Raw genomic sequence first — 55471 nt, forward strand, 5'->3', positions numbered from 1 at the left:
GGACGGTACCGGGACAGATGGCGGACGAGGGTGACCAGGACGTCGCGGCTGGACTCGCGGCGGCGGGCGTCGCACTCCAGCAGGGGGACGTCGTTGGACAGGTCCAGGGCGTTGCGCACGTCGTGCAGGTTCGGTCCGGGCGCGAACCGGTTGACCGCGACGACGAACGGGGTGTGGTGGTGTTCGAGCCGGTCGATGGCGTACCAGGAGTCCTCGACCCGGGCCGTGTCGACGAGGACCACCGCGCCGAGGCTGCCCGTGAAGATCTGCTCCCAGAGGAACCAGAACCGCTTCTGGCCGGGGGCACCGAAGAGGTAGAGCACCCGGGTGGCGTCGATGGTGATCCGGCCGAAGTCGAAGGCGGCCGTGGTGGTGCGCTTGTCGCGCACCGCTCTGAGGTCGTCGACCCCGTCGCTGGCCTGGGTCATGACCTCCTCGGTGCTCAGCGGGCGCATCTCGCTGACCGAACCGACCAGGGTCGTCTTGCCCACACCGAACCCGCCGACGACGACGATCTTCAGCGCCTGGCTCGCGGTACTGGCCAACGGCGGGCGTGCCGGGGCGGGGGGCGCGTGCTCCGGCGGTGCGGTGGTCGTCCGTCCGTGGACGTCAGAGTCGTTGGAGGGCAAGGAGCACCTGCTTCAGGGTCTCGGGGTCGTGCCTGGGCCCTCCCCGCGAGGGGAGCGACCGTACGGGTACGGGGTGCCGCGCGGCCACGGCTCCGGTGTCCAACAGGTCGGTGAGGAGCACCTTCACGACGCTGACCGGCACCCTGAGTTCGGCCGACAGCTCCACCACCGCGGTGGGACGGGTGCACAGCCGCAGGATGCTGGCGTGTTCGGACTGCATGTCGGGCGCGGGACCGGACTCGGCGACGACGAGGGTGACCGCGTCCATCGCGGGGTCGTCGGCGTCCGCGCGCCCCGAGGTGACCGTGTAGAACCGGTCCGGTGCCTCGGCGCCGACCGGCGCGCTCTGGGCGGCGTTGCCGCGAGGGGATGCCGTGTTCATCGCGACGGGTCCACCTCGTGGGGCCTGCGCCGGGGACCGGCGGTGACGGTGCCGCTGATCTGGTCGACCACCTGGTTCATGTGGCGGGCGACCACCGCCACCTTGGCCTCGAATCCGGCGATGACGGCCAGGTGGGCACCCTCGCCGGCACCGATGATGAGCAGGAGTCCGCCGCCGTACTCCAGCATGGCCTGACCCGACCCGCTCCCGTCGCCGAACTCGGCGGAGGCGCTCAGGGACAGGCTCTGGACCCCGGCGGAGATGGCGGCGAGCTGGTCGGCGCGGTCCACGTCCAGCTCGCGCGTGTGGCACAGCTTGAGCCCGTCCCTGGACAGCACCAGGACGTGCCGGATGCCCGGTGTCCGGTGGCGTAGGTCCTCAAGCAGCCAGTCGAGACTGGCGTCCGTGGTCGTCATGGGATCGCGGGGCGGTCGTCCGGCCGTGGTGCCACCGGGCGCCCCTCCCTCCGTTCCTGTGCGTTCGGTGTGTGGTTCCGCGAGGTGGGGGCGGCGCTCACCGGTCATCGCCCCAGAGGGTGGCGGGGCCGTCCTGCGGGTCGTCGCCGTCGTCGTCGCGGAAGGCGGCCAGACGGTCGGGAAGCTCCCTGCGCGCCTGGACGTCGACGTCGCGGCGGGCGGAGGGGAAGAGCTGTTCGGGGTTCTCCCGGACCGCCTGGGCCAGGGTGAGGCCCCGGTAGCGCCGCGGCATGTCGAGCGCGGGTTCGGGGGCGCCGTCCCCGTCGGGGCCGGTGTCGGTCGAGGTGGCGCCCGGCACGGGGACGGACGCCGGTGAGGGCCCCTCGGCGGGCTCGGCCGTGACCGGGAGGTGCTCGGGGGTGGTCGCGGGGTGGGCCGCCAGCTCGCTGACGATGTCGCCGACGGGGTCGAACGCGCCGGTGCGGCGTCCGCCGTCGCGGCGCGCGAGCGGCGGTCGGTCAGGGGTCGGCTCCGACACGGCACGGTAGGCCGCGGGGCGGGGCTCCGGGGCGGCCGCGGGGACGGCATCGCGCGCGGGGGCGCCGACCGCTGGCCCGGACACGCCGTTCCTCGCGGCCGTCCCCGCCGACTCGATCCCGCGCACGATGCCGGTGTCCCGCGCGAGTTCGGCCTCCCTCGCCAGCTCCTCCTCCCGCTCCTTCTGGAGCCGGGGCGGCAGCGGCATCTCGTAGGCGGTGACCAGGTGCGGCGGGATCAGGACGACCACCCCGGTGCCGCCCCGGGCCGAGGGGCGAAAGCTCACCTGGAGGTCGTACTTGTCGGCGAGCGCGCCCACCACCGCCAGCCCCATGCGCAGGCCGGGAAGCGTGGCCAGGGTGCGGGGCTCCTCGATGTAGTTCTCCGCCGCCCGGCGCTCCCGCTGGCGCAGCCCCCTGCCGCTGTCCTCGACGGTGACGGTGACCCCGCTGTCCTCTTCCTGCGCGTAGACGTTCACGTCCGTACCGTTGGCGGAGAAGTTGGCGGCGTTGTCCATGAGTTCGGCGAGCACCTGGATGACGCCCTCCGCGGCGTGCCCGACCACCGCCGAACGGTGGGTGTAGTGCAGGCGCACCCGCCGGTAGGCGGTGATGCGGCCCTGGGCGCCGCGCAGGATGCTCTCCATGCCGATGGGCCGGTTCCAACGGCGCCCGGATCGCCCCCGGGCGAGGGTGACGAACGCGTCCGCGAGGCGTCCGGTGCGGGAGACGTTGTGGTCCACCGCCAGGAGGTCGTTGAAGACGTCGGTGCGGTCGCCGTAGCGGAACTCCAGATCGCGGAGCTGGGCGAGCAGGGTGGTGAGGTGGGCCTGGACGCGCCCGCCGATGTTGGCCGCCGAGATCAGGGCGGTGGCGCTGCGGCGTTCGGCGACCACCAGCTCCTCGATCACGCGTGTGCGCAGCCGGGCCACGGCCGGGTGGACCTCACGGAGTTCCCGGGCGAGCCGTTCCTCGGCGATGGTGCGGTCCTCGCGGACCCGGCCCACGATGAACGCCAGGGTGGCGTCGGACAGGTCGCGGACCTCGTCCTCGATCTCGGTGCGGGCCGTGCGGGCCTCGGTGGCGCGCAGCTCGGCGTCGGCCAGCTGGGTGGTGAGGGCGTGGGCGAGCCGGTCGACCGTGGGGTGGGTGGGGCGAGGGTGGTCGCGGAGCACGCGCTGTAGGGGTCTGCCCTCGCGGGCGGCGTGTGTCAGGGCGGGCAGGAGGGCGTCGACGACCCGCCCCGTCTCCTCCTCCAGAGTGCGTGCCCCCGCGCTCAGCCTGGCGCCGTGGGCCAGGGCGGCGCGCGCCACGGCCGCGTGGTGGACGGCGGTGGCCACCGCCGCGCACAGCAGCAGGGCTGCGGCGCCGACAACCAGCGCGACGGCCGACCGTGCCTGTTCGGGGCTCTCGATCACTGTCCAGGACCACGCCGGGGCGGCCAGGGCCGACGTGGCCAGGAACACGACGAGGGCCTGCTGGCCGGGGCGCGGGAGGGGGCGTTTCCGGTCGGACAGGTGTACGGCCATGAATGGGTTCCTCGCGGCTTCCCGTGCGGATGGCGGGTCAGTCGCCGTTTCACCCGCCCGTGTCACGTGTGCTGGATGGCACTCCGGGCGTCCCGAGGGGGGAACACTCCGGGGTGGATGGATTTCACGTTAGACCAACCCCGGGAAGCGCGGGGAGTTTTCCACAAGCAGGCCCACCTGCCAGCACAAAGACCCTCGAAAGGGTCACCCCATCACGCGTCTTCTGCGGATATTACTTATGTGCACAATATTGCCGCGTTAGAGAAATTCAGGACCTTGGCCCCTCCGTTCCGCTCGGAGAATCCGGCGGTGACTCCGGAACCGGACCGTGCCTCCACCGCAGGTGGTGCCACCGGGACGCCCCGGCCCCCAGCGCGACCGCGACCAGGCCAGTGTTGACCCACCACAGGGCGACGGGCAGGTGCAGCCACGCCACCGCCCACAGGGCGTAGGCGGCGACCAGGACCACGCCGCCGCACCGGCGGAGCACCGCCCAACGGCCGCGGAAGGCGCGCGGACCCTCGTCCGCGCGCGCGGACCGCACCGCCTCCCAGGCCTGGGAGGCGGAGATCAGCGTCAGCACCGTCCACACGGCGAGCGCCACCAGGGCGTCGTTCACGGCGTCTCCAACAGGAGTTCGAGCGCGGCGTCCTCGACGCCGACGGGACTGTCGGCCAGGACGACCACGGCCCGGCCGCCCTCGCGGTCCAGGGCGACCATCGCCGCGAAGCCGCCGGTCATGCCGTTGTGCCAGGTGACGTCGGTGCCGTCGTGGTCGGTGACGAACCACCCGAGGCCCACACCGTCTCCCTCGCCGTCGTCCCAGCGGGGGTCCAGGGCCAGCACGCCGGGCGCCTGCCCCGCCACCAGCGCGCGGGCGAGCAGCCCCATGTCACCGCCGGTGGAGTGCACTCCGCCTATGGGTGCCCAGGTGGCGTCGGCCGAGGGAGCGTACGGACGCCCGTTCCTGCCGTGGCCGACCGCCGCCGTGGAGGGGACGTCCTCGGGGTGGGCGGGGACGACCGTCCGGTCCATCGCGAGGGGTTCGAGGACGCGCTCGCGCAGCAGGGTCTCGTAGTCGGTCCCGGCGGCCTCGGCCAGGGACTGCCCGAGCAGGGCGGGGCCGAGGTTGGAGTAGGCGAACGCGCCCCGGTCCGTGAGGTCGGCCCTGGCGGCGCCCGCCACCAGGGAGTCGAGGTCCCCGGTGTAGGGGTCGCGGTTGCGCAGGGAGTCCAGGAACATGGTGAGCGCGGTCGACACCCCCGGCGGGTTCCTGGGCAGACCGGACCGGTGGGAGGCGAGCTCGGCGAGGGTGACCCGGGCGGCGGGAGCCTCACCCAGGTCCAGCAGCGTTCCCAGCCGGGTGTCCGCCTCCACTTCACCGCGTGCGATCGCCTCGGCCAGCAGCAGCCCGGTCAGCGCCTTGGTGACGGAGCCGACCTCGTACAGGGTCGTCCCGTCGGCACCGAAGTAGGCCTCCCTGACTCGGTCGCCGTCGACCTCGACGACGGCCGCGGTCCGCCGGGGCCCCGCCTGCAGCAGGGGGCGGGCGCGCTCGGCCAGTTCGGCGTCCCCCGACGCCCGGGCGGACAGCTCCATGGGCGCGGGCGCCACGGCGAGTCCGGCCGCCACGACGACGGCGGCCACGAGCGCCGCCGTGAACCGGCCCCGTACGCCGACGGGCGTGCGCCTCGGCCTCTCCTCAGCCACGGGCTGCGGTGAGGACGACCAGCAGGGGCACCAGCCGCTCCGGCGGGATGACGTAGCGGCCCCGTCTGAGCGTGACCAGCCATCCGGCCGCGACCAACAGGTTCACGTGGTGGTAGATCTGGCCGCTGGTGCCGAACTCGGCGCGCTCCTTCAGTTCGGCGACGGTGGACACGCCCGAGTGGACCGCGTGCAGGATGCTGAGCCGCACGGGGTGCCCGAGGGCGTCGAGGTTTCCGGCCAGGGTGGACCAGTCGAGGTGTTCGACGGCCTCGACGGCGCTTCCGTACTGCCACTGGACCGGTTCGGCCGCGCCCTCGACCGGGACGACGCCCGCGAAGACGACCTCCCCGCCGTCGAGGGCGCGCTCCTTGAGGGCCTCCAGCGCGAAGAAGCGTTCCGTGTAGGTGGTCTCGGCGGGATCGGCGTCGGCCCGGGAGGGTTGCGCCCGGGCCGACCGCTCCAGATCGCGGACGCGGGCCTCGATGGCGTCGAGGCGCTCCTCGACGCTGGAACGGGGGGTGGGTTCGGTGGGTTCTGGCACCCGGCCACGGTACACGATTATACGTTGTTACGTAGAACCAGATTTACCGTGCGGCCGTGTCGCACTTGCCCGTTTTTGCCTGATCCGAAGGAGGAGGTGCCGTCCCGCTGACGCCCCGTACCCGATGATGAGGGGGCGGAGACGGTATCCGCCCTGCTCGTAGTACCCGACAGGTCGCCCCCGTCAGTCTCCTGGGCGACCGGGAGAGGAGCACCCATGCGGACGCAGGCCAACGGTTGGCAGTACTTCGTCGCCACACTGCTCATCGTCACCGGAGCCATCAACGTCATCCAGGGGCTCGCGGCGATGTTCACCCCGGGATTCTTCGTCGCCACCGAGACCCAGATGCTCCTCCTGGAGTACGGGGCGTGGGGCGTCCTCCTCGGCCTCTGGGGCGTGGTGCTGGTCGTCGCCGGTCTGGCGGTCCTGTCCGGCAGCACCTGGGCCCGGGCCTTCTCCATCGTCCTGGCCGCCCTGAACGCCATCGCCCAGCTGGCCTTCCTGATCGCGATGCCCCTGTGGTCGGTGGTGGTCATCGCCATCGACATCCTGGTGATCTACGGTCTCACCGCGGGCTGGCCCGTCGCGGTCGGAGACGACACGAACGAACGATCCGAGGACGCCGGCTACCGCGCCGGGTACCGGGCCGCCCACGAACGCCCGCACGCGGCGCCTCGGCCGACCTCGTCTCCGGAACAGGGCCAACAGCGCTCCAACAGCTGAGCGCCGTCGCCGCCCCCGATCCGCGCTGCCGGGTCGGGGGCGGTTCCCCGCCAGCCACCCGGCCCACGGCAAACCTACGATGAGAGGTATGCGCACCCCCCACCCGAACACGTCGCCGGTCCGTGTGTCCGCCGCCGTGATGACCCACCCCCGCCGATCCCGCGACGCCGAGAGAGTGGCCTCGCACACCGGCCTGTCCCCCACCGAACTGGCGCCCGACCCCGAGCCCGACGGTCCGCCCACCGCGCTGCGCGCCGCCCGGGTCGCCTTCGCGGCGGCCGAGCGCCACGACACCACCCACCACCTGGTCCTCCAGGACGACGTCCGTCTGGCCGGGGACTTCGCAGCTACCGTGCGGCACTACCTGGACGCGCACCCGGACGCCGCCGTGTCGTTCTTCGTCGAGTGGGGGTCGCGCACGGCCACCCTGGCACGGTGGGCGGTGTTCACCGGGGCCGGAGCGGTTCCGGTGGTCAACCCCTACGTACCCACGGTCGCCCTGGCGCTTCCCCGAACCGTGTCCGCCGGGCTCGCCCGGTTCCTGGCGGAGGAGGGCCGACCGGACCAGCCCGACGACCGCGAGGTACTGCGCCACGTCCACCGCACCGGCACCCGCGCCCTGGTGGCGGTACCCAACCCCGTGGAACACGACGAGCTGCCCAGCCTGGTCGGAAACGCCGGTCACGGTGCCCGCCGCTCCGTGTGCTTCTCCGACACGGCGGCGCCGTCTCCCGCGACGTCCCTCCTGGAGCCGCCGCGCGCGCTCCCCCACCTGAACTGGACCACCGGCGAGACCGGCCTCATCGACCTGGAACACGACGTTCCCGAGGCCCACGTCCCCCTGGAACAGGCCCTGGCGCGCTGGGGCGCCGACGCCGATCGGACGGCGCACGCGCTGTCGGCCAGTGCCGGCAGCGCGCTGGCCCGGCTCGTGCCGCGACCGCGCCTGGACGCCGTCTGGCGGACCGCGGCGGCCAACGGCGCGGTGCTGGAGGGCCGCTGGCCCGGAGTGGTCGGCGGGCTCCGGCGCAGGCTGGACGAGGCCCCCGTGGAGCGCGCGCTCGCCACCCTGGTGCCGGGTGCGCTGCGCGCCCTGGTCGACGTCTGCGCGCTGGAGGAGCACCGGTCGGAGGTGGTCCGGCTGACCCTGGACGCCCTGGAGTTCGGAGCCGAACACTGCCCCGCCCCGAAGGAGGCCCTGTGACCACCGCCGTACGGATCTCCTGCGCCGTGATGACCCACCCGCGCCGGGCCGGAGCCGCCCGCGCGCTGGCCGCGTCCCTGCCGGAACTCTCACCGACCGTCGTCACGGACCCCGCCCCCGAGGGGGCGCCCTCCACCCTGCGGACCTCCCTCGCGGCGTGGGCGGCCGTACCGGACCGGGCCACCCACCACCTGGTCCTCCAGGACGACGCCGAACCCCGGCCCGGGATGATCGGGGCGCTGACCGCCCTAGTCACCGCCCACCCGCGGGAACCGCTGAGCCTGTTCTGCGAGTGGGGGTCGGCGACCGCGACCACCGCCCGCTGGGCGGCCCTGGGCGGCCACGGTCTGGCCGAGTGCGTCGACCAGTACGTGCCCACGGTCGGTCTCCTGCTACCCGCCCCCGTGGCCCGGGAACTGGTGGCGACCGTCGCACCTCAGGGGCGCGAGGAGGAACCCGACGACGAGGCCCTGGCCCGGTTCCTGGAGCGCACCGGCCGAACGGCCCTGGTCACCGTGCCCAACCTGGTCGAGCATGACGGCGACCTGAGCCTGGTCGGCAACGGCCACCGGATGGGCGTGCGCCGGTCGGTCCTGCTCCGGGAGGCCGGGGACCCCGCGCCCGACCCCCGCGTGCTGCGTGCCCCCTCGATGGTGCCCTTCGTGAGCTGGCGCCGCGCCCGGGCGGCCGCCGCCCTGTGGGACACCACCGGCCCGGGCCGCCACGCCGGGCACCGCGCACACCTGCGCGCGGCCCTGGCCGAGGACGGGCTCCCCCACGCCGAACTGGTACGGGAGCTGGACACCTGGCTGGCCACGGAGCCGGGACGGCGACTGGAGGGCATGCTCGGATTCGGTCTGCCGCACGAGTTGTGGCTGGCGGCCACCGCCGTGGCCGCGTGGGCACCGCTGCCCGCGCGGGACCTCGCCGCCCCGGGCGCGGTGGCGCGACGTGCGCTGGCCACCGTGGCGCCCGGGGGCCTGCGCACGGTGGTGCCCCAGGTGCTCGACGACGAGGTCGCCCTGGCGGACCTGTCCGCGCTGGTACTGGCCGCCTTCGCCGTCGGCGCACGGGCCCGCGCCACCGGCGCCGTTCCCCGCCGGGAACCCGCTCCGGCGGGGAACGGCCGGGAGGCCTAACGCTTCCTGGGGTGCAGCTGGCTCGTCACCGCGAGCCGGTTGTAGAGGTTGATCATGGCGATGGCGGACATCAGGGCCGCGAGCTCGGTCTCGTCGAAGTGCTCGGCGGCCGACTCGTAGGCCTCGTCCGACACCCCGGTGCCACCGAGCTCGGTCATCTCGTCGGTGAGTGCCAGGGCGGCCCGCTCGCGCTCGGTGAAGCGCTCCCCGGCTTCGTACCAGGTCGAGACCAGGAAGAGCCGCTGCTGGGACTCACCCTCCTCGAGTGCCTTGTGGGTGTGCAGGTCCACGCAGAAGGCGCAGCCGTTGAGCACCGAGGCCCGGAGCTTGATCAGTTCGAGCAGTCCGACGTCCAGGTGGCCGGCGACGACCTGGTCGATCTCGTCGAGCTTCTTGTAGACCTCCGGAAGCTTCTTCGCCCACACCACGCGCTTTTCGGCCATGAGGACCGTCCCCTCGTCATCGAACAGCTGTCGCGCCAGATGCTACGGCCCCGAGCCCCCGCGCCACCACCAGACCCCGATATGTCCCCCCGGGTCGCCTCCTCGCCGTCGGCTCCGTCGTACGGCCCCGGGTCCCACGGCCCCGGGGTCGAGCGGGGGTGGGTGACGGGACGGCGGGTTCAGCCCTGCGGGTCGCGGGCGTCGTGCGTGAGCAGTGCCAGTTGGATGCGACCCGACAGGTCCAGCTTGGTCAGGGCACTCGACACGTGCGCCTTCACGGTGCCCATCGACATGTGCAGCCGCTCCCCGATCTCCGCGTTGGACAGGCCCTCGGTCACCGCCTCGGCCACGTCCCGCTCCCGGTCGGTGAGCAGCGCCATGCGCGCGCGGGCGCGATCGCGGCGGGTGGGCGCCGCGGAGCGCTCGGCCGGGTCGGTCCCGGCCACCCGGTCCATCAGCGCACGGGCCACGCTCGGCGACAGCACCGGTTCGCCCAGGGCGGCACGGCGCACCGCCTCGGCGATCCGCGCCGGGTCGGTGTGCTTGAGCAGGTATCCGGCGGCACCGGCCCGCAGGGCCTCCACCACGGTGGCATCGGCGTCGAAGGTGGTGAGGACCAGCACCTGCGGTCCCGGCGCTCGGCCCGCCCCGGCCTCCGGCCCCGACCTCAGCCGGGCGGTCGCGGTGATGCCGTCGACGCCCGGCATGCGTACGTCCATGAGCACCACGTCCGGGCGGTGTTCGGCCACGGCGGCGGCCACCTGGTGGCCGTCGTCGGCCTCACCCACCACCTCGATGTCCCCGCCGCCGGAGAGCATCAGCCGCAGACCCGCGCGTACCAGGGCGTCGTCGTCCACGAGCAGGACCCGGACCGGGGCCTTCACGGTCTCCACTACGGAACCCTTCCTCTGTCGGCCCCGTGGGGCTCCGCGTACGGCCGCGCCCGCCAGGGCAGTACGGCGGTCAGGCTGAACCGGCCCTGGGAGGGGCCGTGCCTCAACCGGCCCCCGTCGAGCCGTACCCGTTCGGCCAGGCCCGCCAGCCCGGCACCCGCTCCGGGGATCTCGCTGTCGGCCCTGCCGATCGGCAGTACGTTGCTGACCACGACCACCAGGTCGCGGCCGGGGGCGCCGGTGAGTGTGACCGTGACCTTCGCTCCGGGCGCGTGTTTGCGGGAGTTGGTCAGGCCCTCCTGCACCACCCGGTAGGCGGTGTGGCGCACCTGGTCACCGGGCTCGGCCCCCTCGGGCAGGTCGGCGGTGTACGAGACCTTCTCCCCCGCCTCCGCGGCCTCGGCCACCAGACGGGCGACCTCGGCGAGCCGGGGCGGCCGGGTGTCCTCGTCGTCCCCGGTCAGGTCGCCCGAGCGCAGAACGGTGAGGATGGCGCTCAGTTCGTCCAGCACGCGGTGCGCGTTGTCCCGGATCACCCGGACCGCGGCACCCACCTCGGTGGCCTTCAGCGGGGCGGCCTCCCCCGACTCGGCCCGGTCGGTCCGGTAGGCCAGCGCCCCGGCGTGCACGGAGAGCAGGGACATGCGGTGGGCGACCACGTCGTGCATCTCGCGGGCGATCCTGCGGCGTTCGTCCACCCGCGCCGCGGTCAGGCGCTCCTCGCGTAGTTCGCGCTCGCGCCGTACGTCCTCCCTCAGCCGCTCGACCAGGCTCCGGCGGGAGCGGACCGCCGCGCCCCAGGCCACGTAGGCGCTGATGAGGATGACGATGACCAGACCGGTCACGATCGAGTCGCTGGTGGAGTCGGGCACGAGCGCCACCCAGGGCAGCCCGAGGACCACCGTCAGCGCGGCGGTGAGGACCGCCTGGGTCAGGGGGCGGTAGACGGCCAGCCCGACCAGGGCCACCGTGAGCGCGCCGAACACCGCCGTGGAGAGCGACGACATCAGGACGATGACCAGGGCGACCACCAGCGGGCTGTCGCGGCGCCACCACAGGGCCAGGCAGGCCGGCGGGAGGCAGGCGAGGTCCAACCACAGGAGCCAGAGCGGGACCCGGTCGGTGGGATGCAGGTCCGCCGCGTACCCGACGAAGGACAACAGGCCGAGGGCGACCACGAAGACCAGGAGGAGGACGTCCACCACGAGGTCGCGTCGGCTGCGGCCCCTCGGCTCCATACGCCCCTCCACTCCGTCGTGCTCGTGCCCGGGTTCCAGCCTAGAACGGCGCGGCCGCCCGGCGCCTCGGCCACCAGGCCAGCGGAGGGCGTCCCGCCCTGGCCACCCGGCCAGGGCCTCTGTCCGGTCGGCCGATGCGGGCGGGGCCGTGATCCCGGAAGATGGATGGCATGACAAGCGCCGACGTTCCGGCTCTGGAGCTGGACGGACTCACCAAGACCTTCAACGAGACGCGCGCCGCCGACGGCGTGAGCCTGGCCGTGCCCCGTGGTGCCACGATGGGCCTGGTCGGCCCCAACGGCGCGGGCAAGACCACCTCGTTGTCGATGGCGGTGGGCCTACTGCGCCCGGACGCGGGAACCGCCCGGGTCCTGGGCGTGGACGTGTGGCGGGAGCCGGTCGAGGCCAAGCGTCGGCTGGGGGTGCTTCCGGACGGCCTGTCGCTGCCCGAGCGCCTCACCGGGGGCGAGCTGCTCGACTACTGGGGGCGGCTGCGCGGCCTGGGCCGCGACGTCACCCTGACCCGGGCCCGGGAGCTGCTCCAGGTCCTCGAACTGGACGGCGCCGAGCGCGACGGAGTGCTGGTGGCGGAGTACTCCACCGGTATGCGCAAGAAGATCGGTCTGGCCACGGCCCTGCTGCACGCTCCCGAGGTGCTGGTCCTGGACGAGCCGTACGAGGCGGTGGACCCGGTGTCGGCGCGGGTGCTCACCGCGATCCTGCGCCGGTTCACGGACGGCGGCGGCACCGTGGTGATCTCCAGTCACGTCATGGCCCTGGTGGAGCAGCTCACCGACCGGGTCGCGATCATCGCGCGCGGTCGGGTGCTGGCGGACGGCACGCTCGGGCAGGTTCGGGGGGCGGACGCCACGCTGGAGGACACCTTCGTCCGGCTGGTCGGAGCCCGTGAGGTCGGGGAGGGGGATCTGGCGTGGTTGAACTCCTGATCCGGCTCAAGTTCACCCTGGGGCGCCACAGCGGCCTGCGGATCGTCTCCCTGCTGGCGATCGTCCTGGGGACCGGACTCACCTGGTACTGGGCGGTGGTGGCCACGAGCGACCAGGTGAGGTCGGGCCTGCTGATGCTGGCGCTGGCGGTCTGGTGCGGGGGCTGGGTGCTCGGCCCGACCATCACCAACGGCGTGGGGGTACTGCGCTCCCAGTACTTCAGCCTGCTTCCGCTGGACCGCGGCCGCGTGGGCGCCGGACTGCTGGTGTCCGCGTTCGTCGGCGCCGGCCCGCTGCTCACCCTGGTGGCCACGGCCGCGGTGGCCTGGCACGCGTGGCTCTCCGACCCGGCCACGCTGTTCCTGGGCCTACTGGGCATGCTGGCGCTGTTGGTGTTCATGGTCTCCCTGTCACGTCTGGTGTTCCGGGCCCTCGGTGTGGCCATGCACAGCCGGATCGGGATGGAGATCGCCTCCCTCCAGTGGGGGCTGATCGTGGCCGGTCTCTTCTTCGGGTGGCTGGCGATCCAGCCCGCGCTGTCGGCGATGTCGGCGCTGACGCGGGAGGGACTCCAGGGGACGGCCCTGGGCGTGCTGTCGGTGCTGCCGACCTCCTGGCCGGTGCTGGCGGTGGACGCGGCGGCCACAGGCGCCTGGGGGACCGCCTTCGGTTGGCTCGGCGCACTCGGCCTGCTCACGCTGGCGACGGTGCTGGTCACCGTCCGGCTGCTGGCGCCGAGCGTGGCCGCCCGTGGTGTGCGCAGACGGGCGCGCCCCCTGGGTTCGCGGGTGCTGGACGGTGGGCGCTCCCTCCTGCCGGACACCCCGCTGGGCGCGGTGGTCGGCAAGGAGCTGCGCCAGTGGTGGCGTGACCCGTGGCGTGGGCTGGAACTGCGCGCGGCACTGTGGACGGGTCTCATCATGGCGGTGTTCGGGCTGGTCGCCCAGCTACCACAGATCCCGCCCTTCGCGGGTGTGATCGCCCTGTTGGTGATGGGGATGGGCGGTTCCAACATGTACGGGCACGACGGCACCGCGCTGTGGCTGACCGTGGTGGGGCAGGGCGCGGACACGGTCCGCGCCGAGGTGCGGGGCAGACAGATCGCGCTGGCCCTGCTCATCGGCCCGGCGTCGGCCCTGCTGAGCGTGGTCGCCGTGGTGGTCTCCGGCGCGTACTGGGCGACGCCGTACGTGGTGTCGAGCCTGGTGGTCTTCCTGGGGGTGAGCACCGGACTGTCGATCCTGTTGTCGGTGGTGGCCGTGACCCCGGGGGTCGATCCGCATCTGCGGGTGGACGCCAACGACGCCGGTGACAACCAGCTCCAGGTGTGGGTCACCCTGGCGGCCCTTCCGTTGCTGTCGGCCCCCACGTTCGGCGTCCTGGTGTGGGCGGGTCTCGTGGGAGTCCCCTGGCTGGCCGTGCCCGTGGCGCTCGCCAACGGGGCGCTGGCCGCCTGGCTGCTGGGCGGAGCCGCCCACCGACGCCTGGAGGGACGTCTGCCGGAGACCTTCACCCGTATCCGTTACGGCAGGGAGATCGCGGCCCGGGGACTGCCCCGTGACGGCGGAGGACCGCTGGACCGGTTGGAGCGGGGCGCTCTGACGACCAACGCGGACACCCGGCCCACGGGTTCGTGACCCCGGGGCCACGCCACCGGCTCGCGCCGCGTCACGGGGGTCACACTCCCCGTGCGACGCCCGCCCCCGGACCGGCCCGGCGGTTCGGCCGTCTCCGGAGTCGCGCGGTGTGCCCCTGACGGGCACCGTGTGAACCGATCAGACCACTCATGGAAGAGCGGCGCCGGTGGTGGCCCCGGGCCACCACCGGCGTACTTCCCGCACGCGCCGACTCGCGATCCGGAACCCGTGCCCAGCCCGGCCGGGGACGCCTTCCCCGGACCCACTGCCAGAGCCGTTCCCACGCCCATCGCGTCACCTGGACCCACCACCCTCCGCACGACCGTTCTCCTTCGATACTGCGGGAGCGCGCGAGCCCCCACAAGCCCACGCGTCCGGCCTGTGGACAACGCCCGTCCCGCCGATGCCCTCCCCCGTTGTTGAGGTCTTACGGCCGGGACGGTCACCCCGGCTCCTGTGCCAGAGTGGGGCCCGGGTGGACCAGCAGGAGGTTGCAGATGGCTCGGAAGGCCGACCCCGCGAGGCGACGCGAGGTCCTGGACGCCGTGATCGAACAACTCGCGGAGACCGGGATCAGCGGGTTCACGCTGCGCGGCCTCGCCCAGGGGCTGGGGCAGAGCACCCGCGTGCTCACCCACCACTTCGCCGACCGCGAGGACCTGCTCTCGGCGGTACTGTCGCGGCTCGACGAACGACAGCACGCGGCACTGGTGGCCACGAAGGGCTGGGCGGACCCGTCGGTCCCGGTCGGCGACATCGTCCGCGACTCCTGGGAGCGCAACCTCGGGCCGGAACTGCCCATGACACGGCTCGTCCGGGAGATCGAGGGGCTGGCCTCGGCGGGACGCCTGCCCGCCTCCAGCGCGGGGTTCCTGCGCGGGCGCGCGGAGTTCGTCGCCTCCTGCCTGGTGCTGCGCGGCGCCCCCGCCGACCGCGCGCTGAGTCTGGCCACCCTGCTCAACGCGGGCTTCGCCGGGCTGGAGTCCGACTACCTGTCGACCGGTGACCTCGGGCGCGCCGAGGCGGGGCTGGACCTGCTGTGCGCGTGGATCGACACGGCGGCGCCGACCGGCTGACCCCCGCGCCCCCGACCGACGATCCCTCCCGGCTGCCCCCGTGTTCGCCTCCCGTGGCCGGACGGTTTCGCCGGCCTCCGGGCCGGCTGACGCACGCGCCGGAGCTCAGCCCTCGGTCCGCACCCGCTCGTAGACCGGGGTCAGGCCGTCGAGGAAGGCCAGGAGCGCCAGCTCGAAGCTGTCCTGGTCGATCTCGGCGGCGACCTCGGCCAGCCGGTGGGCCTGCGACAGGTTCGGATACCGGTCCTGGTACACCCACACGTCGTCGTCGAAGCCGCCCGCGAAGGAGTGGGTGGCCGCCCCCACGACCAGGTACTTGGTGGAGGCACCGATCATCGTGGCGTACCGGGGCGGCCAGCCCGCGCCCACGAGCCCGCCGTGCACGGCGTCGGCGCGGCGCAGGGCCTCCTCGCGGCGGCCCGGCCCGGCGGCGATCACGGGCAGCAGGTTGGGGTGCCGGGCGAGGGCGGCACGGTAGGAGCGGGCCCACACGGCCAGGCCCTCCCGCCAGTCTCCGCCACCGAAGGCGGAGACGTCGATGTGCGTGGTGGCCTCCTCCGCGACCTCGCTGAGCAGCTCCTCCTTGGTGCGGTAGTGGCTGTACAGCGAGGCGGCCCGCACGTCGAGCTCCTGGGCGAGCCTGCGCATGGACAGCTTCTCCAGCCCGTCCCGGTCGATGAGCGCGAGCGCGGCCTCGCGGATGGCCGGTCTGCTCAGGAGCGGTGTCTTGGGTCGGGCCACGGCGGGGCTCCCCTTCCGCGCTGATCGTCACGTGCCGGACCGTCCGGCGTCAGCGCTGATCATCGCACGAGGGCGCGCGGTCTCGCCGCCGACGCGGGCCGGGCCGTGTCCCGAGCGCGGGTTCCTGCCCTTGCGCGGGCCGCGCGAGGCCACGTACCCTCAACTAACCGAACAGCGTTAGGTTAGTGGGGTTAGCCGTGATCGATTTCTCACTGAGCGAAGAGCAAAAGGCCATTCGGAGCTGGGTACGGACCTTCGTCCAGCGGGAACTGATGCCGCTGGAGAACGACGTGCTGCGCCGCGAGCGCGAGGGCCACCCTCCCGGCCTGACGCACGAGGAGAGGAACCGGCTGCGCGCGCTCGCCCGCGAGTCCGGCTTCTGGGGCGTGGCCACTCCGGAGGAGTTCGGCGGCATGGGCCTGGACGCCGTCACCGAAGCCCTCATCGAGACCGAACTCGGGCGCACCTTCCTCACCTTCAAGTTCGGCGGCGAGGCGGACAACATCCTCTACCACGCCAACGAGTGGCAGCGGCGCTCCTACCTGGTCCCCACCATCGAGGGCGAGCGCTCATCGTGCTTCGCCATCACCGAGCCCGGCGCGGGTTCGGACGCCAAGGCCATCCGCACCCGGGCCGTGCGCGACGGCGACACCTGGGTGCTCAACGGCGAGAAGACCTTCATCACCGGCGGCATGGAGGCCGACTTCGCGCTGGTCTTCGCGGTCACCGATCCCGAGAGGGGGGCTAACGGGGGCGTGACCTGCTTCCTCGTCGACCGCGACATGGGGTGGACCTCCGAGCCCATCGACACCATGGGCGAGCGCCGCCCGGCGTCCCTGGTCTTCCAGGACGTGCGCGTCCCGCACGAGAACGTCCTCGGCGAGGAGGGGAGGGGCTTCGAGCTCGCCATGCAGTGGATCGGCCGGGGCCGCTACCTGCTGCCGGCACGGGCGCTGGGAGGGTGCGAGCGGCTGCTCGACATGGGTCTCGAGCACGCGAGGACCCGTGAGACCTTCGGCGCCCCGCTCGCGGACCGGCAGGCCATCCAGTGGATGATCGCCGACTCCCAGACCGAGATCGAGGCGCTGCGGCTCCTGGTGCTCCACGCGGCGTGGCGGGTCGCGGGCGGGCGGGACTCACGGCACGCCCAGGCGATCGCCAAGCTGTTCGGCGGGGTGAAGGCCAACGAGATCGTCGACCGCGTCATGCAGATTCACGGCGGCATGGGGTACACGCGGGAGCTGCCCGTGGAGCGGTTCTACCGCGACCTCCGGCTGCTGCGCATCTTCGAGGGCACCGACGAGATCCAGCGCCGCACCATCGCCCGCGACCTGATCAGGGGGCACGTGAAGGTCGGCGCCACCCTCGTGTAGCCGTCCGCGCTCCCGCCGCCCGGTGCGGGCGGTCCCGGACCGGGCGGCGGGAGCGGGAGGGGTCGGGCGCGCCGACCTAGGCGACGTCGACCAGGTCGACGACGAACACCAGGGTCTCCCCCGGCTTGATGAGGGCACCGGCGCCACGGTCGCCGTAGGCCAGGTTCGGCGGGATGACCAGCTGACGGCGGCCGCCGACGCGCATGCCCAGGACGCCCTGGTCCCAGCCGGGGATGACCTGACGGGCGCCGAGCTTGAAGCGCAGCGGCTCGCCGCGGTTCCAGCTGGCGTCGAACTCCTCGCCGGTGGAGTGCGAGACACCGACGTACTGGACGCTGACGGTGCTGCCGTGCCCGGCCTGGGCGCCCTCACCGACGGTGAGGTCGGTGATCTGGAGGTCCGCGGGCGGCGGGCCCTCGATGAAGTCGATCTCGGGACGCTCAAGCGCCATGGTGGATCTCCTCGGTTGAAGACGTGAACAGAGGGACCCAGGCTATCGGTGGTGACCGAGGGGGCTGGACGGAGCGCCAGGGGCGGCACACGGCGGTCAGGCGCCCGAGGCCGCCCGGTCGGAATCGCCGCGCAGGACGCAGAACTCGTTGCCCTCGGGGTCGGCGAGGACCACCCAGCCGGAGCCGTCCGGCCTGCGGTGGTCGCCGACGAACGTGGCGCCCACCCCCAGCAGCCGCTCCACCTCCCGTTCCCGCGAGGTCTCGGGGCGCAGGCACAGGTGCAACCGGTTCTTGTCCTGCTTGACCTCGGGTACCTGGTTGAAGTGCAGCACCGGGCCCTGCGCCAACAGGACCTGGGTCTCCGGCTCGCCCGGCTCGTCGTCCGGGTGCAGCGGACGCCCGGTCACCTCGGTCCAGAACCGGGCCAGGGCGTAGGCGTCCGTGCAGTCGATCGCGATGTTGAGCACCGTGGAAGTCATGGCCGCCAGTATGGGCGGCCCCGTCTCCCGCGCGCCAGGGGTTATCGGCCCCGGGCGGACCCGGCCCTCACCCCCGGGCGGGCTCGTGGTCGCCAACGGTGGCGGCGATGACGTGTCCGCGGCCCTCCAGTTTGATCGGGCCGCTGTCGGCCTGGACGAACACCGACTCCCCCCGCCCCAGGGTGACGCCCTCGCCGACCTCCGCGACCAGGTCCACCGTCCCGCGCAGCGCCAGGACCACGGTGGGCCCGTCGCCCGGCAGGTGGGCGGCGATCCGGCCCGGGCCGATCTCGTGGAGCGCGAACTCCGGCGCCGCCGGGCGGAACTCCCGTCGGCCGTCGAGGAACCCGGGTTGGGCGTACGGGATGGGCAGGACCGAGAAGTCCACCACGTCCAGGAGTTCGGGGGCGTCGACGTGTTTTGCGGTCAGGCCCGCACGCAGCACGTTGTCGGAGCTGGCCATCACCTCCACGGCGGTGCCCTGGAGGTAGGCGTGCAGGTTGCCCGCGGGCAGGAAGAGCGCCTGCCCAGGCCAGAGCGTGACCTTGTTGAGCAGCAGCGACGCCACGGCCCCCGGGTCTCCCGGGTAGCGTTCGGCCAGGTCAGTGACGGTCTGCGCGTGGGCTCCGCGCCCGCCGCTGCCCGACCACTCCCGGACGAAGTCGCCGATCATCCGGTGGCGGTCGGCGAGCGGCAGTGTCAGTAGGCGGGTGAGCGCCGCGCGCAGAGCCGTCCGGGTGTCGGCGTGGGACAGGTCCTCGCGGAGCGCGTCGGCCAGGTCGTTGTCCAGCCCGGAGAGGTCGGCGGCGGTGGCGGCCGGTTCGCGGAATCCGCACAGGGCCTCGAACGGCTCCAGGGCGAGGAGGAGCTCGGGCTTGTGGTGCGGGTCGCGGTAGTTCCGGTGGGGGGCGTCCAACGGGATGCCTGCGCGCTCCTCGGCCTCGAAGCCGGAGCGGGCCCGGGCGGCGTCGGGGTGGACCTGGAGGGAGAGCGGCGCCTCGGCGGCGAGGTACTTCAGGAGGTAGGGCAGGCGGCCGCCGAAGCGTTCGGCGGTACCGCTGCCCAGGACGCGGTGCGGGTCCTCGCAGATGAGCTCGGGCAGGGGTCTGTCGCCGTCGTCGCAGTGCGCGGTGCTGGGGGCGCCGTGGTGGGCGCCCAGCCACAGCTCGGCCTGGGGGGTGCCGTCGGGTTCGGTGCCCAGCAGGCGGGGGATGGCGGCGCGCGCTCCCCAGGCGTACGGACGTACCCTGTTGGTGAGCCTGTGCATCCGCTCCCCGCTTTCCCGTCGGCGTGTTCTCACCCCGTGGACGCTCCGGTGAGGTGTGAACAGTCTTGCCAAGAGACGCCTCCCGGTCGACACGGCACGCCCCACATCTCGCGGTAGTGCACACTTCACCTCGCCAGTTGGGCAGGCACCCGGTTCGCCCGGCGCCCGGTGACGGCAACGAAGTTACTGGGAAGTAAACCACGTTCGCGGACACGTGAACAGCACCACACTGTCACCTTCCAGAGACAACTGACGGTGCCCTCCAGGGTGATTCATGATGCCATCCGCGTGACGGGAAGGCCGGTTCCGAACGCGCCGTTCCCGGGATCGGACTCCGCGAATCGGGATGCCGTCCGCGCCCCCGCTCCTCTAGGGTTCTCCGAGGTCCGGAATCACCACTGCGCCAGGGAGCCAGCACATGCGACTACGACGGGGCGACGCCGAAGACGCCGACCGGGTCCTCCGGCTCCTGGACGAGGCGGTCGTCTGGCTCACCGAACGCGGCTCCGCCGACCAGTGGGGCACCCGGCCCTGGTCGGAGATCCCCGAGAGGGTCGCGATGGTCCGCTCGCTCGTCTCGGACGGCCTCTGGATCGCCGAGGTCGACGGCGCCGCTGCGGGCGCCCTGGTCATCGGGGCGTCGGGGCTCGACTACTCCCCGCCGGTCGACGAGCCCGAGGTCTACGTGCGCCTGCTCGTCGTCGACCGGAAACACTCCGGGCGCGACGTGGGCGGCCGTCTTCTCGACCACGCCCGCGCCCAGGCCCGCGAACGCGGGATCTCGCTGGTGCGCGTCGACTGCTGGTCGGGCGGGGACGGCTCCCTCGTCCGCTACTACGAGCGCCAGGGGTTCACTCCGACCGGGCGCGTGCCGGTACGCGACAAGGAGGTCCAGGTGTTCGAGGCCCGGGTGTGAACCCGCCCCGCCACCGGGGCCGACCGGCTCAGTGTTCCCGGCGCACCCGGTCCGAGGCCTCGACCAGGCGGTCGACGACCCGCTGGGTCAGTTCGGGGTCGGGGCTGCCCAGCCCGGCGATCGACGACATGTACATGCCGTCCCCGGCGAGCCGGATCGTCTCGGCGAGCACGGGGTCCGTGAGCTCGGCGTGCAAAAGCTCACCCCAGCGGGTGAACAGCTCCTTCACGAGCGCGCCCGCCTCCGGGGGGATGTCCTCCTTACTCCGCAGCGCCGCGATGACCGCCCAGTAGAGCTCGCCCTCGACGGCGGTCTGCGGCAGCGACGTCCGCAGGAAGTAGCGGACCACGCCCTCGTCGCTCTCCACCGCCTCGCGGAACTCCTCCTCCGCCAGCGCGCGGACGCGCTCCATGAGCCCGACCATCATGGCCGCCTTGGAGGGGAAGTGGTAGAGCAGTCCGCCCTTGGACACCTCGGCGTCGCGTGCGACGGCCTCCAGGGTCACCGAGGAATAACCTTCGGCGATCAGGATGTCCTGTAAGGCGTCGAGGATTCTGTCTCGCGTCGATGTACTCACGATTGACACTGTACCGGCCGGACGGTACTGTACCGGCTGGACGGTCGAAGAGTCCCGGAGCGTGCCCGCACCACCTGCCGCACCCCGGTCGACCAGACTTCCCGTCCCGACCCAGCCCGGTCGGCACCGACTCCCGCCGGGCCCGCGCCCTCGATCCGAGGGCGCGCAACCACAAGCGATGACGAGGGAAAGATGAGTTCCGCCAAGGCCGGAAACGGCGCCACCCACCCGCACGGGGACAACGGGTCCCCGCCCGCGCTCGCGGGCCCGCGCGAGTGGGCCGCACTCGCCGTCCTGGTCCTGCCCGTGGTACTGATCTCGGTCGACATGACCGTGCTCGGTTTCGCGGTGCCGGCCCTGAGTGAAGCGCTGAGCCCCTCCTCGGGCCAGCTGCTGTGGATCATCGACATCTACGGCTTCATCCTGGCCGGACTGCTGATCACCATGGGTCCGCTCGGCGACCGGATCGGCCGACGCCGCCTGCTCATGATCGGTTCGGCCGCCTTCGGCGCGGCCTCCCTGCTGGCCGCCTTCGCGCCCAACGCCGAGACATTGATCGTGGCCCGCGCCCTGCTGGGCGTCGCCGGGGCGTCGCTGATGCCCTCGACCCTGTCCCTGCTGCGCAACCTGTTCCTGGACCCGCGCCAGCGCCTGCTCGCCATCGCCATCTGGGCGTCCGGGTTCTCCGGCGGCGCGGCCCTCGGCCCGATCCTCGGCGGGTGGCTGCTGGAGCACTTCTTCTGGGGCTCGGTGTTCCTGATCAACCTGCCCGTGATGGCGCTGATCCTGGTCCTGGTGCCACTGCTGGTGCGGGAGTCGCGCAACCCGGACTCGGGCCGGATCGACCTGCTGAGCGTCCTGCTGTCGCTCGGCGCCATGCTGCCCGCCGTCTTCGGCATCAAGAAGCTGGCCACCGGCGGCCTCGACGTCCTGCCGATCGTGTCGCTGGTCTTCGGCCTGACCCTGGGCTACCTGTTCGTGCGCCGCCAGAGCAGGCTCAGGGACCCGCTGATCGACGTGCACCTGTTCCGTTCACGCGTGTTCAGCGTCGCCGTCGTCACCAACCTGATGATCGTGTTCTCCCTGGTGGGGTCGTTGTTCTTCCTCACCCAGTACCTTCAGCTGGTGCTCGGCATCTCCCCGATGCGCGCCGGGATGGTGCTGCTGCCGGGCCTGCTGCTGTCGATCGTCGCCGGTCTGGTCGCCGCACGGGTGGCCCGCCACCTGAGCCTGTCGACCGTGATCGGGGTGTCCCTGATCGTGACGGCGGCCGGGTTCGGCGCCCTGGTGTTCACCCCGGCCGACGACGCCACCCGGGGCGTGGCGCTCGTGATCACCGCCTTCGTGCTGATCTCGCTGGGCACCGGCTTCGCCGAGACGCTCACCAACGGCGCGATCATGTCGGCGGCCCCGCCCAAGCGCGCGGGCGCCGCGTCGGCGATCTCCGAGACCGCCTACGAGATGGGCGGCGCGCTGGGCGTCGCCGTGCTGGGCAGTGTGCTGACCGCGTTCTACCGGGGCCACCTGACCGAGGTGGACGGGGTGTCCGAGGGCGCGACCGAGGCCGCCCGGGAAACCCTGGGCGGCGCGGCCAACACCGCCGCCGACATCGGCGGCGCGCCCGGTGAGGCGCTGATGGACGCGGCCCGGCTGGCGTTCACCGACGGAATGCACCTGACCTCCGCCATCGCCGTGGTGATCGTGCTCGCCGCGGCCGCCCAGGCCTGGTTCCTGCTGCGCGGGCACGGCAACCCCGCCGTGGACGTCCCGCAGACCGCGACCGTCACCCAGGAGGCCGCCGAGGCGCCCGGGGAGGCCGTCGACGCCGAGGCCGCTGACGGGGCCGCCGCCTCCTTCCTGGAGGCCAACGGACCCGTCCGCTAGCCGGCTCCGGTCACCGTGTCGCGGCCCCCGGGGAGTGATCCCCCCGGGGGCCGCACGTGTTCAGGGCAGGCGCAGCACCTCCACCTCGCCGCCGTCCCACCCGGGGGGCACCACCGCGTAGGCGTCGGCCAGGGCGGCGCCGCGCAGGCTGCCCGGACGGTCGTGGCCCACGGGATCGGCCCGGCCCCGGCTCACGCGTACCGCGACCAGGCGGGTGTCGTCCGGTCGGGAGCGCACCTCGCCCGCCAGTGGCACCCGCGCGAGTCCGCCGGTGGGGTCGGGCCGCCCGGACATCGCGCTCAACAGGGGCACCAGCAGGGTGAGCGAGGCCACGAGCGCGGCGTTCGGGTTGCCGGGCAGCCCGACGACCACCCCGCCCTCCGTGCGCGCGAGCAGCTGGGGGTGCCCGGGGCGGCAGGCCACCCCGTCCACGACCACCTCGGCGCGCATCCCACGCAGCACCTCCCGCAGGTGGTCGGCGGGGCCCTTGGAGGACGACCCGCACACCACCACCACGTCGGTCCCGGACGTAGCCAACGCCTCACCCAGGTCCGTGAAGCCGTCGCCCAGCGCCCTCACCCGCTCCAGGCGCGCCCCCGCCCAGGCGAGCAGCCCGGGCAGCATCGGGCCGATCGCGTCACGCACCATGCCCTCGCCCGGCAACCCGCTCCCGGCGATCTCGTCCCCGGTGACCAGTACCGACACCGTCGGAAGGCGTACCCCCAGGGTGTCGTGGCCCAGGCTCGCCGCCAGCCCGAGCACCGCCGGACCGACCTCGGCCCCCGCCGGGAGCACCCGCTCGCCGGGCGCGGTCTCCTCCCCCGACCAGCGCACGTGCCGCCCCGGAAGCGCGTCGCCGCGTACCCAGCCGTCCACCACCTCCGCCCGTTCGTAGGGCAGGACGGCCTCGGTGCCCTTCGGCACCCGGGCACCCGTGGCGACCTCCGCCGCCTCCCCCGCGCCCAGCGCGAGCCCGGCCACCGGCGCCCCGGCCAGCTGGGAGCCCACCAGCAGCCAGGGCCCCTCCCCCGCGACGGCGAACCCGTCCATGGCCGAGGCGTCGAAGGCGGGCAGTCCCACCAGCGCTCTCAGCTCGGAGGCGAGCACTCCGCCCAGGGCCCCGCCCAACGGGACGTCGCGCACGGGAACGCGCGACCGCGCGCCGAGCCCTCGCGCCCGCTCACGCGCCCGCTCCCAGGGAACGGCACCTCCGTGCCCCTCACACGCCGCACCGTCCGCCACCGGGATGTCCATGCCACTTTCCGTCCACTCCGTCGCCGGGTGTGCCCCGGAGCCGCGCCCGACGCACCTGACGCGGACGCTACCGCCCCCGGCGGTCCCTCCAGGGGACCGGCTCACCACCCCGCCGAGCTCCGATTTGCCGTCTGTCGAATCTCCGCTAAAGTCTGTACCAGCAGCAAGGCGGGGCCAACGGAAAACGGGGGCCGGGCCGGGCAGCAAGCGGACGTGGCTCAGCTGGTAGAGCATCACCTTGCCAAGGTGAGGGTCGCGGGTTCGAATCCCGTCGTCCGCTCGGAGGAGACGCGGGGCGGGAGACCGCCTCACGTGTACTCGGTGGAGTGGCCGAGAGGCGAGGCAGCGGCCTGCAAAGCCGTCTACACGGGTTCAAATCCCGTCTCCACCTCCCAGTCTCACTGGGGCGATTAGCTCAGTTGGCTAGAGCACTACCTCGACACGGTAGGGGTCACAGGTTCGAGTCCTGTATCGCCCACAAGCAGGATCGCAGGTCAGAGAGTTATCTGGCTGTAGCGGCGAAGATGATCATCCCACCTTGGGAGATATCTGGGAGATCATCTTCGAAGCGGGTTCCTCCGGGAGCCCGCTTTCGCTGTTTCCACGGTAGTGCTCTTCGAGGATCGACGCCATAGAGAACAGCCGATCGCGCTCCCAGTAGGTGAGGGCGTCCACGCTCTTCCTCCACCGCTTCTCGGTCACCTTGAGTACACGCTTCTTCATCTTCGGGGTGACCAGTTCATAGACGCGCTTCATCCCCGGGATGGTGTGCCCCAGCCTGGCGGGTTACGCAGCGTTTCGCGGTTGACGCCCAACTGGTCGGCCACTCGGGCGATGGCCCCATCGCGGGTAGTCGCGACACAAGTCCGAAGGAAAAGCGATGACCCGCCCTCCACTCACCACTTCGTTCGAGGAGTACGAGGTCTGGTTCGTCACGGGTAGTCAGAGCCTCTACGGAGAGGAGACGCTGCGGAGCGTGGCCGCCCAGTCCCAGACCATCACTGCCGAGCTGGCCGCCGGCGTACCGGTCAGGGTGGTGTGGAAGCCCGTGCTCACGGCCTCTGAGGCCGTCCGGAGGACCGTGCTCGAAGCCAACGCCGACGACCGGGTCATCGGTCTGGTCGCGTGGATGCACACCTTCAGCCCGGCGAAGATGTGGATCTCCGGCCTCGACGCACTCCGCAAGCCCTTGTTGCACCTGCACACGCAAGCGAACGTCGGACTGCCGTGGAGCGAGATCGACTTCGACTTCATGAACCTCAACCAGGCCGCACACGGCGACCGCGAGTTCGGATACGTCCAGACTCGCCTCGGGGTGCCGCGCACAACGGTGGTCGGCCACGTGAGCGACCCGCACGTGGTCGCCGCAGTCAGTATGTGGCAGCGCGCGGCCGCGGGTCTGGCGGCGGCTCGGGGCACCAGGCTCGTCCGCTTCGGGGACGACATGCGCAATGTCGCGGTCACTGAGGGAGACAAGACCGAGGCCGAACGTGTTTTCGGCGTACAGGTGAACACGTGGGGTGTCACCGAGCTCGCGGACGCCGTGCACTCGGTGTCCGACGCCGCGGTCGACGCCCTCGCCGACGAGTACGAGGGCCGCTACGAGATCGCCCCGAACTGCGCAGAACGGGAGAGCGGCACGGGTCGCTGCGCTACGGGGCGGCGATCGAGGCCGGGCTGCGGTCATTCCTGGAGGAGGGCGGCCTCTCGGCGTTCACGACCAACTTCGAGGACCTGGGTGCGCTGCGTCAGCTACCTGGGCTCGCTGTCCAGCGCCTGATGGCCGACGGGTACGGGTTCGGCGCAGAGGGGGACTGGAAGACCGCTCTGCTGGTGCGCGTCGCCGCGGTCATGGGCGCCGCCCTGCCGGGAGGTGCGAGCCTCATGGAGGACTACACCTACGACCTCACACCCGGTGATGAGTGTGTTCTGGGCGCGCACATGCTCGAGGTCTCCCCCTCGCTCACGACGGCCAGGCCCAGCCTCGAGATCCACCCACTCGGCATCGGCGGCAAGGAGGACCCGGTCCGGCTGGTCTTCACCGCCGATGCCGGTCCGGCCGTCGTGGTCGCGATGAGCGATCTGCGCGACCGGTTCCGACTCGTCGCGAACGCGGTGGAGAACCTGCCACTGCCGTCGCCGTTGCCGAAGTTGCCAGTAGGTCGCGCCCTCTGGAGGCCCACACCCGATTTCCGTACCTCGACGACGGCCTGGCTCATGGCGGGAGGAGCCCACCACACCGTCATGACGACACAGGTCGGACTGGACGTATGGCGTGACTTCGCCCGGATGGCCGATGTCGAACTGCTCGCCATCGGCCAGGCCACCGACGTGGCGGGGTTCGAGCGCGAACTACGCTCGAACGCCGCCTACTACCGGCTCGCCCAGGGCCTGTAGCCCTCTGGGGGAGTGCCCACGACGGAGGGCGTCGTAGCAGCACGGGCCCCGACCCCCCGACCCCCCGACCCCCCGACCCGTCCAATCACTCCCCCAGAGTCCGCGTCAACGGCCGTACTCGGACTGCGGCATGCTGCGTTCGGATCGTAACCACGCTGCCGCTTCGGGGGTGCGCTTCTGAACCGGATGTCGTGGGGCCGGGCGCACCCCGTCTGGCCGGGGTGAGGACGATGCGGGGCGAGAGACTGGCAGGCTCGCGTGTCCGGGTAGCGCCTATTCGAGTCTGAGTTCCTGCTGAATGATCACGGAGAGTCGTGGTCAGGGGCGTAGCGGCTCCAGGGGCCGTCCGCGTCAGCGGCGATGCGGGTTGAGGTCTTGTCGTGAAAGCCCAGTGAGCGGGCGATGACCGGTGCGGAGGCCTGAAGGACCAGATACCGCAGGGACGAGGTGCGGACCTGGTGGGTTGGAATGCCCATGAGGCGTAGGTGATCGGCCAGGGCCCCCCGGTTGCAGCCGTTGTCCGGCCCGGCGGCCGGGGAACTGCCACGGTCAATGGGGGGTTCGTGGCGGTGTGACGAAGCGGCAAGGGCCTGCGGGCTCCCGACCGGGCCGGTCGGGAGCCCGCAGGCCCCGGGCAGAGGGGTCACTGCTCGGCACGGACCCTTGCCACGATGCGGTCGATGGAGACCCCGTACCGGTCGTTGAGCGTGGGCAGGGCCCCGGCGTCGAGAAAGGCGTCGGGCAGGGCGATCGGCGTCACTTTGCGGGACACCCCGCGGCGCAGCAGCTCGGAGGCGACCGACTCGAACAGGCCGCCGACGACCGAGTGGTTCTCCAGCACGTAGACGCGCCGGTCCGGGCCGACGGCCTCCAGCACGGCGTCCACGTCGAGTGGCTTCACGGTCGCGTTGTGCAGGACCGCGGCCCCGATCCGGTCGTTCTCCAGGAGCTCCGCGGCTCGCAGGGCCCGCTCCGTCATCAGGCCGGAGGAGATGAAGAGGACGTCCTCCCCGTCACGGAGCAGGGAGGCCCTGCCGAGCTGGAAGGTGTAGTCGTACTCGTCGAGCACAGTCGGGACGGCGCCCCGGAGGATGCGCGTGTAGGTCGGCCCCTCGTGCGCGATCAGCTGCGGCACGGCCTGCTCGATGTCCACCGAGTCGCACGGGTCGACGACGGTCAGGCCCGGGATCGCCCGGAGCATCGCAATGTCGTCGGTCGCCTGGTGGCTGGGCCCGTAGCCGGTGGTGAGCCCGGGGAGCGCGGCGACCACGTTGACGTTGAGGCCGGGCTCGGCGATGTCGAGGCAGAGGAAGTCGTAGGCGCGCCGGGTGGCGAAGACCGAGTAGGTGGAGGCGAAGGGGACGAAGCCCTCCAGCGCGAGGCCGGCGGCGGCCCCCATCATCACCTGCTCGGCCATGCCCATCTGGTAGAACCGGTCCGGGAGGGCGTCGCGCAGGATGTGCATGTCGGTGTACTTGGCCAGGTCCGCCGAGAGCCCGACGATGCGCGGGTCGGCTTCGGCCGCCCTGAGCAGGGCGTGTCCCAGGGGCGCCTGAACAGTCCGGGCCCCGGGGTCGGCGGTGGACGCGATCATGGCGTCCGAGGTCAGTCGGCGTTCGGTGGTCGGACTCAACTCCGGATCCCCTCCTCCAGCTGCTGGTGGGCCTTCTCCCACTCCTGCGGCTCCACCCTCATGAAATGCAGTTTCTCTCGCTGTTCGAGCATGGCCACTCCCTTGCCCATCCTGGTGTCGCAGATCAGGGCCTTCGGTGCGCCGGCCATCGGGCGCAGCTCGTCCAGGGCCGCAACCACGGCGGCGGGGTCGTTGCCGTCGACCCGTCGCGCGATCCAGCCGTTCGCCCTGAACTTCTCGTCAGCGGGGTCGGTGCGCATGACCTCCTGGGCGGGCCCGTCGGCGACCTGCCCGTTCATGTCCACGACGGCGATCACGTTGTCCAAGCCGAAGTGCGCCGCGGCCTGGACCGCCTCCCAGGTGGAGCCCTCGCTCAGCTCCCCGTCCGAGAGGATGTTGTAGACCAGCGCGCCGCTGCCCTTGCGGCGCATGCCCAGGCCCGTGCCGACGGCGACGCCGAGCCCGTGGCCCAGCGACCCTCCGGAGATCTCCATCCCCGGGGTGTACGTGGACATGCCGGACATGGGCAGCCGCGAGTCGTCGGTCGCGTAGGTGGACAGCTCCTCTTCGGGGATCACGCCCGCCTCGGCGAGCGCCGCGTACAGGGCGATCGCGTAGTGCCCGATGCTCAGGAAGCAGCGGTCACGCCCCTCCCACGCGGGGTCGTCCGGGCGCATGCGCAGCGCGTCGGTGTACAGGGCGGCCAGGACGTCGGCGATGCCCAGGGCCTGGCCGATGTAGCCCTGCCCCTGGACCCGTGCCTGAATCAGGGCGTTGCGGCGGATGCGGTAGGCCGCCTCGCGCACACCCGCGATCCGGGCGTCCCAGTCCGCCGGAGCGGGCGCCTCGGCGCTGTGCTCGTTACCGTTGCTCACGGGTTCTTCCCCTCAGTCCGCTTCTCGTATCCGCTGATCGCGGCGACCTTGGCCGCCGAACGCGACTCCGGATCGAATCGGTGCCCGAGCCACTGGGAGACCAGCGCCCGCGCGTGCTCCAGGCCGATGACCCTCTCGCCCAGCGTGAGGACCTGGGCGTCGTTCGACTTGATGGCGCGCTCGACCGAGTAGGTGTCGTGGGCCGTGACGGCGCGAACACCGGGCACCTTGTTGGCCGCGATCGCGACCCCGAGCCCGGTACCGCAGACCAGCAGGGCACGGTCCACGGTCCCGTCCGCGACCAGTCTCGCCGCGCGGACGGCCACGTGCGGGTAGTCGGTCTTCTCGTCGGGGGCCACGCCCACGTCGACGACTGCGGCCACGCGCGCGTCCGCCTCCAGGTCGGCCCTGAGGACCTCCCTGTAGCTGAGTCCGGCCCCATCGCTGCCGATCGCTATGCGCATTTCGGTCATTTCTCTCCCTCTTTCACCAGAATTGATCGCGCCGCGGTGACGGTCCACGCGAAGGAGACCGCTCCCGGGTCGGGCGTGCCCAGGCTCCTCTCCGCGAGGGGGCGCGCCCTTCCCCTCCGGGGCCTCAGGCCGGCGGTCTCGGCCGCGGCCCTCTCCGCGGCCGCGGCCGCCTCCGGCCAGGCCTGCGCCAGCGGCCGGTTCTGCTCGCGCGCCTCTCGCAAGGTGGCGACGAAGGGGATCACGGCGTCCACGAACGTCTTGTCGCCGGCCTCGGCGCCGCCCAGTTGTGTGACGGCGTCGAGGAAGCGGCCCGCGGCGGCGACCAGGTCGTCCTCGCTCGGGACCCCGGTGTCGCCGAGGTGCGCGCCGAAGGCCCGCAGCCCCGCGCCCCAGAGGACCCCGGACGTGCCGCCCGCCTGGTCCGCCCACGCGTCCGCGGCCAGGCCGAGGGTCGTAGCGGCGCCCGCGTGGTTCTCGACAGCACGCTCGGCGGCGGCCAGCGCGGCGGAGACCCCGCGCACCATGCCGCGGCCGTGGTCCCCGTCCCCCGCGACGGAGTCGAGCCGGCCAAGCTCGGACTCGCCCTCCGCGATGCGCGCGTGCACCGCGCGCAGGGCGGCGGTGGCGAGCGCGGCCCACTCGCGCGACGGGGTGTCCCCCTGGGGGATCGGATCAGCGGCGGGGCCCGCCGGCTCCGATCGGTGGGGGCCGTTCGGACCCGGGGCCGGGCCGGTGGAGGCCTCCCTGCCGCGGGCCGCCCCCTTCGTGTAGGCGGGGGTGCGCGCGGGAGCGGTCCAGTAGCTCTCCAGCTCGGGGTCCAACCAGGTGACCGAGAGGGAGGTACCGGCCATGTCCAGGCTGGTCACCAGCTCGCCCACCTCCGGTTCGACCAGGGTGAGGCCGGAGCGGCGGAGCAGCGGGGCGACATGGCCCCAGAGCAGGAAGAGCTCCTCGTACTTGGTCGCCCCCAGACCGTTGAGCACGACGGCCACGCGGTCGGAGGCTCCTTCGGGGGCCTCTGCCAGCACGCGGGCCACCAGGTCGGCGGCCAGGTCGCGGGCCGGGGGCAGCGGCCCTTCGGACAGCCCCGGTTCCCCGTGGATGCCCAGGCCCAGCCCCATACCGCGGCCCGGCAGGTCGAAGAGCGGACGCTCCGCCCCCGGAATTGTGCAGCCGGCGAAGGCCACCCCGATGGTCCGGGTCGCCGTGTTGGCGGCGCGGCCGGCCCTCTCGGTCTCGGCCAGCGGGAGCCCGGCCTCCGCGGCGCCCGCGAGGACGCGGAAGACCGTGAACCCGCCGGCGATGCCGCGCCGCTGGTCCCGCGTGTTGGGCGGCGCGCTGGCGATGTCGTCCGTCACCACCAGGTGGCGCGTCTGCACGCCCTCCTCCTGGAGGCGGCGGGCGGCGAGGTCGAAGTTGATCACGTCGCCCTGGTAGTTGCCGTAGGCGAAGACCACCCCTCCCCCGTTGTCGGCCGCCCGGGCTACGGAATAGGCCTGCGCGGCGGAGGGCGAGGTGAAGACGTTGCCCACCACCGCCCCGTCCGCCAGCCCGGGGCCCACCAGGCCGGCGAAGGCCGGGTAGTGTCCCGCGCCGCCGCCGAGGACGACGGCCACCTTTCCGGGCGGGCCCGCGACGGTGCGCACCACACCGCCGGGGACCGCGGAGACCGTGTCGGCGTGGAGGTCGGCGAAGCCCCGGAGCGCGTCCTCGCTGAACGACACGGGATCGTCGTGGATTCTGGTCATGGCGTTGTTCCTTGGTCCGTGGTTCGTCCGGTCAGCCGACGAGCGCGAGGCTGATCTGCGGCACGTAGGTGACCGCGATGAGCACGAGGGAGCTGGCCAGGTAGAAGGGCAGCAGGGCGCGGACGGTCTGTTCGATGCGGATGCGGGCGATGGACGTGGAGATGTACAGGGTGGTGCCGACCGGCGGTGTGAACAGGCCGATGCCCAGGTTGAGCACCATGATCACGCCGAGCTGGACGGGGTCCAGGCCGATGCCCGCGGCGATGGGCAGGAGCACCGGGGTGAGCAGCAGGATCGCCGGCGACATGTCCAGGAAGGCACCGACGAACAGCATCAGGAGGTTCATCAGCAGGAGGATGACCACACCGGCCGTGATGCTGCCGAGCAGCATCGAGGACAGCTGCTGGGGCACCTCCTGGACGGTGATGAACCACCCGAGCGCGGAGGAGGCCATGATCAGGAACATCACGACGCCAGTGGCCGCGGCGCTGTTGACGGCGGACCGGGCGAGGCCGCTCAGGGTGAGGTCGCGGTAGACGACCACCCTCAGGAGCACCGCGTAGAGAGCGGCGAGCACGGACACCTCGGTCACCGTGGCCACCCCGCCGAAGAGCAGGACGCGGATCAGGACGATGGGCGCCAGGACCAGAGGTAGCGAGAGCAGGACGCCCTTGAGGACCTTGCGCCAGTCGAGGGGCTCGCGCACCACCGGGTACCCGCCGCGTCTGGCGACGAACCAGCAGACCAAGAGGAGCGCCGCGGCCAGGAGCAGGCCGGGGACGATCCCCGCCAGAAACAGGGCCGCCACGGACACGCCGGACACCGACGCGTAGAGGATCAGCGGGATGGAGGGCGGCAGCAGTACACCGAGGATCGACGAGGAGGCGTTGACCGCGGCGGCGTAGGGGGCGGGGTAGCCCTCCCTCTTGGTCCACGGGATCAGCACCGAACCCAGGCCGGAGGCGTCGGCGACGGCCGATCCGGAGACTCCGGAGAAGACGACCGAGGTGGCCACCGAGGCCTGGCCCAAGCCGCCGCGGAACCGTCCCAACAGGCTGGAGGCGAGCGAGATCACCTGTGCGCCGAGCTTGCCGCTGGTGAGCAGGTCGGCGGTGAGGATGAAGAACGGGATCGCCAGGAGCAGGAAGCTGACGCTCGGCGAATAGGCGGTCTGCGCGACGATCTGCAGCGGGACGTCCCCGACCAGGAGGAGGCCCGCGAGCGTGCTGGCCAGCAGGGCGAAGGCCACGGGCATGCCCAGGGCGAGCAGGACCAGGAAGGCGAGGAAGGCGACAGCGACCTCAAGCACGGTTCTCACCTTCCTCTGCGGCTTCGGTGAGTGTGGCGTAGGCGCGGATGCCGCACTGGACCGCGAGCACGGCGATCGTGACCATGAAGGCCAGGAAGCTCCAGAGCACCGGCCAGCCCAACATCGGGCTGAGTTGGCGGGACATCGGGACGATCAGCTGGAAGGAGAGCAGGAGCACGAAGACGTGGGTGAGTGCGCTGAGCACCCACATGTACAGCTCCACGCGGCGGCGGCGCTCGGGCGCGAACTTGTTGGTGAAGTAGTCGACGGTGAGGTGGCCCCGCCGCCCCATGGCCGCGATGACCCCGCCCGCGATCAGCCAGGGGAAGAGGTAGGTCGGGAGTTCGGTGCTGATCTGGCTGCTGGTGTTGAAGGCGTAGCGCATGATCACGCCGTAGACGAGCGCACCGCCGATCACTGCCGTGGCGGCCACCGCCAGAGCGGATCCCAGCATGATGAAGGGGCGGTCCGCCGGGTGGAGGGCCAGCCGGTCGGGATGCTCGGCAGCCGCCGTCTGGAGACGGGGGTCGGCCCCGCCCCCTCCGTTTGCCGCGGTTGTCATGATCCGCTCCGCTCTGGGCTGGTCTGCTCGGCGGTGCGCCGCAGTTCGTCGACCAGTTCCGGGTATCGCTTCTCGTAGGTGTCGTAGACCCCGGCGGTCGCCTCACGCAGGGCTTCCCGGTCCGGTTCGGTCACCGTGAGGCTCTCCTCGAATTCGGAGAGGATCGCCTCGGACTGCTCGGCCATGAGTTCACGCTGGTGGTCGCGCGCGGAGGCCGCCGCTTCGGTGAGCACCTGCCGGTCCTGTTCCTCCAGGGAGTCCCAGGTCTGGGTGCTGATGAGGAAGGGGGTGACCTCGTACTTGTGCCCGGTCAGGGCCAGTTCGGTCTGGACCTCGTTCAGGCGTGAGGCCGCGATGTTGACCAGGGGGTTCTCCTGGCCGTCGACGGCTCCCTGCCGCAGCCCCAGGTAGAGCTCGCCGAAGTCCATCGGGGTGGGGTTGGCGCCGAGTTCGTCGAAGATGGCGACCGTCATCGGGTCGTCGGGGGTGCGGATTCGCAGCCCCTTGAGGTCCTCGGGTGCCTCCACGGGGCGCCGGCTGTTGGTGGTGTGGCGGATGCCGTTGTCCCACCAGGCCAGGACGTGGTAGCCCTTCTCCTCGGCGAGCGCGGCGATCTGGTCGCCCACGGGCCCGTCGATGACGGCGTAGGCGTGTTCGGGTGAGTCGAAGAGGAAGGGGAGGCCGAAGAGGCCGGCTTCGGGTACGGCCACGGAGAACGAGCCCTGGCTGTTCGCCGTGATGTCCAGGGTGCCCGAGGCGACGGAGACCATCATCTCGGAGTCGGAGCCGAAGGTCTCGGCGCCGAAGACCTGGACGCGCAGGCGGCCGTCGGTGGTTTCGGAGACGAGCGAGGCGAACTCGTCGGCGGCGAGCGACCGGGGGTTGCCGGGTGCGGCGCCGTGGCCGAGGAGCAGCCTGCGCTCGACCCCGTCGGCGGCGACCTGATGGTGCAGCGCGTTCGCGACCAGGCAGAGGACGAGGCTGAGGGCAATCATGCCCGAGAGGGACAGCAAGCGTCTCCGAATCAATCGGGACACCTCCTTGCGTGCGGCCGTGCGCTCGCGCGGCGGCCATCTTGCGGTCAGTGGATGTGGGAGCCGCCGTTGACGTCGAACGTCGCACCTGTGACGTATCCGACCTCGGGGCCGCAGAGGTAGGCGATCAGGCCGGCGACGTCGGCGACGTCTCCGCCGCGTCCGACGGGGATCTCTTCGATGAGCTGGGCCCGACGCTCGTCCGTGAGCTTTCCAGCGGTGATGTCGGTGCCGATGAACCCCGGGGTGACCGCGTTGACGACCACGCCGTCGGGGGCCGCTTCGCGGGCCAGCGCCCGGGTCAGCCCCAGCACCGCGCCCTTGGCGGCGGAGTAGTGGGAGCCCCCGAAGACGCCTCCACCGCGCTGGGCGCTGACCGAGGACAGGTTGACCACGCGTCCGTGGCCCCGCTCGCGCATCCCCGGCAGGGCGCGCCGGGTGGCGAGGAAGGTCCCCTCGACGTTGACGGCGAAGATCCGTCGCCATTCGTCGAGCGTGATGTCGGCGAAACGCGTGGGCGCGGTGATGCCCGCGTTGTTGACCAGGGCGGTGACCGGGGGCAGGTGGCTCCCCTCGACCGCGGCGAAGGCCTGGTCTACCGATTCCTCGGAGGTCACGTCCGCGGTGGCGGCGAGGGTGGGGACGGAGTACTCGGCGGAGATCTGCTCGGCGGCCGCCGAGGCGGCGTCGCCGTCGATGTCCAGGATCGCGATCGCGAAGCCGTCGGCGGCGAGTCGGGCCGCCGTGGCGAGCCCGATACCACGGGGGGAACCCGCGCCGGTGATGACCGCGCAGCGGTCGGTGTCGGTGTGCGTGTGGGTGTTCACGATGACTGGGTGCTCCCTTGTTCGGCGTGGGTGAGCAGGCCGCCCACCAGGTCTCTGCTGCGTGCGGCGTCGGCCGCACGGTCTGTCTCGGCGACGTCGCGGGTCTCCAGTTCGAGGATCAGGTCCCCCTGGTAACCGGCCTCTTCGAGCGCCACGAGGACGCCCGGGAAGTCGGCCCGGCCGCGACCGATGCCGATGTTGATGTCGCCCGGCAGCGCGTCGCGCAGGTGGACGTGCTCGATCCGGTCGGCGTTCTGTTCCACCCAGCTGACCTCGTCAGCGCCGCCGGCGCTGACGTGGCTGGTGTCGAACACGAGGCCGATCCGCTCCGCGGGCAGTCGGGACAACAGGTCGGCGGCCCGCTCGGTGGAGTGCGCCAGGCGGTGGAAGTGGGGGGCCTCGACCAGGACGCGCACCCCGTGTTCGGCGGCTTGGTCGGCTGCGGCGAGCAGGCGCCGGGCGACCTGGTCCAGGTCGGCTCCGAGGTCTCCGGAGAGGGGTTCGCGGTCGGCCTTTCCGCAGGGGAGGACGAGGCTGGCGCCGCAGGCGGCGGCGGTGTCGATGAGCGGTCCGAGCACCCGGGCCAGGTCGGCGTCGCTCAGGTGCGGGTCGTTGAGGTCGCCGGGGTCGGCGTTGACGGCGCAGACCCTGAGCCCCGCGGCGGAGGCGGCGTCGGCGACCGCGTCGGGGTCGCCGTGGAAGGGGACCGTCACGTGGTCGCACACACCCGGCAGCGCCCCGATGTCGATGTGCGCGAAGCCCAGTTCCGCGATGGACGCCAGCGCCTCACGGAACTCCTGCCGCCGAAACGTGATCGTCGAGCAGCCGAGCCGGGGATGCACTGTCACGGCCCGAGGCTGGGCCGCGGAAGGCTGAAATGGTGTGTGGTGGCTCATAACCGCAGGTGACCCCCGTCTCGGTTGTTTCCGGGACGTTAACCTGCCCTGCCATTCCATGTCAACTGTCGACTGTCGACCGTCACCATTCGAGGTCATCCGCGATAGGCTCTCCCCAGGCGGCCCACGCGCCGCAGGCGACCGCAACCGCAGGGCCGCGACGGCCAGCAGACCCGATGGGAAGTGCATTCATGACCGACGTGGAGCTGCCACTGGGCGGGGTCGAACGCCGGAGTCTCAAGGAGCAGTCGCTGGAAAAACTCCGTTCGGCGATCGAGACGGGCACCCTGGCCCCGGGTCAGCGCCTGGTGGAGACGCAGCTGAGCAAGGCTCTGACCGTCTCCCGCGGAACCCTGCGCGAAGCGGCCCAGGTGCTCATCCAGGAAGGGCTGATCGCCACCGACGAGCGGGGCCGGATGGTCGTCCGGGTCCTCACCCAGCGGGAGGTGCACGACATCTTCGCGGTGCGCAGCGCCCTGGAGTGCCTGGCCGCGCGCACCATCGCGCTCTCCGACCACCGCGAGGAGTCGGTCCTGGAGCTGGAAGGGGCCCTCGAACCCCTGCGGGAGGCAGGCTCCTCGCTCCAGGCCCTGATGGACGCGGACATGGCCTTCCACCGGCTGCTCATCGTGCACAGCAGGAACGAGACGCTCCTGCGCTCCTGGGACCACATCCTGGGGTCAGTCCGGGCGACCATCACGCGCGCGGGCGTGGCGGAGGCGCTGCGCAACATGGGTTGGGACCGGCACATCCCCCTGGTGCGGGCCATCGCGACGGGCGACCCGGACACCGCCTCCCAACGGCTCCAGGAACACCACGCGGAAACCGCCGAACGCCTGGCCGACCTCATCTTCAAGGACTGACACGGCCCCTGCCCGGGTGCGGTTCGGCCCGGCCGGCCCCTGTGCGCACCCCAGACCCCTGGCTGCGGCAACCGGACCGCGGGCCCCGTCGCCGCGCCGAGCTTCGTCGGCGTTGGCCGCCCATGACGGACAGGACCACCGTCGAGCCGGTGACCGGAGAGTTGGCGGATACCGCCCTGGCTGTTGTCCCCTCGGGGCCCTCGGAGGGCTCCGAGGGCCCCGAGGGGACGGAAGCGGCAGAAGCGGGCGGATGGCTGCGGCTGGAGGTCCGTTTTCAGTATTCAACCTCCAGGCAGAGTCCCGGGACCGATCTCGTTCGGGCCCTGCTGTCTGCCCGGGCCCCGCGCGTCCTGTCCCAGCAGCTCGGCCATGGACGCCTCGGACAAGTAACGGCGATCGCTGACCTGCCACTCGTCATGCAACTCGGCCAGCACCGCCCCGGCCAACCGCCCCAATGCCTTCGGACTCGGGAAGACCTGCACCACGTCCGCCCGGCGACCTCGCGATTCAACCGCTCCAGCGGGTTGGTCGATCAGATCTTCTTCCGAAGCCCGCTCGGGAAGTCCGCGAACGCCGTGATGTCCACCGCCGCCCCCGCCACCAACATCGTCGCAACCGTGTCCAGATGGGTGCGCACCGCCTCGGCGTTGCTGGGCGAAGACCGTGCGGATCGTGGCCGCGACCATCTCCCCCGCCCCTTGGGCCTTGGGCCAGCACATCACGCACGAAATGCACCCGACAGCGCTGCCAGGCCGCCCCGGGGAAACTGCTTGCGTGGGAGTCCGAGACCACCAAATGGACACCGCCCAGACCGCGTGAACGCAAGGACCGCAGGAACTCGGCCCAAAACGCGCGGGTCTCGCTGTCACCGACCGCGACCCCCGGCGCCTCCCGCCGCCCCTGAGCGCTCACCCCAGTAGCGATCACCACAGCCTGGGAGGCGATGCGGTGATGCACCCGAGCCCTGCAGTAGGTCGCGTCCAAGAACACGCAGGGGAAGGCGGTGTGGTCCACGAGCCGTTCGGCGAACGTTTCGATTTCTTCGTCCAGCGCCACGCAGATGCGCGAGACCTCGGTTCTGGAGTTCCCGAAGTCGGATCTCGGGGCTTCGACCAGGTCATCCACCGATCGGGGGGAGACCCCGACCTGCATGATCACGGCGAACAGGGCCCGATCGATGCGTCGGCCCTCGGGAAGAACGACCCGGAGCGGAGTTGGGGGAACTTCAGCTCCACGTCCCGGTCGTGGTGGTCAGGGTGGACTCACAGTGACCGTTGCGGCGGTCGGTGCGCCCAGGCGTGCGTTGGCGGGGGTGAACGCGCCGTTGGCGGCGGTGGTCTTGTCGATCAGTTCCTGCAGCATCCGCTCCAACGCGAGGCGGACCATGTCCACGTTTTCGGCGGCTTGTAGTGACTCCAGGAGCTGTTGCAGGTCGTGCTGGGACAGAGCCATCGTGCGTCCTTGAGTGAGAACTTCAGACCTTCCCTCGCCTTGGCGGTCAAACGGCGACTCGACTGGTTTCAATAGCCCCGCAGGTCACATCCCTGAACCCGGAGTTACAGCACTCCGAGGGACATGACCGCTGGGTGGGTACACCGTTCCTACAGTGCATGCCGACACGGACAGAACGGAGACGCGATGACAGGTGAGAGAGCTGAGTTGGCTGCGTTGCTCACCGCCGCGGAACACGCCGCCCCGGTGTTCTCGCTCGATGTGGTCGCCCGTAGCCTGCGCGCCCGGATCGCCGCGAGCTCGGTGTCGTTCCTGTTCGTCGACGTCGCCGGTCAACAGATGGCGCGGATCAACGAAGAGAACACCAACCGCAACGGCCCTCACATCGACCAGGTTCCTCTGCCCGACAGTGTCTACACCCAAGTGCTGCGTGTCCAGGAATTGATACGAGTGCCCGCCGAGGGAGGCGGGGAGCGTGTGCTGGCGCCGGTGACCAACCGAGGCGACACCATCGGCCTCCTGGAACTGCTCGTGCCGGAGGCCACCGAGGAGGTCCTAGCCCAAGTACGCGAGGCTGCCCACGCGCTCGCCTACATCATCGTCACCGACCGGCGTTTCACCGACCTCTACCACTGGAGGCAGCGCACGACACCGGTCAGCCTGGCGGCTGAGATCCAACACCAGCTCCTGCCCGACGCCTCATGTTGCGAAGCACCGCAGTTCACCCTTGCTGCGGCCCTGGCGCCCGCCGACTCCATCGCCGGAGATACCTACGACTACGCCCTGGACCTGGACCACCTGAACCTCTCAATCACCGATGCCATGGGACACGATGTCGACGCCGCCCTCATGGCCACCCTGGTCGTCAACGCCTCCCGCAGCGCCCGCCGCGCCGGGAACTCCTTGGCAGAGCAAGCGGAGGCGGCCCACCGGGCCCTGGTCATCCATGGCGGCCACTCGTTGGTCACGGGGCAGATGCTGCGCGTGCCCCTGCGCGGAAACGGTGCGCGCCTGGTCAACGTCGGGCACCCCTGGCCACTGCTCTTGCGGGACGGCACCGTGGGCCAAGTGCAGTTGGATGTCGACCTGCCTTTCGGTGTGCCTGTGAACGCCTCCTATCGGGAGCAGGAGTTGGATCTTCGCCCAGGTGACCGCCTTGTTCTGTACACCGACGGTCTACAGGAGCGCGCGGCGGAGACGGTCGACCTGCCGAGTCTGATCGGTGACACGGCCTCTGAACACCCACGTGAGGTGGTGCACTCGCTCATCGTTGCCGCCGCTGATGCCAGTGGCGGACACCTGCTCGATGACGCCACCGTCATCTGCCTTGACTGGCGCGGCTCTCACCCGGCCAGTGGTGGACCGGCATGTGCTGGAGCAGACCGCACGTAGGCACACATCAGCCCAGGACATGGCGCAGCTCGCGCATCATCCTGCGCTGCGATCAGGGCGGAACCGACGCCGATGTCGCCCGGGAACTTGGGATCTGGCCACAAACAGTCGGCACGTAGCGCAACCGCAACATCGACGGCGGTCCAGAAACACTCACGGACAAGGGGTCCCTGGGCCGGCCCCCGCAAAATCACCGACCTCGAGCGTGCGCTCCCGAGCCGGCAGGATCCGCTGGGCGTGTTCGGTCATGGTCACCTCCTCGGAGTCCAGCTCGGCGATCCGGCCGTCGCGGGAAGGGCAATAGTTGCCGGTGTCCAGCACGGTCTTCCCATTCAGCAACCCCTCGGGCAGGAAACTGTAGGCGCTCAGCGGGATACTGAGCAGGGTTGCCTCCCCAGCATGGACGGCCTCTTCCACGGTGCCAGCTAGAGCTCGCTGCCCCAACTCCTGGACCAGACCGCTAAGGCTCTGGGGGCCACGTGAGTTGGCGATCACCACATCGATGTCCGCCGCAACCGCCAACCGCGCGACGGCGGTTCCAATCTCTCCGCTTCCGATGATTCCCATGGACATTGCCGTTACCTCTTTTCGTCGTGATCGCACACACACCATCAGCGCACGAGCGCGTGCCCACAAACGAGGACCTGACACCAGTGTTAGGGGCAAATCACGGGAGGTAGTGCTTCACGAGCAAGGGCCTGACCAGGGATCTCCGAGCCGACCATTAAGCGCCTAGTTCTCTGCGTACCGGTTGATGCCCATGGGTTCGGCCGCGCAGCGCCGGTACACCGCTTCGAACCCCGGGTGGAAGACCTGGTTCCGGGTTTCGACACGGCGCTGCCACTCCTGGATCTCACCGGTGCGGTCGCGTACCTCGGCGAGGATCTGCTCCTCGTTCACGCTGGTGACCTGTCCCTTGTCGACCACGATCTCCCCGTCGACCATCACCATGTCGATCGAGGAGCCGTTCTCGGCGTAGACAAGGTGCCGGTCGAGTTCGTTGCGCGGGGTGAACGCCAGCGTCGTTGTGTCGTACATGACCAGGTCGGCGCGCTTCCCCTCTTCAACGGAGCCGATTTTGTCCTCCAGGAGCGCGCTACGTGCGCCGCCCAGTGTGGCCGCGCTCAGCACCTCCTCCGTGGTCGGCCAGGCTGTGTGGTCGGGCGTGCTGACCTTGTGCAGCAGTCCTGCCGCCTTGATGACGTCGAGCATCCGGGCGCTGTCACTGCTCGACATCCCGTCGCTGCCTAGGGCCACGTTGACTCCGGCGTTGTGGAAGGCACGCCAGGGCGCGATCCCGGAGCCCAACTTGAGGTTGGAGATGGGGTTGTGTGAGACCGAGGTGCGGGTCTCGGCGAGCAGGTCGATGTCCTTGTTCGTCACCCAGATTCCGTGCGCCAGGGTGGTGTTGTGGCCCAGGGCGCCGAGCCGGTGCAGGTGCTCGACCATGGTGGTTCCGTAGAACTCGCGGCCGGTGACCATCTGTGTCTTGGTCTCCAGCACGTGGATGTGGCACTGGGCGCTGTGGCGCCTGGCCAGCTCGGCTGTCTCAGCGAGCAGGTCGTCGGTGCAGCGCTGCGGCCCTGAGGGCGCGACCATGTAGCGCAGTCTGCCCTGCGCGGCCCCGTCGAAGCGTTGGAACGCCTCGGCGCTGAAGTCCATGTAGTCCCGCGCGGTGGGCAGGGGTAGCGCGCGGACCTGTTCGATCAGCTGGCGGGGGACGGTCCCTTCGGTGTAGGGGAGGGTGTCAGTGAACGGCCGGTTGATGATGTGGCCGGAGATGTTGGCACGGATTCCCGCCTCCGCGTAGGCGTCGAAGACCGCGGCGAGCTGGTCGTGGTCCTGCGCGGGTGTTTCCAGGACGTCGTCGACCAGGCAGGTCACCCCGGATTTGAGGGATTCGATGGCGACAAGGAGCGTACGCAGCCGGATCAGGTCCGGGGGCAGGGGCGCCGAGCCGATGATGGGGTAGGCCAGAAGCATCCACAACTCCAGGGGGAGGTTGTCGTATCGCCCCCGGAACAGGGCTTCCCAGGAGTGGGTGTGGCCGTTGACGAACCCGGGGACCACTAGCCGGTCCCGGCCGCTGATCACGGTGTCGCCTGGTCGGGCGGTGAGGTCGGTTCCGACCTCGGCGATGCTCCCGTCCTCGATGAGGATGCTGCTTTCGATCGGGCGTGTGCCCGAACCGGGGGCCATGGTGAGTACTGTGGCGTTCTCGATCAGGATTGCCATTGCGAGTGTCCTAGCGTGGGCTGTTACCAGTCAGAAGGAAGGGGTCACACCCGCTCAGGCAATCGCTTCGCACCGAACGCACTGCTCACCCAGGCGGCGGCCGGGGCCGCGGCGATGGCGACGACGATGCCCTGGACGGCTGGGACTCCGAGGTCGAAGGTGGTGCCCAGGACCGCGGCGAGCGTGCCGAGCAGGTAGGCCGCGAAGCATCCCCAGCGTAGTGGCGGGTTCGCGTCCTCGTCGGGCAGGCTCGCCTTGTGGACCAGGAAGTACTGGCCGATGAGCGCGCCGCCGAGCGGCGGGATGACCACGCCGAGTACGACGAGGAACGTCTCCAGGGACTCATAGATCCCGGTCACGGCGATGATGATGCCCAGGATCACCCCGATGACGATGAAGGGGCGCTTGTTCCCGACGCGGAACAGTTCGGCCCCCGCGACACCGAAGGCGTAGGCGGCGTTGTCGTTGGTGGTCCACAGGTTGACGACGAGCAGCGCCAGTCCGACGCCGAGCAGCCCCATCTGGATGAGGACGACGGCAAAGTCCGGCTCCCCGTAGGCCGAGGCTCCGATCCCACCGAAGAAGAGCATGAGGCTCTGGCAGGAGAGCACGGCGCCCGCGGTCGCCAGAAGGGCGGCGCGGCCGCTGCGGGCGAACCGGCTCCAGTTCCCCACTTGTGTGCCGCCGCTGATGAACGTGCCGATCATGATGGTCAGGGCTGCACCAACGCTGATCGTGGTGTCTCCCCCGGCTTGCATCAGCGCGGACCATCCCCCTGTCTCGTCCAGAGCCCGGTTGGTGACCCATACACACAGCACCAGCATCAAGGGGACGGAGATCCAGCTCAGGATCTCCAGACCGCGGTAGCCGAAGTAGGCGCTGGCGCCCATGAGGACTCCGAACACCACGACGATGGGCCACACCTGGTCGAGCCCGAGGGCTTGGCCCAGGAGGTTCCCGAGCACGGCGATGGTGACGCCGTACCACCCCACCTGGGTTCCGCCCAGGACGATGCCGGCCCATTTCCCGCCAGCCACTCCGAGCAGTCGCCGGCAGAGCAGGACGGTGCTGAGCCCTGTGCGGGCGCTGATGACGGCGAGCGCGGAGATGTAGGCCGCGAGGACGCAGACGGCCACCCCGGCCCAGAGGAGGAACTCTCCGAAAGCGAAGTTCACCGCGATCTGGCCGCCAGCGATCATGGTGGGGCCGAAGAATATGAAGCCGAACAGCAGGATGAGCAGGGAGCTCATACTGCGGCGATCACTGGCAGGCACAGGCACCAAGGGGTAGTCCCGATCGATCCCTTGACCTGTGTCCGTGCTAGGCGCATTGCCCTCTGGCAACACGTTCAACGAGGAGGTGTTACTCATCCCGTGTCCTCTCGCGACGATCCATGCTGACGATCATCGAAACTAAACATGGGATGTTTCTGGGTCAGCGTCGCCGCGTGGCCGAGGCGTTAAACGGACACAGTCCTCATTACGTCGCCGCGCCCCTGGTCAGCGAACTCGGTGGAGTCGTTTCGGCACACCGCCCCCGGCGGCACCGCAATGGGACTCGTGCGATGCGTCAACAGCCCCGAAGCCGCTCCGGTTCAACAGTTGTCGCTGTCCCTTTCACAGCTCATCTCATTTGGTGAGCCTGCGGAAGCAAATCAACGTGCAGGCGATGCCGGCGAACGCGAGGAAGTGCTCAGCCTTGCGCTCGTAGCGACGATGGAGTCGGCGGCATCCGGCCAGCCAGGCCATGGTGCGCTCGACCTGCCAACGGTGCCACCCCAACCGCTTCGAGGATTCCACACCCTTGCGGGCCAGACGATGGATGATCCCGCGTTCGCGCAGCCATCGGCGCAGGTGGTTGTAGTCGTAGCCCTTGTCGCCGTGGAGCTTTCCGGGTTTGCGTCGCCTGCCGCCTCGCCTGGACCTGATGGGCGGTATCGCGCGAATCAGCGGTTGCGGGGCTCGGCTGTCGTGCAGGTTCGCACCCGAGATCGCCATGGAAATCGGAAGCCCGGTCCGATCGGTGATCAAGTGGATCTTGGCGCCCTTCTTGCCCCGATCGACAGGATTCGGACCTGTCAGGTCCCCCCCTTTGAGAGCACGCATGTTGACCGAGTCGATCGCGCACCACGACCAGTCCAGCTCACCGCGGGAGCCGAGTTCGTCCAAGACCAGGCGGTGCAGCTTCGCCCACACGCGGGCCCGGCTCCACTCGCTGAAACGCCGGTGTGCGGTCGGCCCGGAGGGGCCGAAGACCGGTGGGAGCTGGGCCCAAGCGCAGCCGGTGGTCGCCACGAAGATGATCGCGGCCAACACCTCACGGTCTCCGTGTCTGCGCCGCCCACCACCTTGAGGCCGGGTGGATGCCTCGGGCACCACCCGCTGGAACAGCTCCCACAGTCCGTCCGGCACCAACCGCTCAATCATCGACACCGGGCCAGGTTATCGAGAACCCAAATGAGACGAGCTCTTACTTGGCCTGCTTGTACAGGTCCTCAACACGGGCGTTGATGCCGTGGGTGAAGCTGACGATGCGCGTCACAAACCCCAAGCTGACTGTGATGTCCTTCTCCCACAAACCGATATAACGGGTAGAGAAGAAGTCGTCAGCGCCAGGCATCTCGTTCCTGATGGTCTTCGTCTCACCCTTATCAGACGCAACGTGCCGGATCAGCAAAGCCGTCAGCTCCTCGGCGGTCCGGGCTTCATAGACCTTGATCCCCTGCTTGTCATCGTGGTGACGAACGACTGCAATCACGCCCCTCCTCCTGGAACGTCAACGGAGTAGGTAGCGCTGACCATGTGTGTCAGTCTCCCCCCAACAACCGACACACTCGCGGTGATCCTGCGCTTCTTGTCGCGGGTACCGCGTTCCTTGCCCAAGTCGAAGGTTTCCCCGCCCGGTCCCATGCGGGAAAACGCCTTGTTGACGATCCTCATGTCGTAGTCATCAAGTTCGAGACACTGGATCAACAGGTCCTTCAATAGTTCGGCGTCGGCAGCCTCATATACCTCAACCCCAGGCTGGCGGTTCCTCGTGTAGTGGACGGTTGCTATCAAGCGGCATCCTCCGTGTTCGACGTAGCCGCTCCTCGGCTCCGCTGCACGTCTGCGAAGCTACACGAGCCCAGAGGGCATTGTTTCGTGCCGGGTGTGATGGAGGCTCTGGTGTGTCCCGCGTTTTTCGGAGTCGGATTTTTGGATCCTAGGACCACATGACCCTTGAAGGAGGGCATCGTGGGACGTCGTGGATACCCCGACCAGTTCCGACGCAAGGTCTTGGACCTGGTCCAATCCGGACGCAGCGTCGCGGACGTGGCACGCGATCTGGACATCAGCACTGAAACGATCTACTCCTGGCGGCGCCAGGACCGCATCGACCAAGGTCTAGCTCCGGGCCTAACCAGCACCGAGAAGACCGAGCTCGAGCGCGAGAACCGCGAGCTCAAGCGGGCCAACGCCATCCTGAAGTCCGCGTCGGCTTTCTTCGCGGCGGAGCTCGACCGCCCACACACCAGGTAGTGGCCTACATCGACCTGTACCGGCAGGAGTTCGGGGTCGAGCCGATCTGCGAGGTGTTGCAGGTCGCCCCGTCCACCTACTACGCGGCCAAGAGCCGGACCCCGTCGTTGCGTTCGCGCACCGATGAGGCCACCACCGCCAAGATCCGGCAGGTGCACGCCGACAACTACGCCGTCTACGGGGTGCGTAAGGTCCACGCCGAACTCAACCGGCAGGGTCACCGGGTGGCGCGCTGCACCGTGCACCGGCTGATGCGCCAAGCCGGTTTGCGGGGTATCACCCGTGCCAAGGGCCCGCGTACCACCACCCCGGCCCCGGGCCCGGACAGGCGCCCTGACCTGGTCGAACGATCCTTCACAGCGGATGCTCCGAACCGGTTGTGGGTCGCTGATATCACTTACGTCCGTACCTTCACCGGGTGGGTGTACGCCGCGTTCGTGATCGACTGGGAGATTCTTGGGAGACGCGAACGTGCCCCAACGGCTCCCAACCGCTGCGAAGATCCCTCAACGGAACCCTCTGAACTGGGCGAATGCTTGTTGGCGCAGGTCGATGCGACGCCGGATCTACCTCGACACGGTAGGGGTCACAGGTTCGAGTCCTGTATCGCCCACATCACGCGGAAGCGGGTTCCCACGGGGGCCCGCTTCCGCTTTTTCGCGCCCCCGGGAGGATTTTGGGCCGTGTTTCCCTCCGCGAGGCCCACGGCACGGCGGGCAGACCCTCCGTAGGCGCCCGCTGGCCGACCCGATCCACTCCATGTTCCGGCCGTACAACCCCCGTTGGAACCCCGTTGTCCCCCGCTGGTTCCCGGGCACCGCCTCGACCCGCGGCGGTGGTTACCCGCCCGCTCCCCCGGGCAGGCCACAGGCCAGGGACGGACGCCGTCCCCGGTCGCGAGACGCACCAGTACGCCTTGGACCACCCGAGAGGAAGAGAAGGAACACCGGAAGGAGGGGTCTGCCGTGACACTCGTAGACGCCCGTATCCAGGACCACTACCCCACCCGTGTGGAGCCCGCCCAGGGCCGGGGATGGATCGAACGCCACGAGCCGACCGTCTGGCCCGGCGTGGCGAAGGGGCCCGCGAGCGCCGCGGAGCTCACCCGACACGCACGCGACGGCTTCCACATCCAACGTGACCTGCTGACCACGTCGGAGGTCTCCGCCGCCCTGAACGAGCTCCGCGCGATGGTCGAGGACCCCGTCATCCGCGCCGACGAGCGCACCATCACCGAACCGGCCTCCGACGAGGTGCGGTCCGTCTTCGACGCGCACCTGTTCAGTGACCGGATCGCCCGGCTCGTCAAGGAGCCCCGCGTCCTCGACCGGGCCCGGCAGATCCTCGGCTCGGACGTCTACGTGCACCAGAGCCGGGTGAACTTCATGCCGGGGTTCCGGGGCAACGGGTTCTACTGGCACTCGGACTTCGAGACCTGGCACGCGGAGGACGGTATGCCCGGGATGGCGGCGGTCAGCCTGTCCATCGGGCTGACCGACAACCTCCCCTACAACGGCGGGCTCATGCTCATGCCGGGGGCGCACCGCACGTTCGTCCCCTGCCTGGGACGCACCCCGGACGACAACTACCGGTCCTCGCTGAAGGCCCAGAAGGTCGGTGTCCCCCAGGAGGACGACATCGCGGAGTTGGCCCGTCGGCACGGGATCGGGCAGTTCACCGGCCCGAGCGGTTCGGCCCTGTGGTTCGACTGCAACAGCATGCACGGGTCCGGCAACAACATCACGCCGTACCCGCGATCGAACATCTTCGTGGTGTTCAACAGCGTGGACAACGCGCTCGTGGAGCCGTTCTCCGCGCGGGAGCGCCGTCCCGACTTCGTGGCCGCGCGCGACTTCACTCCGCTGAAGACCTGACCCGCCGAGGCCACGCCATGAACCGGGGCTCCCGTGCCGCCACGGTCTCGCCCGAACCCGCGGTCGTCGTTCGCGACCTGCGGGTTCGGCGCGGTGGTCGCACGGTGTTCGACGGACTGGACCTGGAGGTGGCCCGAGGCGGTGTCACCGGCCTGATGGGCCCCTCCGGGTGCGGCAAGACCACCCTGATGCGGACCGTCGTCGGTACGCAGCGCGTCCGGTCGGGTCGCGTCACGGTGCTCGGCGAGCAGGCGGGCACCCCGGCGCTGCGCCACCGTGTCGCCTACGACACCCAGGCCGCGTCGGTGTACTCCGACCTCACCGTCGAACAGAACCTGCGCTACTTCGCGCGGCTGACCGGCGCCTCCCGCTCCGACGTCGGACGCGTCCTGGACCAGGTGAACCTGCGCGACCAGGCCTCCCGCAGGGTCGACGCGCTCAGCGGCGGTCAGGCCAGCAGGGTCTCGCTCGGGGTCGCGATCCTCGGCCGCCCCGAACTGGTCGTCCTCGACGAACCCACCGTGGGTCTCGACCCGCTGCTGCGCGAGGAGCTGTGGGAGGTGTTCCGATCGCTCACCGCCGAGGGGGCGACCCTGGTCGTCTCCAGCCACGTGATGGACGAGGCCCTGCGCTGCGACCGGTTGCTCTTGATGCGCGACGGGCGCCTCGTGGCCGACACCACGCCCGAGCGCCTGCTCTCCGAGACCCGGACGAGCGACCCCGACCGCGCCTTCCTGGCCCTGATCGAGGGAGGGGCCGGATGAGTCCCACGCGCACCTTCGCCACGGCCGGACGGGTCCTGCGCCAGCTCGGCCACGACCCCCGGTCGATCGTGCTGCTGCTGGTGGCACCGAGCCTGCTCGTCGGTCTCTTCGCCTGGCTCTTCACCGACACGACGGTGTTCGACGGTATCGGCCCGGCGATCCTCGCCCTCTTCCCGTTCGTGGTGATGTTCCTGATCACCAGTGTCACCACGCTTCGGGAGCGCCGCTCCGGGACGCTCGAACGCCTCCTGTCGACCCCGATCGGCAGATTCGACCTCATCTTCGGCTACGCCTTCGCGTTCGGACTGGCCGCCGTCGCACAGGCCTTCGTCACCGTGCTGTTCGCCGTGTACGTGTGCGGGCTCGACGTCGAGGGGCCGCTGTGGACGCTGGGCCTGGTCGCGGTCGTCGACGCCCTGCTGGGCACCGCCCTCGGACTGCTGGCCAGCGCCTTCGCGCGCACGGAGTTCCAGGCCGTGCAGTTCATGCCCGTGCTGGTGTTCCCGCAGATCATCCTGGGCGGGCTCTTCATGCCGCGCGACCAGATGCCGGACGTGCTGTACGCGGTCTCCAAGTGGCTGCCGCTCAGCCACGCGATCGACGCGGTCAACGCCGTGGCGGCCGGTGACCAAGCCTGGGACGTCTACCGTCCGCTGCTGGTGGTGGCCGCCTTCACCGTGGGCGCGGTGCTGCTGGCCTCCCTCACCCTGCGCCGCCGCACGCCCTAGACTCGGGGGCGCCCTCCGGTGTGTGACGTCAGCACGGATCGGTCGGCGGGGCGCGTCGCCCGCCGTCGTCGGGGAAGGAGGGCGGGAGACGGCCCCGGGCCGCCCCTCCCCCCGAAAGGAACCCCCTCAGCATGACGACACGAGAGCCCAGTTTCTCCCTGCCTGACATGGTCCGGGGGTGGCGGGAACGCCGCCGCGAGGGGCCCGAGGTCCCGCAGGCACGCGACCGCGTACGGGACTGGACCGACGGGCGCGAACTCGGGGTGGGCCCGGCTCGGCCGACCGAGGACCCCGAGGAGGAGCCGCTGCCCGCCTACGTGCCGCGTTCCTTCGACGAGGCACTGGACCGGGCGATCCTGGCGGGCGGCCTGGTGGTCCTGGAGGGCGAGTCCGTCTCGGGCAAGACGCGGTCGGCCTACGAGGCGATCCGGCGCGCCGTCCCCGACCACCGCCTGCTCGTCCCGAGTCACGCGTGGCTCCTGCGCGCCGTCTCCCGGAAGTACGTCCTCCCCCGGGGCACGGTGGTGTGGCTCGACCACGCGGACCACCTCCTCGCCGCGGGCTCCCTCACCGAGCGCCTCGTGGACCAACTGTGCCCGCCCGGCGACCCCGGTGTGTGCGTCGTCGTCACCCTGGACTCCGTGATCCGCGCCGACCTCCCCCAGCAGATGGCGACGACCGTGTCCCGGATCGTCGACGACCGGGCCGAGCGGTTCCACGTCGACCGCGACCTGGACGGGGAGGAGCGGGAACGGGCGCGCGAACACGCCGACGACCAGCGGATCTCCCGGGCCCTGACCCCCGACGCCGTGAACGGCTTCGCCGCGGACATCACGGACGCCCCGGCCGTCCTGCGCCGCTGGCGTTCCGCGGTCGGCGGCCAGCACGCGCGGGGGGCCGCCGTCGTCTCGGCGGCGGTGGACGCGCGCAGGCTCGGGTACCGCGCCCCCCTGCCCCGGGACCTGCTGGAGGACCTGCACTGGCACTACCTCGAACCGGGCCGGCGAAGCACGGCCGAGGAGGGGGCGTTCGAGCGGGCCCTCGCCTGGGCCACCGATCCGGCGGGCGCCGCCGCCGGGTGCCTGTCCGGCGTGGACGAGCGGTCCTTCGTGCCCCACCAGCACCTGGTCTCGGAGTGGGCCCGGGACACCACCGGCGCCGAGGTGCCCACGGTCGTGTGGAACCTGCTCCCGCACCGCGTCCCGGCACCGTACCTGGCGACCCTCGGCCACACCGCCCGTGAGTCGGGGCGGACCACCGCCGCCGAACACGCGTGGACGCGGCTCCTCGACCGCCTCCCCGGACATGTGGGGTCCAACATGGGCATGGCGTCCCTGGCGCTGGAGTCCGGGGACCGCACGGCGGCCCTGCCCTTCCTGCGCCCGGCGGCCTCGGCGAACGACCCCCAGGCGATGGCGCGGCTCGGGGAGGTGCTCGGGTCGATCACCCTGGAGGGGGACGGGTCGGAGGCGGAGGAGGCCGGTCTGTTGTTGCGGCGGGCCCACAGGGAGGGCGCGGAGGTCGACCCCCTCCTGGCGGGGCTGCTCGCCTACCGGGAACGGGACGAGCGGAGGGCGTTGCGCTGGCTCGACGCCGCGGCCACGGGCGGCGACGAGGACGCGATGCTCCTGCACGCCTGCCTGGAGACCTGGGGTCGGCTCTACAGCGGGGTCGACGCCCTGTTCGACGCGTTCTCCACGGGGAGGCCGGGCCACGAGGAGATCCTCGAGATCGTCGTGGACGCGACCCACATGACGTGGCTCTCCTCCAGGTTCCGCAAGAGCGCGTGGGCGCGCCGGGCGACCATCGCGGGATACCTGCCCGCGCTGTACCTGATGGGCCGGACCCTGGAGAACGAACACCGGTGGAGGGCGGCGCTCACGCTCTACGAGGAGGCGGTGCGGCGCGGCTCCCGTGACGCGGCCCGGAGGATGCCGCGTGTGCACAGGGCGTTGGGCCGCGACGGGCGGGCCCGTGTGTGGAAGGACGTGCTCTCCCGCGCCTCCGAGCCGGTCGAGGAGCTGGCCTCACTCGTCGAGTGGCGGCTCCGTCACGAGCGGGACGGGGACGCCGCCGAAGCGCTGGAGCCGCTCAGCGTCGAGGTGGCCGTCGAGACGGACACGGAGACGCGGCCCGACCCCGACGAGCCGCCCACGAGGCCGTCCTCCTCCGGCGGTTCACCGTCGGGGCGTTCCTCCTCGGGCGGGGCATCATACTCGGGTGGGACGTCGTACTCGGGCGGCTCCTCCAGCTCCTACGACGATTCCTCGTCCTCGTACGACGACTCCTCGTCCTCCTCTTCGTACGACGACTCCTCTTCGTCCTCCTCCTACGGTTCCTCGTCGTCCGGGTCCTCCTACGACGACTGACCGGTGTCCGGGCCGTCGCCGGGCTCCGCCTCGCGGGGCGGGCCCGGGCGCGGGGCGGGCGGCGGCCGACGGTAGGGTCCGGCTCAGGCACGGGGTGCCCCGGCGCACCGACCGTTCCGCTCACCCCAAGGAAAGGCAGACACGTGTCGCACACCCCCCACGACACCCTGAACACGTCCGAGCCGCACTCGGCTCGGATCTACGACTACTGGCTCGGCGGCAAGGACCACTACCCGGCCGACCGGGAGCTGGGCGACCGCATCCTGTCGGTGCTGCCGATGATCGGCGAGATGGCGGTGCAGAACCGGGCGTTCCTCCACCGCACCGTGCGCTTCCTCGCTCAGGGCGGCGTCCGCCAGTTCCTGGACATCGGTACCGGCCTGCCCACCGCCGACAACACGCACACGGTCGCGCAGGCGGTGGCACCGGAGTCGCGCGTGGTCTACGTGGACCACGACCCCCTGGTACTGGCGCACGCCCGGGCACTGCTGACCAGCTCGCCGGAGGGGCGCACCGCCTACGTCGACGCGGACCTGCGTGACCCGGGGGTCATCCTGAGCGCCGCCGCCGAGCACCTGGACCTGACCCGCCCGGTCGCCCTCACGCTGCTCGGCGTGCTCTTCCACATCCCGGACGACACCGTGTACGAGATCGTGCGGGAGCTGGTGGCGGCCCTGCCCTCCGGCAGCCATGTGGTGATCACGCACTCCACCAACGCGGTGACCGGTCCGGCCATGGCCGAGGCCGTGAGCCAGTGGAACGCGGAGTCGTCCAACCCCATCACCCTGCGCACGCCGGAGCAGATCGAGCGCTTCTTCGAGGGGCTGGAGCTGATCGAGCCGGGGGTGGTGTCCATTCCGCTGTGGCGGCCCGAACCCCACGAGATCGGTTCGCACCGGGAGATGGACGAGTTCGGCGGGGTCGCCCGCAAGCCGTGAACGGCGGCGCGGAGAGCCGTCTGCCGCCGCGCCTGCCCCTGACGGTGGGCACGGTGTCGGGCGGCCCCGCGAGGTCGAGCGGACCCAGGCGCCGCCGCTCGGGTGGTGCGGCGCCCGGTCCGGCCGGGTGGTCCGGGGCGGGAACCGGGGCGACACGCGTCGCGGGCTGGGATCGGGCAGAGCCGGGTGAAAGACTCCCGGCAGGGCCGTGACGTGCGCGGCCGCTGCCGGAGGGGGCTGGCGATGGTGGAGGACGGGAAGGTCACGCCGAAGGTGGTGGTGGGGGTCGACGGGTCCCCCACCGCGTCCTGGGCCCTGCTCTGGGCGGCGGCCGAGGCGGAGCGCCGGGGGTGGCCGCTGCACGTGGTGTACGCGCTGGCGATGCCGCTCGTGATGTCCCTGTACGCGGGACCCACCCGGGTTCCGCCGCCGGAGGAGGTCACCACGCACGGGCACGGGGTGCTGTCCACGGCGGCCGAGCACGTGCGCGGCCGCCATGACGGACTGACCGTGGAGGAGGTCCTGGCGCTGCCGGACCCGGGCACCGCGCTGCTGCGCCAGGCCGGTCCGGACGACCTGCTGGTGGTGGGATCGCGCGGACTCGGCGCGGCCCGGTCCGTACTGGACGCCTCGGTGAGCGTCCGGTTGGCGGCGCGAGCGGAGTGCCCGGTGGTGGTCGTGCCGGGTGCCGAGGCGGAGGCGCCGACCATACCGCCGCGCCGGATCGTGGTGGGCGTGGACGGTTCCGACGACTCGCGGCGCGCGTTGGCCTTCGCCCTGCGCGAGGCGTCGCTGGCGGAGGGCGGCTCGGTCGTGGTGGTGCACGGCTGGGGCGTCACGCCGCCGTTCGACGCCGGTTCGGCGGCCGGGGGCGGCTGGGCGCCGCCGGACGACCTGCTGGACCAGCGGTCGCAGGAGATGGTGTCGCAGATGCTGGAGAGGGTCGTGGACGACGGTACCGAAGGCGTGGGGGTCTCGGTGGTGCGTGTGGGCGGGGAGGCCGCTCAGGCGATCGTGGAGGCGGGTGCGACGGCGGACCTGATCGTGGTGGGTTCGCGCGGGCGCGGAAGCGTACGCGGTCTGCTCCTGGGGTCGGTGAGCCAGGGGGTACTGCACGGCGCGACCGTCCCCGTCATGGTCCTGCCGAGGAGCCCCCGCCCGCGCGGCTGACCCGAGCACCCCGGGGGGATTACCCCCGGGGAACACCGCCGTGTCCCGCGGAGTTCCCTTTGAGGAGGAACTCTCCGCAACCGCGACAAACCCCCCGGGGTGGTCGCCATGGGACCTCGGCGCGAACGCTCCGGCCCGGCCGGGCCCGGCCGGTGACGCGGCGTGGCACCGTCGACCCCCACCCGTCGCCCCGAGGAACACGATGCCCGAGCTGCACCCGGACCTGGCCGCCGCCCGGTTCCTGCCCACCCCGTCGTTCGGCCCCAGCACGGCCCGCCTGGCCCGGCGGCTCACCGAGCGCATGCGTCCGGCGCGGGTGCCCGCCGACATGGTGGTCGAGGAGCGCACCGCCCCGGGCCCCGAAGGCGCGGCGCCGGTCAGGCTCCGGCTCTACCGGCCGCGTGCGCTCACCGGCCCCTCCCCCGCCCTGCTGTGGACCCACGGTGGCGGGTACCTCTTCGGCAGCCCGGTCCAGGACGAGCGCGGCAGTATCGAGTTCGCCCGCGAGCTGGGCGCCACCGTGGTCGCGCTCCGCTACCGCAAGGCGCCCCCGCACACCGCGCCCGCGCCGGTCGAGGACGCCCACGCGGCCCTCAGGTGGATGACGGACCGGGCCGGGGAGCTGGGGATCGACCCGCACCGGGTGGCGATCGGCGGAGCCAGCGCGGGCGGCGGCATCACGGCGGCCCTGGCCCTGATGTGCCGGGACCGGGGCGGCCCACGACCGCTGTTCCAGCTGCTCGTCTACCCGATGCTCGACGACCGCACGACCCTGCGCACCGACCTGGACGGGCTCGGCGCGCGCATGTGGTCGGTGGACAGCAACCGGTTCGCCTGGCGCTCCTACCTCGGCGGCGAGCCGGGAGGTGCGGGGGTCTCCCCCTACGCCGCTCCCGCGCGCGCCGAGGACCTGTCCGGTCTGCCCCCGGCCTGGATCGGGGTGGGCACACTGGACCTGTTCCACGACGAGAACCTGGCGTACGCCGAGCGACTGCGCGCGGCCGGTGTGCCCTGCGCGACGAGCGTGGTTCCGGGCGCCTTCCACGGGTTCGACACCTACGTCCCGCGCGCCGGGGTCGTCCGGGAGTTCCGGCGCGCGCAGGTCGCGGCGTTGCGCGCCGCCTGGGAAGAACCGCGATACCTCATGGAATGACAGGGAAACAGGGGACTTCGAGTGAATTCTGCTGGCCGGTCCCGGTCATCAGAATTCGCCCTTCACTCCCTTTGCACACGACGGCCTTCCGTGTTCTTTATTGACTGGCAAGTAACCACGCCGAACACGAAGGACGGCCATGACGAGTATCCCCCACTCCGGAATGGACAGACGCGCCCTCCTGAGGACCGCGGCCCTCACCTCGGGCGCGGCGGTCCTCGGCGGTTCGCTCGGTGCCCTGGGCGCGGGCGGCGCCGCCGCCGAGACCACGGACGCCGCCGCCCAGGCTGCCCCGAACCTGTACTGGCGCGGCGCCTGGAACGCGCGCCCGCCGAGCGGCCCCATCCAGGTGCTGGCCAACCGGCCGCAGTACATCGTGGTCCACCACACCGCGACGGCCAACAGCACCAACTACACGCTCGACCACGCGCTGAACCTGTCCAAGTCGATCCAGAACTACCATATGGACAGCAACGGCTGGATCGACACCGGCCAGCAGCTGACCATCAGCCGGGGCGGCCACCTCATGGAGGGGCGCGACCGCACCCCCGAGTCGATCGCGGCCGGCCACCACGTCGTGGGCGCCCACGTGGCGAACAACAACAACACGTGCATCGGCATCGAGAACGAGGGCACCTACATGACCCAGGGCCCCACCCAGGCCCTGACGAACACGCTGGTCGACACCCTGGCCTGGCTGTGCGGGGCGTACGGCCTCAACCCGGGCAGCGCGATCCGGGGACACCGTGACTTCAACGCCACGGCGTGCCCCGGCGACGTGCTCTACTCCATGCTCCCCGAGCTGCGCAACAGGGTCGCGCAGACCATGCGGGCCCAGGGCCTGCCCATCGCCGCCGTGCCCGCGAACGTCGTGGACGGCCCGACCTTCCCGCCGGTCCCGGACGACGAGCCGGACCACGAGTTCTACCACGGCCCGCTCCGGGGCCCGGACGACATCTCCCGCTAGCCGCGACGCAGAGGACATCACCCCGTTCGGTGTCACTCTCGACCCTCCCACGGTGCCCGCCCGACCCGGTCCACGTCCGGGACGGGCGGGCACCGCCGCGCTCCGGCCGACCAGGCATGTCGGACGTCACTCCACGTCATCACCTCACTACACTCTGCCGTGACCGCCGTCCGCGCGCACGGGCGTCACGGACGTGACCGCGCCGGCACCCACGACCGGAGGAGCACGTCATGCGGGCCACGAAGGTAGCCGACTGGGACGACCTCGAACCGCTCCGGTCGGCGCACGCGCGCGTCTCCAACGTC

55 protein-coding genes, 4 tRNA genes, 3 pseudogenes and 1 other annotated feature (2 of these 63 cut by a window edge) are annotated in these 55471 nt (G+C 71.3%); of the genes and pseudogenes, 28 read left to right on the forward strand and 34 right to left on the reverse strand.

From position 1 onward, the window contains the following. The 7 genes from ACFYL4_RS15860 to ACFYL4_RS15890 form a co-directional block, all read right to left on the reverse strand. A protein-coding gene (locus tag ACFYL4_RS15860) for an ATP/GTP-binding protein (protein ID WP_387518944.1) crosses the window boundary here: on the reverse strand, positions 1 to 629 show its 5' portion. 31 nt of this gene lie to the left of the window's left edge; 629 of the gene's 660 nt are visible here — the first part of the coding sequence; its start codon is at positions 627 to 629; the stop codon falls past the left edge of the window. After that, the gene (locus tag ACFYL4_RS15865; RefSeq protein WP_357765322.1) at positions 610 to 1011 is read right to left on the reverse strand and encodes a DUF742 domain-containing protein; all 402 of its coding nucleotides are present in this window, start codon (positions 1009 to 1011) and stop codon (positions 610 to 612) included. Before ACFYL4_RS15865 ends, ACFYL4_RS15860 begins: the two co-directional genes overlap by 20 nt. Continuing rightward, complete coding sequence (locus tag ACFYL4_RS15870; protein ID WP_357765319.1) at positions 1008 to 1427, reverse strand: roadblock/LC7 domain-containing protein; 420 nt, start codon at positions 1425 to 1427, stop codon at positions 1008 to 1010. The genes ACFYL4_RS15865 and ACFYL4_RS15870 overlap by 4 nt, the downstream gene beginning before the upstream one ends. A 97-nt stretch (positions 1428 to 1524) precedes the next feature. After that, positions 1525 to 3492 (reverse strand): sensor histidine kinase, encoded by a 1968-nt coding sequence (locus ACFYL4_RS15875; RefSeq protein WP_387518945.1) that lies wholly within the window; start codon positions 3490 to 3492, stop codon positions 1525 to 1527. Between the two features lie 268 nt (positions 3493 to 3760). Beyond that, positions 3761 to 4111 carry a hypothetical protein gene (locus ACFYL4_RS15880; protein WP_357765313.1) on the reverse strand — a complete coding sequence of 117 codons (351 nt, stop codon included), beginning with the start codon at positions 4109 to 4111 and terminating at the stop codon, positions 3761 to 3763. Continuing rightward, entirely contained in the window at positions 4108 to 5202 is a 1095-nt protein-coding gene (locus ACFYL4_RS15885) for a serine hydrolase domain-containing protein (RefSeq protein WP_357765310.1), read from the reverse strand. Before ACFYL4_RS15885 ends, ACFYL4_RS15880 begins: the two co-directional genes overlap by 4 nt. Beyond that, positions 5195 to 5758, reverse strand: a complete 564-nt coding sequence (locus ACFYL4_RS15890) for a helix-turn-helix domain-containing protein (RefSeq protein WP_357765307.1) — start codon at positions 5756 to 5758, stop codon at positions 5195 to 5197. The genes ACFYL4_RS15885 and ACFYL4_RS15890 overlap by 8 nt, the downstream gene beginning before the upstream one ends. A gap of 201 nt (positions 5759 to 5959) precedes the next feature. On the opposite strand from ACFYL4_RS15890, the gene ACFYL4_RS15895 reads away from it, so the two are divergent. From ACFYL4_RS15895 to ACFYL4_RS15905, 3 genes are all read left to right on the forward strand, one after another. Further along, complete coding sequence (locus ACFYL4_RS15895; protein WP_357765306.1) at positions 5960 to 6466, forward strand: hypothetical protein; 507 nt, start codon at positions 5960 to 5962, stop codon at positions 6464 to 6466. A gap of 88 nt (positions 6467 to 6554) precedes the next feature. Then, entirely contained in the window at positions 6555 to 7670 is a 1116-nt protein-coding gene (locus ACFYL4_RS15900; RefSeq protein WP_357765303.1) for a hypothetical protein, read from the forward strand. Beyond that, entirely contained in the window at positions 7667 to 8809 is a 1143-nt protein-coding gene (locus tag ACFYL4_RS15905) for a hypothetical protein (protein ID WP_387518947.1), read from the forward strand. Before ACFYL4_RS15900 ends, ACFYL4_RS15905 begins: the two co-directional genes overlap by 4 nt. Here ACFYL4_RS15905 and ACFYL4_RS15910 read toward each other — a convergent pair. From ACFYL4_RS15910 to ACFYL4_RS15920, 3 genes are all read right to left on the reverse strand, one after another. Beyond that, positions 8806 to 9252 (reverse strand): carboxymuconolactone decarboxylase family protein, encoded by a 447-nt coding sequence (locus ACFYL4_RS15910; RefSeq protein WP_357765297.1) that lies wholly within the window; start codon positions 9250 to 9252, stop codon positions 8806 to 8808. The genes ACFYL4_RS15905 and ACFYL4_RS15910 overlap by 4 nt on opposite strands. Positions 9253 to 9431: 179 nt before the next feature. Further along, entirely contained in the window at positions 9432 to 10145 is a 714-nt protein-coding gene (locus tag ACFYL4_RS15915) for a response regulator transcription factor (RefSeq protein ID WP_357765294.1), read from the reverse strand. Next, positions 10145 to 11383, reverse strand: coding sequence for a histidine kinase (locus tag ACFYL4_RS15920; RefSeq protein ID WP_357765291.1), 1239 nt, complete (start codon positions 11381 to 11383; stop codon positions 10145 to 10147). Before ACFYL4_RS15920 ends, ACFYL4_RS15915 begins: the two co-directional genes overlap by 1 nt. A 170-nt stretch (positions 11384 to 11553) precedes the next feature. Here ACFYL4_RS15920 and ACFYL4_RS15925 point away from each other — a divergent pair, with 170 nt between their 5' ends. The 3 genes from ACFYL4_RS15925 to ACFYL4_RS15935 all read left to right on the forward strand — a co-directional run bounded on the left by ACFYL4_RS15925 (position 11554) and on the right by ACFYL4_RS15935 (position 15043). Further along, positions 11554 to 12330 carry an ABC transporter ATP-binding protein gene (locus ACFYL4_RS15925; protein WP_357765288.1) on the forward strand — a complete coding sequence of 259 codons (777 nt, stop codon included), beginning with the start codon at positions 11554 to 11556 and terminating at the stop codon, positions 12328 to 12330. Next, a complete protein-coding gene (locus ACFYL4_RS15930; RefSeq protein ID WP_357765285.1) occupies positions 12315 to 13967 on the forward strand; it encodes a hypothetical protein in 1653 nt (550 codons plus the stop codon). The genes ACFYL4_RS15925 and ACFYL4_RS15930 overlap by 16 nt, the downstream gene beginning before the upstream one ends. A gap of 497 nt (positions 13968 to 14464) precedes the next feature. After that, a complete protein-coding gene (locus ACFYL4_RS15935) occupies positions 14465 to 15043 on the forward strand; it encodes a TetR/AcrR family transcriptional regulator (protein ID WP_357765282.1) in 579 nt (192 codons plus the stop codon). Positions 15044 to 15148: 105 nt separating this feature from the next. On the opposite strand, the gene ACFYL4_RS15940 is transcribed toward ACFYL4_RS15935, so the two are convergent. Beyond that, a complete protein-coding gene (locus ACFYL4_RS15940) occupies positions 15149 to 15784 on the reverse strand; it encodes a TetR/AcrR family transcriptional regulator (RefSeq protein ID WP_387518948.1) in 636 nt (211 codons plus the stop codon). Positions 15785 to 15981: 197 nt separating this feature from the next. Here ACFYL4_RS15940 and ACFYL4_RS15945 point away from each other — a divergent pair, with 197 nt between their 5' ends. After that, complete coding sequence (locus ACFYL4_RS15945) at positions 15982 to 17157, forward strand: acyl-CoA dehydrogenase family protein (RefSeq protein ID WP_387518949.1); 1176 nt, start codon at positions 15982 to 15984, stop codon at positions 17155 to 17157. 76 nt (positions 17158 to 17233) lie between these two features. Here ACFYL4_RS15945 and ACFYL4_RS15950 read toward each other — a convergent pair whose 3' ends face one another. The 3 genes from ACFYL4_RS15950 to manA form a co-directional block, all read right to left on the reverse strand. Next, positions 17234 to 17608 (reverse strand): FKBP-type peptidyl-prolyl cis-trans isomerase, encoded by a 375-nt coding sequence (locus ACFYL4_RS15950; protein WP_387518950.1) that lies wholly within the window; start codon positions 17606 to 17608, stop codon positions 17234 to 17236. 96 nt (positions 17609 to 17704) lie between these two features. Then, positions 17705 to 18088, reverse strand: a complete 384-nt coding sequence (locus ACFYL4_RS15955; RefSeq protein WP_387518951.1) for a VOC family protein — start codon at positions 18086 to 18088, stop codon at positions 17705 to 17707. Between the two features lie 67 nt (positions 18089 to 18155). Continuing rightward, entirely contained in the window at positions 18156 to 19355 is a 1200-nt protein-coding gene (manA, locus tag ACFYL4_RS15960; RefSeq protein WP_387518953.1) for a mannose-6-phosphate isomerase, class I, read from the reverse strand. A 418-nt stretch (positions 19356 to 19773) separates the two neighbouring features. On the opposite strand from manA, the gene ACFYL4_RS15965 reads away from it, so the two are divergent. After that, complete coding sequence (locus tag ACFYL4_RS15965) at positions 19774 to 20271, forward strand: GNAT family N-acetyltransferase (protein ID WP_387518954.1); 498 nt, start codon at positions 19774 to 19776, stop codon at positions 20269 to 20271. Between the two features lie 28 nt (positions 20272 to 20299). On the opposite strand, the gene ACFYL4_RS15970 is transcribed toward ACFYL4_RS15965, so the two are convergent. Further along, positions 20300 to 20848, reverse strand: coding sequence for a TetR/AcrR family transcriptional regulator (locus ACFYL4_RS15970; protein WP_387518956.1), 549 nt, complete (start codon positions 20846 to 20848; stop codon positions 20300 to 20302). A 192-nt stretch (positions 20849 to 21040) separates the two neighbouring features. Here ACFYL4_RS15970 and ACFYL4_RS15975 point away from each other — a divergent pair, with 192 nt between their 5' ends. Further along, positions 21041 to 22732, forward strand: a complete 1692-nt coding sequence (locus tag ACFYL4_RS15975) for an MFS transporter (RefSeq protein ID WP_387518957.1) — start codon at positions 21041 to 21043, stop codon at positions 22730 to 22732. 60 nt (positions 22733 to 22792) lie between these two features. On the opposite strand, the gene ACFYL4_RS15980 is transcribed toward ACFYL4_RS15975, so the two are convergent. Then, on the reverse strand, positions 22793 to 23986 hold the full coding sequence (locus ACFYL4_RS15980) for a molybdopterin molybdotransferase MoeA (RefSeq protein WP_387518959.1): 1194 nt from the start codon (positions 23984 to 23986) through the stop codon (positions 22793 to 22795). Positions 23987 to 24193: 207 nt separating this feature from the next. Between ACFYL4_RS15980 and ACFYL4_RS15985 the strand changes: the two genes are divergently transcribed. The 3 genes from ACFYL4_RS15985 to ACFYL4_RS15995 all read left to right on the forward strand — a co-directional run bounded on the left by ACFYL4_RS15985 (position 24194) and on the right by ACFYL4_RS15995 (position 24464). Then, a tRNA-Gly gene (locus tag ACFYL4_RS15985) sits at positions 24194 to 24266 on the forward strand. Between the two features lie 40 nt (positions 24267 to 24306). Next, positions 24307 to 24377: transfer RNA gene (locus tag ACFYL4_RS15990), tRNA-Cys, on the forward strand. A gap of 13 nt (positions 24378 to 24390) precedes the next feature. Beyond that, positions 24391 to 24464: transfer RNA gene (locus ACFYL4_RS15995), tRNA-Val, on the forward strand. 50 nt (positions 24465 to 24514) lie between these two features. On the opposite strand, the gene ACFYL4_RS16000 is transcribed toward ACFYL4_RS15995, so the two are convergent. Continuing rightward, positions 24515 to 24742: a hypothetical protein gene (locus tag ACFYL4_RS16000; protein ID WP_387518961.1), complete on the reverse strand. Its 228-nt coding sequence runs from the start codon at positions 24740 to 24742 to the stop codon at positions 24515 to 24517. A 124-nt stretch (positions 24743 to 24866) separates the two neighbouring features. Here ACFYL4_RS16000 and ACFYL4_RS16005 point away from each other — a divergent pair. Both ACFYL4_RS16005 and ACFYL4_RS16010 read left to right on the forward strand, forming a co-directional pair. Then, positions 24867 to 25891: pseudogene (locus ACFYL4_RS16005) on the forward strand (L-arabinose isomerase); the annotation flags it as partial. A gap of 36 nt (positions 25892 to 25927) precedes the next feature. After that, positions 25928 to 26383: a hypothetical protein gene (locus tag ACFYL4_RS16010; RefSeq protein ID WP_387519040.1), complete on the forward strand. Its 456-nt coding sequence runs from the start codon at positions 25928 to 25930 to the stop codon at positions 26381 to 26383. Between the two features lie 302 nt (positions 26384 to 26685). Here ACFYL4_RS16010 and ACFYL4_RS16015 read toward each other — a convergent pair whose 3' ends face one another. The 10 genes from ACFYL4_RS16015 to ACFYL4_RS16060 form a co-directional block, all read right to left on the reverse strand. After that, the gene (locus tag ACFYL4_RS16015) at positions 26686 to 26859 is read right to left on the reverse strand and encodes a hypothetical protein (protein ID WP_387518963.1); all 174 of its coding nucleotides are present in this window, start codon (positions 26857 to 26859) and stop codon (positions 26686 to 26688) included. A 167-nt stretch (positions 26860 to 27026) separates the two neighbouring features. Further along, a complete protein-coding gene (locus tag ACFYL4_RS16020; RefSeq protein ID WP_387518965.1) occupies positions 27027 to 28016 on the reverse strand; it encodes a transketolase family protein in 990 nt (329 codons plus the stop codon). Continuing rightward, a complete protein-coding gene (locus tag ACFYL4_RS16025; protein WP_387518967.1) occupies positions 28013 to 28891 on the reverse strand; it encodes a transketolase in 879 nt (292 codons plus the stop codon). The genes ACFYL4_RS16020 and ACFYL4_RS16025 overlap by 4 nt, the downstream gene beginning before the upstream one ends. Next, positions 28888 to 29364 carry a ribose-5-phosphate isomerase gene (locus ACFYL4_RS16030; RefSeq protein ID WP_387518969.1) on the reverse strand — a complete coding sequence of 159 codons (477 nt, stop codon included), beginning with the start codon at positions 29362 to 29364 and terminating at the stop codon, positions 28888 to 28890. Before ACFYL4_RS16030 ends, ACFYL4_RS16025 begins: the two co-directional genes overlap by 4 nt. Beyond that, positions 29361 to 31112 (reverse strand): dihydroxyacetone kinase family protein, encoded by a 1752-nt coding sequence (locus tag ACFYL4_RS16035; protein WP_387518971.1) that lies wholly within the window; start codon positions 31110 to 31112, stop codon positions 29361 to 29363. The genes ACFYL4_RS16030 and ACFYL4_RS16035 overlap by 4 nt, the downstream gene beginning before the upstream one ends. Before the next feature lie 31 nt (positions 31113 to 31143). Next, positions 31144 to 32421 carry a TRAP transporter large permease gene (locus ACFYL4_RS16040; RefSeq protein WP_387518973.1) on the reverse strand — a complete coding sequence of 426 codons (1278 nt, stop codon included), beginning with the start codon at positions 32419 to 32421 and terminating at the stop codon, positions 31144 to 31146. Next, positions 32414 to 32983, reverse strand: a complete 570-nt coding sequence (locus ACFYL4_RS16045; RefSeq protein WP_387518975.1) for a TRAP transporter small permease — start codon at positions 32981 to 32983, stop codon at positions 32414 to 32416. Before ACFYL4_RS16045 ends, ACFYL4_RS16040 begins: the two co-directional genes overlap by 8 nt. Further along, positions 32980 to 33978: a TRAP transporter substrate-binding protein gene (locus ACFYL4_RS16050; RefSeq protein WP_387518977.1), complete on the reverse strand. Its 999-nt coding sequence runs from the start codon at positions 33976 to 33978 to the stop codon at positions 32980 to 32982. Before ACFYL4_RS16050 ends, ACFYL4_RS16045 begins: the two co-directional genes overlap by 4 nt. Positions 33979 to 34064: 86 nt before the next feature. Continuing rightward, the gene (locus ACFYL4_RS16055; protein ID WP_387518979.1) at positions 34065 to 34844 is read right to left on the reverse strand and encodes an SDR family NAD(P)-dependent oxidoreductase; all 780 of its coding nucleotides are present in this window, start codon (positions 34842 to 34844) and stop codon (positions 34065 to 34067) included. After that, the gene (locus ACFYL4_RS16060; RefSeq protein WP_387518981.1) at positions 34841 to 35692 is read right to left on the reverse strand and encodes a sugar phosphate isomerase/epimerase family protein; all 852 of its coding nucleotides are present in this window, start codon (positions 35690 to 35692) and stop codon (positions 34841 to 34843) included. The genes ACFYL4_RS16055 and ACFYL4_RS16060 overlap by 4 nt, the downstream gene beginning before the upstream one ends. A gap of 239 nt (positions 35693 to 35931) precedes the next feature. Between ACFYL4_RS16060 and ACFYL4_RS16065 the strand changes: the two genes are divergently transcribed. After that, positions 35932 to 36603, forward strand: coding sequence for a GntR family transcriptional regulator (locus ACFYL4_RS16065; protein ID WP_387518983.1), 672 nt, complete (start codon positions 35932 to 35934; stop codon positions 36601 to 36603). A 281-nt stretch (positions 36604 to 36884) separates the two neighbouring features. Here the strand turns inward: ACFYL4_RS16065 and ACFYL4_RS16070 are convergent. Further along, positions 36885 to 38055, reverse strand: a pseudogene (locus ACFYL4_RS16070) (IS256 family transposase). 186 nt (positions 38056 to 38241) lie between these two features. Between ACFYL4_RS16070 and ACFYL4_RS16075 the strand changes: the two are divergent. Beyond that, positions 38242 to 39447 (forward strand): PP2C family protein-serine/threonine phosphatase, encoded by a 1206-nt coding sequence (locus ACFYL4_RS16075; RefSeq protein WP_387518985.1) that lies wholly within the window; start codon positions 38242 to 38244, stop codon positions 39445 to 39447. Positions 39448 to 39600: 153 nt separating this feature from the next. Here ACFYL4_RS16075 and ACFYL4_RS16080 read toward each other — a convergent pair whose 3' ends face one another. The 6 genes from ACFYL4_RS16080 to ACFYL4_RS16105 all read right to left on the reverse strand — a co-directional run bounded on the left by ACFYL4_RS16080 (position 39601) and on the right by ACFYL4_RS16105 (position 44741). Beyond that, on the reverse strand, positions 39601 to 40059 hold the full coding sequence (locus tag ACFYL4_RS16080) for an NADPH-dependent F420 reductase (RefSeq protein ID WP_387518987.1): 459 nt from the start codon (positions 40057 to 40059) through the stop codon (positions 39601 to 39603). A gap of 120 nt (positions 40060 to 40179) precedes the next feature. After that, positions 40180 to 41682, reverse strand: coding sequence for an amidohydrolase family protein (locus tag ACFYL4_RS16085; protein WP_387518989.1), 1503 nt, complete (start codon positions 41680 to 41682; stop codon positions 40180 to 40182). Positions 41683 to 41726: 44 nt separating this feature from the next. Continuing rightward, positions 41727 to 43052 carry a cytosine permease gene (gene codB, locus ACFYL4_RS16090; protein WP_387518991.1) on the reverse strand — a complete coding sequence of 442 codons (1326 nt, stop codon included), beginning with the start codon at positions 43050 to 43052 and terminating at the stop codon, positions 41727 to 41729. 258 nt (positions 43053 to 43310) lie between these two features. Further along, entirely contained in the window at positions 43311 to 44108 is a 798-nt protein-coding gene (locus ACFYL4_RS16095) for an IS5 family transposase (protein ID WP_387519041.1), read from the reverse strand. Positions 44109 to 44151: 43 nt separating this feature from the next. Then, the gene (locus ACFYL4_RS16100; RefSeq protein ID WP_387518993.1) at positions 44152 to 44439 is read right to left on the reverse strand and encodes a hypothetical protein; all 288 of its coding nucleotides are present in this window, start codon (positions 44437 to 44439) and stop codon (positions 44152 to 44154) included. After that, positions 44436 to 44741 carry a hypothetical protein gene (locus ACFYL4_RS16105; protein ID WP_387518995.1) on the reverse strand — a complete coding sequence of 102 codons (306 nt, stop codon included), beginning with the start codon at positions 44739 to 44741 and terminating at the stop codon, positions 44436 to 44438. The genes ACFYL4_RS16100 and ACFYL4_RS16105 overlap by 4 nt, the downstream gene beginning before the upstream one ends. A 177-nt stretch (positions 44742 to 44918) precedes the next feature. Here ACFYL4_RS16105 and ACFYL4_RS16110 point away from each other — a divergent pair, with 177 nt between their 5' ends. The 12 genes and pseudogenes from ACFYL4_RS16110 to ACFYL4_RS16165 form a co-directional block, all read left to right on the forward strand. Then, complete coding sequence (locus tag ACFYL4_RS16110) at positions 44919 to 45203, forward strand: transposase (protein WP_387518996.1); 285 nt, start codon at positions 44919 to 44921, stop codon at positions 45201 to 45203. Then, positions 45161 to 45274: a sequence feature (AL1L pseudoknot), on the forward strand. Its footprint overlaps the gene before it by 43 nt. Next, positions 45257 to 45481 (forward strand): annotated as a pseudogene (locus ACFYL4_RS16115) (IS3 family transposase); the annotation flags it as partial. Its footprint overlaps the feature before it by 18 nt. Positions 45482 to 45729: 248 nt before the next feature. After that, positions 45730 to 45816 (forward strand) — tRNA-Val (locus ACFYL4_RS16120). Between the two features lie 352 nt (positions 45817 to 46168). Next, complete coding sequence (gene thpD / locus ACFYL4_RS16125) at positions 46169 to 47077, forward strand: ectoine hydroxylase (RefSeq protein WP_387518997.1); 909 nt, start codon at positions 46169 to 46171, stop codon at positions 47075 to 47077. Between the two features lie 17 nt (positions 47078 to 47094). Next, positions 47095 to 47841 carry an ABC transporter ATP-binding protein gene (locus tag ACFYL4_RS16130; RefSeq protein ID WP_387518999.1) on the forward strand — a complete coding sequence of 249 codons (747 nt, stop codon included), beginning with the start codon at positions 47095 to 47097 and terminating at the stop codon, positions 47839 to 47841. Next, positions 47838 to 48569: an ABC transporter permease gene (locus ACFYL4_RS16135; protein WP_387519000.1), complete on the forward strand. Its 732-nt coding sequence runs from the start codon at positions 47838 to 47840 to the stop codon at positions 48567 to 48569. The genes ACFYL4_RS16130 and ACFYL4_RS16135 overlap by 4 nt, the downstream gene beginning before the upstream one ends. Before the next feature lie 131 nt (positions 48570 to 48700). Then, entirely contained in the window at positions 48701 to 50938 is a 2238-nt protein-coding gene (locus tag ACFYL4_RS16140; RefSeq protein ID WP_387519002.1) for a tetratricopeptide repeat protein, read from the forward strand. Between the two features lie 143 nt (positions 50939 to 51081). After that, positions 51082 to 51876, forward strand: coding sequence for an SAM-dependent methyltransferase (locus ACFYL4_RS16145; RefSeq protein ID WP_387519004.1), 795 nt, complete (start codon positions 51082 to 51084; stop codon positions 51874 to 51876). A 243-nt stretch (positions 51877 to 52119) separates the two neighbouring features. Next, positions 52120 to 53046 (forward strand): universal stress protein, encoded by a 927-nt coding sequence (locus ACFYL4_RS16150; RefSeq protein ID WP_387519005.1) that lies wholly within the window; start codon positions 52120 to 52122, stop codon positions 53044 to 53046. A 202-nt stretch (positions 53047 to 53248) separates the two neighbouring features. Beyond that, positions 53249 to 54199 (forward strand): alpha/beta hydrolase, encoded by a 951-nt coding sequence (locus tag ACFYL4_RS16155; protein WP_387519006.1) that lies wholly within the window; start codon positions 53249 to 53251, stop codon positions 54197 to 54199. A gap of 139 nt (positions 54200 to 54338) precedes the next feature. Beyond that, positions 54339 to 55166, forward strand: a complete 828-nt coding sequence (locus tag ACFYL4_RS16160; protein WP_387519008.1) for a peptidoglycan recognition family protein — start codon at positions 54339 to 54341, stop codon at positions 55164 to 55166. Positions 55167 to 55396: 230 nt separating this feature from the next. Then, positions 55397 to 55471, forward strand: partial view of a glutamate synthase-related protein gene (locus ACFYL4_RS16165; RefSeq protein WP_387519010.1) — the beginning only. It continues 1557 nt past the right edge of the window; only the first 75 of its 1632 coding nucleotides appear in the window; it begins with the start codon at positions 55397 to 55399; its stop codon lies off the right edge, out of view.

This window comes from Nocardiopsis sp. NPDC006938, assembly GCF_042869555.1.
Classification (GTDB): domain Bacteria; phylum Actinomycetota; class Actinomycetes; order Streptosporangiales; family Streptosporangiaceae; genus Nocardiopsis.

Coding starts and splice junctions, on each gene's coding strand:
- ACFYL4_RS15920 (WP_357765291.1), bottom strand. CDS start 11,383: ATGGAGCCGAGGGGCCGCAGCCGACGCGACCTCGTGGTGGACGTCCTC.
- ACFYL4_RS16075 (WP_387518985.1), top strand. CDS start 38,242: ATGACAGGTGAGAGAGCTGAGTTGGCTGCGTTGCTCACCGCCGCGGAA.
- ACFYL4_RS16160 (WP_387519008.1), top strand. CDS start 54,339: ATGACGAGTATCCCCCACTCCGGAATGGACAGACGCGCCCTCCTGAGG.
- ACFYL4_RS15865 (WP_357765322.1), bottom strand. CDS start 1,011: ATGAACACGGCATCCCCTCGCGGCAACGCCGCCCAGAGCGCGCCGGTC.
- ACFYL4_RS15925 (WP_357765288.1), top strand. CDS start 11,554: ATGACAAGCGCCGACGTTCCGGCTCTGGAGCTGGACGGACTCACCAAG.
- ACFYL4_RS15965 (WP_387518954.1), top strand. CDS start 19,774: ATGCGACTACGACGGGGCGACGCCGAAGACGCCGACCGGGTCCTCCGG.
- ACFYL4_RS15900 (WP_357765303.1), top strand. CDS start 6,555: ATGCGCACCCCCCACCCGAACACGTCGCCGGTCCGTGTGTCCGCCGCC.
- ACFYL4_RS16150 (WP_387519005.1), top strand. CDS start 52,120: ATGGTGGAGGACGGGAAGGTCACGCCGAAGGTGGTGGTGGGGGTCGAC.
- manA (WP_387518953.1), bottom strand. CDS start 19,355: ATGCACAGGCTCACCAACAGGGTACGTCCGTACGCCTGGGGAGCGCGC.
- ACFYL4_RS16050 (WP_387518977.1), bottom strand. CDS start 33,978: ATGATTGCCCTCAGCCTCGTCCTCTGCCTGGTCGCGAACGCGCTGCAC.
- ACFYL4_RS15935 (WP_357765282.1), top strand. CDS start 14,465: ATGGCTCGGAAGGCCGACCCCGCGAGGCGACGCGAGGTCCTGGACGCC.
- ACFYL4_RS16135 (WP_387519000.1), top strand. CDS start 47,838: ATGAGTCCCACGCGCACCTTCGCCACGGCCGGACGGGTCCTGCGCCAG.
- ACFYL4_RS15980 (WP_387518959.1), bottom strand. CDS start 23,986: ATGGACATCCCGGTGGCGGACGGTGCGGCGTGTGAGGGGCACGGAGGT.
- ACFYL4_RS16035 (WP_387518971.1), bottom strand. CDS start 31,112: ATGACCAGAATCCACGACGATCCCGTGTCGTTCAGCGAGGACGCGCTC.
- ACFYL4_RS16065 (WP_387518983.1), top strand. CDS start 35,932: ATGACCGACGTGGAGCTGCCACTGGGCGGGGTCGAACGCCGGAGTCTC.
- ACFYL4_RS15975 (WP_387518957.1), top strand. CDS start 21,041: ATGAGTTCCGCCAAGGCCGGAAACGGCGCCACCCACCCGCACGGGGAC.
- ACFYL4_RS15910 (WP_357765297.1), bottom strand. CDS start 9,252: ATGGCCGAAAAGCGCGTGGTGTGGGCGAAGAAGCTTCCGGAGGTCTAC.
- ACFYL4_RS16095 (WP_387519041.1), bottom strand. CDS start 44,108: ATGATTGAGCGGTTGGTGCCGGACGGACTGTGGGAGCTGTTCCAGCGG.
- codB (WP_387518991.1), bottom strand. CDS start 43,052: ATGAGTAACACCTCCTCGTTGAACGTGTTGCCAGAGGGCAATGCGCCT.
- ACFYL4_RS16080 (WP_387518987.1), bottom strand. CDS start 40,059: ATGGTGTGTGTGCGATCACGACGAAAAGAGGTAACGGCAATGTCCATG.
- ACFYL4_RS15950 (WP_387518950.1), bottom strand. CDS start 17,608: ATGGCGCTTGAGCGTCCCGAGATCGACTTCATCGAGGGCCCGCCGCCC.
- ACFYL4_RS15875 (WP_387518945.1), bottom strand. CDS start 3,492: ATGGCCGTACACCTGTCCGACCGGAAACGCCCCCTCCCGCGCCCCGGC.
- ACFYL4_RS15955 (WP_387518951.1), bottom strand. CDS start 18,088: ATGACTTCCACGGTGCTCAACATCGCGATCGACTGCACGGACGCCTAC.
- ACFYL4_RS16140 (WP_387519002.1), top strand. CDS start 48,701: ATGACGACACGAGAGCCCAGTTTCTCCCTGCCTGACATGGTCCGGGGG.
- ACFYL4_RS16085 (WP_387518989.1), bottom strand. CDS start 41,682: ATGGCAATCCTGATCGAGAACGCCACAGTACTCACCATGGCCCCCGGT.
- ACFYL4_RS15895 (WP_357765306.1), top strand. CDS start 5,960: ATGCGGACGCAGGCCAACGGTTGGCAGTACTTCGTCGCCACACTGCTC.
- ACFYL4_RS16130 (WP_387518999.1), top strand. CDS start 47,095: ATGAACCGGGGCTCCCGTGCCGCCACGGTCTCGCCCGAACCCGCGGTC.
- ACFYL4_RS16030 (WP_387518969.1), bottom strand. CDS start 29,364: ATGACCGAAATGCGCATAGCGATCGGCAGCGATGGGGCCGGACTCAGC.
- ACFYL4_RS16045 (WP_387518975.1), bottom strand. CDS start 32,983: ATGACAACCGCGGCAAACGGAGGGGGCGGGGCCGACCCCCGTCTCCAG.
- ACFYL4_RS15870 (WP_357765319.1), bottom strand. CDS start 1,427: ATGACGACCACGGACGCCAGTCTCGACTGGCTGCTTGAGGACCTACGC.
- ACFYL4_RS16000 (WP_387518961.1), bottom strand. CDS start 24,742: ATGAAGCGCGTCTATGAACTGGTCACCCCGAAGATGAAGAAGCGTGTA.
- ACFYL4_RS16015 (WP_387518963.1), bottom strand. CDS start 26,859: ATGGGCATTCCAACCCACCAGGTCCGCACCTCGTCCCTGCGGTATCTG.
- ACFYL4_RS16155 (WP_387519006.1), top strand. CDS start 53,249: ATGCCCGAGCTGCACCCGGACCTGGCCGCCGCCCGGTTCCTGCCCACC.
- ACFYL4_RS16010 (WP_387519040.1), top strand. CDS start 25,928: ATGCTCGAGGTCTCCCCCTCGCTCACGACGGCCAGGCCCAGCCTCGAG.